We start from the raw sequence: 47,362 nt of genomic DNA, 5'->3' as shown, positions 1-47,362 counted from the left end.
TGTGTAAGCACAGCAATGTGTTTAGCTTGGCAGTACTAATAGGTCGAGGGCTTGACCATAATCCCTTTATTGGATTTCTTTTCCCTTTCTTTTCTTTGCTCCTTTATTCAGTTTTCAGGGTGTATATACACTGATTATTACCACATGAGTTTTACTCATGTGGTTTTTTGTATTATCGATTAAGATATAAATGTTAGTTACAATTAGAAAGTTCTTCAAACATCAAAAAATTTGAATTTGCGGAATAGATATTTTATTACAAAAAGCTTCTTGTGCCATAATGAATGGGACAAGAAGCTTTTTTATTTGCAGTAAAAAATTTAATAAAACTATAAAACATCATAGATTTTTACTTAAAATCATTGATTTGTCCTATTTAAATTTAATACAATTCATATTACAATTATTACTATAAAACACAAGAAAAATTACACAGTATTATGCAAAATAACAATGGGGTGAGTAAATGGGAAAAAATGAATTTTGGCATGAGTTAAAGAAGAATAGAGCTTTATTTGTTATGCTAATTCCTTTTACGGTTTTAGTGATTGTACTAAATTATTTACCAATGTCAGGTTTGGTGTTGGCATTTAAAAGTTATCGATTTGATTTAGGAGTGTTTGGGAGTACATGGAACGGGTTAGAGAATTTTCGTTATCTTTTTTCCTCTGGAACTGGATGGACGATTACTAAAAATACAATCCTTTACAATTTACTTAATTTACTTACTTCGCAACTCTTGGCAGTTTTCGTAGCAATCTTAATTTCTGAGATGAAAGGAAAAGTATTTAAAAGGACTACACAGTCTGTTATTTTTTTGCCTTATTTTATTTCATGGGTCATAGTCGGAACTTTCGTCTTTAATATTTTCAATTATGAAACCGGAGTTTTTAATAATTTACTTACTAAAATGAACATGGATAAGATAAATGTTTATTCTATGCCAGGTATCTGGCCGGCCATTATCGCTATATTTAATGCGTGGAAATGGGTTGGATATAACTCGATTATCTACATTGCCTCTATTACCGGTATGGATGTGGAATGTTATGAAGCGGCTGATATTGATGGGGCTAATATATTTCAAAGAATTTTGCATATTACTTTGCCGGCAATTCGACCTACTATTATTACCATGATTCTTTTGCAAGTAGGAAGAATATTGAGAGGCGATTTTGAAATGTTTTATCAGATTATTGGGAATAATGGTCAACTCTTTGAGGCAACGGATGTAATTGATACTTATGTGTTTCGTTCTCTCCTGCAAAATTCAAATTTTGGTATGACAGCAGCTGCTACTTTATATCAATCGGTTTTGTGCTTTCTGATTATTTTAACAGTAAATCAGATTGTGAAAAAGATTGAACCGGAATATGCGTTGTTTTAATACAATTTTGAGATGGAGGTAGGATATGACACATTCCTTAATAAGAAAAAGACCTAGTACTAAAATAAAAAGAAGTGGATCTCGTATTACATTTGATATATTCTCTTATGTATTTATCGCATGTTTGGCATTGCTTTGCTTGCTCCCTTTTATTATGTTAGTTTCGGGATCTTTTACATCTGAGCAAGTAATTCGCTTTGAAGGATATAGTTTATTACCGAAAGATATAACCTTAGAAGCCTATAAAATAATCTTTAAAACGCCTCAAAAAGTTTTTAATGCCTACGCAATTACAATTTTAATTACAGCCGCAGGAACTTTCTTTGGCCTAATGTTTATAACCATGACAGCCTATGTTTTAGGGAGACAAGACTTTAAATACCGCAATAAGTTTTCTTTCTTTTATTATTTTACGACGCTGTTTAACGGAGGCATGATTTCTACCTATATTTTTTACATACAGTATTTAAACTTAAAAGATAACTTGTTGGCACTGATTCTTCCCGGAATGATTAATGTGTTTTATTTACTCATTATGCGAAGTTTTGTTACAAGTATTCCAACGGCATTAATTGAATCGGCAAAAATAGACGGTGCTGGAGAGTTTAGAACTTTTTTTCAAATTGTTCTTCCACTTCTGAAATCTGGACTTGCCACAATTGGACTTTTTTTAGCTCTTGGTTATTGGAACGATTGGTATAATGCCATGCTGTATATTAACACGGAAGAAAAATACCCTTTGCAGTATATGTTGTATGCAATGATGCAAAAACAGCAGGCTTTGAATTCACTAGCAAGTCAAGCGAATATTAAGGTGGAAAATCTACCGTCAAATTCATTAAAACTGGCTATGGCAGTAGTAGCTACCGGACCCATTATCTTACTATATCCATTTGTGCAAAAATATTTTGTCAAAGGCATTACGATTGGCTCTGTTAAAGGCTAATCAATGTATAATTAATTTTATGGGAGGCAAATATGGAAAGAACAAAAAAGCTTGGGGCTCTGTTTTTGGCAATCATCATGATGATAAGTGTTATTTCAGGCTGCGCAAGTGATAGCAAAAAAAATTCTGAAGAAACATCTGTAAAATCACAGAGCCAAAGTGATAAAGAAACAGAAAGTGAAACCAAGACTTCAGAAGTTTCTGCATTAGATACGTCTGAAGAAGTAGAAATTGTCATGTATGTAGTCAGTGATAGACCCGCTAAACAGGATGAAGTGGATGCTTATTACAACGAAATACTAAAAGAGAAGATGAACACGACAATAAAGCTAAATTGGATAGGCTGGGCAGAGTATGCCAACAAATATCCATTGCTGTTTTCTTCAGGTGAAAAATTTGATATGGCTTATACGGCCACATGGCTAAATTTTGCTTCATTGGCACAAAAAGGAGCCTTTAAAAATTTAAATGAACTTTGGCCTGAGTATGCACCAAAAAATTATAGTAGACAAAATGAAATGGCACTAAGCCAAGCAAAAGTAAATGGAGATTATTACTGTATTCCTACCCTTTATGCGACCTATAATGCTTATGGACCCGTCTATAGAACCGATATTTTAGAAGGTACTGATTGGGATGGAAAAATGGAAGATTTCGATGACTATGAGACTTACTTAAGCTATGTCAAAGAAAATGCTCCTGAACTGGAACCAGTCGATATTTATCAGTCTGGTTCAGAGATAGACGATACTTATATGTATTTCAATAAACTTTATCCCATTAAGGGTTCAACAAATGATTTCCTTTGGATTGATCCTTATGAAGAAGATCCTCAACTCTTTACTTATTATGAGTATGAAGGTACCCCGGATTTTCTAGCTAGAATGGCAAGATGGAATGAAAAAGGATATTTTACAAAATCGGCGCTATCGGATACAGATTCTACTAAAATGCAAAATAATAAAGCTGCCTCAAAAGTGTATAACGATGGTAACTATGTGTCACAGCATATCTACAATCCCAATAACAAGGTGAAGTTTGTTAATTTTGCGAAAGATATTTCGTATATGCCTTTCACACAAGATGCAGCAGTTGTATCAAATAGTTCTGAAAACCCCGAAAGAGCTTTGGCCGTTTATGATTTGATTACCTCAGATGAAGAAATGCATCGTGCCTTTTTCTATGGAATTGAGGGAACTTCTTATGAAATTATAGACAATCAAGTAAAGATGTTAGATACAGATAGCTATGCAGCAAACTCTTTTTGGGCAGCACGTACTACTGAGTTTACCCTAGACAATTATGGCGCGCCGACAGACTACCCCGACCTTAAGGCATCTTTTGATAAACAAATTGATGAAATAGCTGGCAACGGAAGTGCTAAATATCGTGGATTTGCTATTGATACTACACCAATTGAAACAGAATATGCAGCCTGCCAAAATGTACACCAACAATATTGGTGGCCGCTAGAACTCGGCTATACAGATGCCGAGCAAGGTTTAGCCGATTATAAAGCCAAAATGGAAGCAGCCGGTATCGAAAAGGTAAAAGAATTTATACAAAGTCAGTTTGACGAATATAAAAGCAGCATAAAATAATATCCTAACATTATTCGTAAAACAGACAGATATTCTGTCTGTTTTATTGTTTTTATTGGTTAATAATGATACTATAATAAGAGATAAAGCAATTAATACATTTAAGGGATTAACAGAATCAATGGATTGCTATTGAAAAACAATGAGTCAATCGTTTTGATTTCTTTGCAAATAGCAGAAGTGGTGGAATATGATAAAACTATTAATTGTCGATGACGAGTCTGCCACAAGGAATGGCCTTATGCGGCATATCAATTGGAAAGAATTAGGAATTGGTATGATTCAAACAGCTGGCAGCGCACAAGAAGGTATTATGATAAGTGAATATTTTCGCCCGGATGTTATTCTTTCAGATATCCGTATGCGTGGTATGACCGGGGTAGAGATGTGCAGTGAGCTGCACGAAAAATTTCCTGATTGCCAATTTATTTTTATCAGCGGATATTCCGACAAAGAATATTATAAAGCAGCTATTAAAATTGGGGCCGTCAGCTATATTGAGAAACCAATCAATGTAGAAGAATTAAAAGAAGCGATTCAGCAAGCGGTCAATACTGTTCAAGAAAACAAGCAAAGAAACTCACAAAAATTGGTGCTTCAAGAGAGCATGGATTACATAAAAAAAGAAGCATTTTTTTCCCTTATAAGAGGAGAAATTATTACGGAAGAAAGCACTAAGATTAAAGTGTGCGAAATGTTTAAAGTAAGGCATGCGGCATTTAGAGTGTGTATTATTCAGGCAACAGAACCAATTACCAATATGCTTGCTTTTTTTTACAATATAGAAGAGCAGGTGTTTGCACCGCTGGTGGCAGCTTCTTTTAGCATTTCCTGGGAAATGCAGTTTGAAGAAAATAATGGGGCAATTCTAATTTTAAATGGAGATGCAGACAGTATAGGAGATAAAAGTAATTTATTTGCAGATATGAAAAAATTTTTAATAAAAAATCAGCTGTTTGCCGCGGTTGGCAAACCAGTAAAACAAATTATAGATATCTATAAATCGTATGAGCATGCAAAAGAAGTAGAACAAGCTCTTTTTTCTACTGGATATGGGGATATTGCATTTCGATCACCCTCGAATCGTACAGTGCAAATTGAAGAAAGCTTATATGAAGAATTTACTTTAGCATTAGAAACATCCAATGAAAAGGTAGCTTTGTCTACTATAAGTGATTTAGTAAATACAATTAAATCTTGCGAAGCGATAAGAAGTCATAAACTGCAGCGTGTATTTTTCCGGTTAGAACAAATTATCTATGCAGAATCGAAAAAAAACTCCAGTTTTGTTCAGAATGAAAATGAAAGAGGGCAGGAAATCGGCGATGGGGAAAGAAAGACAGTAGATCAAATTCATGCCTATTTGGTTGAAAAAACAAGATATCTTTTTGCAATAAAGGAGAAAGAGGAATCAGGATATTCGGTCATTAACCAAGTTTTGAGGTTGATTGAAAGAGAATATCAGCAGAAAGATATTTCGGTGCAAGGATTAGCCGATGAAGTCTATTTAACACCTACTTATTTATCCAATTTATTTAAAAAGAAAACGGGCAAGACGCTTGGTGAGACAATCACTGGGATTAGAATTGAAAAGTCAAAAAAGCTCTTGCAGGATAAAAGCTTAAAACTTTATCACGTAGCAAGTTTAGTAGGATATGAAGATTCTAATTACTTTGCCAAGATATTTAAGAAAAAGATGGGTCTTACTCCATCAGAATATCGAGATTGCCTATGAACAGAGTGAAAAAGCTTTTCTGCCATTGGTGGTCAAAAAGAAATATGAGAAGCAAACTGGCATTGTCTTTTTCGGTGCCTGTTGTATTCGTATTTTTTATAGTCATGTTATTTATCAATTACTCGATAGGTGGACATTATCGCGAAAAGATTGTGTATTCAGCAAGCCAAGCTTATGATCAAGCTTTCTCTTTCTTTGAGAATTATGTGCAAAATATGTATTATGCGTCTGATTTAATCTACTATAATGGTGACTTGCAACGTATGGTGGGTTCTGAAAATTTTAGCGGAGATAGAGATTATGCCGAACAATATCGAGAATTTTTAGCACTGGAAAGTGTTTTTACCACGGTAGAAAAAATGGAAAGCATTTATCTTGCCAGAATTTTTATTTCAGATGAAATACACTATACTAACAATACAAAGAACTTTGTTTCTTATTCCTCTCTAGCCGAGAGAAAAGATTATGAAGATATCATCAATTCATATATCTATTTCACGGGTTCTGAATCAGTTGGGCTACCGCAAAATAATGGCAATGTAGAGTTAGTATCAATGTTTCGTATGATTAAATCCACGCTTGGCACGAATAAGTTCATTGCCGTACAACAAATTGGTGTTAAAACAGAAAAGTTTCAAAGTATTATTGATAAATCCAATATTACGCAAGCGGGAATTATTTACTTGACCAATCAAAGAGGTGAAATAATCTGCCTTTCTTCAGGAAAAGATGAGCTGCTTCAAACTTTACAAAAGAGCGGAAAGCTTCCAGTCAAAGGAACTCATTTGAATTGGCAAAATCAAAAAATATGGAAGGAAGAATATATTGTTCAGAACAAAGAAATAGAAATGACAGATTGGATATTGGTAGCTCTTGTGCCGAAAACTGAAATTGAAGCGCAGGTGAGACAAATCAATGCAATATCATTTTCACTTTCAATACTTGCGGTAATTGTCATCTCTTTATTAGCTTTTAAAATTGCTCGTTATTATACAAAGCGGTTGGACATTTTAGCCCAAAGTATGATTAGTTTGCAGAATGGAAACTTTAATGAGCAACTCATGGTTATAGAAGATGATGAAATAGGACAGATTTTTAAACAGTTTAATGATACGGCAGGGCGCTTGAAAGAACTAATGGAAGAGCAATATCGAATGGGAAAGGAAATTAAAACAGCGCAACTGAAAGCGTTGCAGGCACAAATCAACCCCCATTTCTTATATAACACTTTAGATTTAATCAATTGGCAAGCAATAGACAATCAGGCACCTGAAATTGCTGAAGTAGCACGAAATTTAGCTAAGTATTATCGTATAAGCCTAAATCGAGGAAAACAGGTTGTTTCTATTGCCGAAGAATTAGAGCATGTAAAAGCCTACATTTATATTGAAAATAAGCTGTTTGAAGATTCAATTGAATTAAAAATAGATGTACCCAAAGAGATTCAATCGCTGGCTTGTATCAATATTATGTTGCAGCCCTTTGTCGAAAATGCTATTGTGCATGGCATTGCAAGCGATATTAGTGTACAGGAGTGTCATATTCTTATTCAAGCAAGAAAAGAAGAGGGAGACATTATCTTTATCATTCAAGATGACGGTAAAGGGATGACAGAGCAACAAGTAAAAAATATTTTAAACGCAGAACCCAAAAGCGGATACAATGGATATGGTGTTAAGAATGTGAATTCACGTATTCAGCTTTGTTATGGAGAAGAATATCAATTATCTTATAGTAGTACTTCGGGAAAAGGAACAACGGTAACCATTAGAATTCCAGCGTTAACGATAGAAGAATGCGAGCAAATAGTGACGTAGTATAGTAATGAGAGATTAAAAGGAGAATTTATAATGAGTGTAAAACATATTGTCAGCACAGAAGGAAATTTTTGGACAGAAAGCTTAACAGAACAAGCCATCTATGAAGATAAGCTGATTGTGACAGATACAAAAAAGCAAGAAATAAAAGGCTTTGGCGGCTGTTTTAATGAGCTGGGTTGGGATGCCTTACAAAAAGCGAATGAAGCAGAGAAAAAAGCTTTTTTAGATGAATTATTTGATACGGATAAGGGCAATTTTAACTATGGTCGTGTCCCAATTGGCGCCAATGATTTCAGTTTGGAATGGTATAGCTGTGATGAAACAGACGGCGATTATGAGCTGAAAGACTTCAACATTGAACGAGATAAAACCTACACACTGCCTTTTATTAAAGAAGCAATTGCTCGGCAAAAAGAGGGATTCGCTGTCTTTGCCTCACCATGGAGTCCTCCAACTTGGATGAAAACAAAAAAAGCCTATAATTTTGGAACACTGCGCATGGAAGAAAAAGTTTTGCGTGCCTATGCGGCCTATTTTGCTAAGTTTGTAAAAGCATATCAAGAGGAGGGCGTCACGGTTAATCAAATTCATGTTCAAAATGAGCCTATGGCTGATCAAAAGTTTCCTTCCTGCAAATGGACAGGTCCGCAGATGAGAGATTTTATTCGTGACTATCTAGGTCCCCTATTTGAAGAACAAGGCCTTGATACAGAAATTTGGTTGGGCACAATTAATGGACCATTTATGGATATGTATATGAACAATACAGCATTTTCAGAGTTTTATGATGGATTTATCAACACAATATTATCGGACAAGAGAGCAAAGAAATACATAGCTGGTGTGGGTTTGCAATGGGGTGGCAAGCATGTTCTTGAACAGGTAGAGTTGGCCTATCCCGAGCTTAAAATTATGCAGACAGAAAGTGAATGTGGTGACGGTCAAAACAGCTTTGAACATATGGAGTATGTTTCAAGTCTGATGTGGCAATATTTCCGCCATGGTGCAGAAAAATATACGTATTGGAATATTGCATTAACGGATGAAAGTGTTTCTACATGGGGATGGAAACAAAATTCGCTCTGCACAGTAAATGAAGAAAGCGGAAAAATAAACTATCAGCCCGAATACTATCTCATGAAGCATTATTCTCAGTTTATTAGGCCGGGGGCAAAGTATTTAGAAAGTAAGGGCCGCTGGTCGGCAAATAGTAGTGTGTTTGAAAATCCAGATGGTTCGGTTGTGGTTGTGGCAACAAATCATATGCATGAAAAGAGAGAGATGAGTATACAGGTAAAAGGTCAAGTGGTTTCAGCAACCATTGAACCACATAGCTTGCATACATTTGTGATTAATTAAGAAATTACAGCGAGACAGAGGTTAGAATAGGGGAGAAGACATGATTAATAAATTACTACTATATGGGGCAGCTTATTACGACGAATATATGCCTTATGAAAGATTAGAAAAAGATATTCAAATGATGAAAGAGGCAGGTATTAACGTAGTACGCATAGCAGAATCTACTTGGAGCACAGTAGAGCCACACAACGGAGAATTCAATTTTATCCATATTGACCGTGTGCTAGATGCCATGCATAAAGCCGAAATTCATGTCATTGTGGGTACACCGACATATGCCGTCCCCACTTGGATGGTAAAAGAACACCCCGAGGTTTTGGCAATGACACCGCAGGGACAAAACAAGTATGGACCAAGACAGAATATGGATATCACCAGCCCGGTTTATCTTTTTTATGCAGAGAGAGTTATTCGAAAAATCATGGAGCATGTCAAAGACCACCCTGCTGTCATTGGATATCAGATTGACAATGAGACAAAACACTATAACACGTCGGGGCCTAACGTACAGGTTCACTTTGTAAAGTATTTACGACAAAAATTCGATAATAATTTAGAAGAACTAAACCGCAAATTTGGGCTGGATTATTGGAGTAATCGCATTAATGATTGGGAGGATTTTCCCAACGTAGATGCTTCTATTAATGCCAGTTTGAGTGGAGAATTCGCTAAGTTTCAAAGAAAATTGGTCACAGATTTTCTTTCATGGCAGATAGACATTGTAAATGAATACAAAACAGAAAATCAGTTTGTTACTCACAATTTTGACTTTGATTGGAGGGGTTATTCTTACGGTATTCAGCCGGATGTTAATCATTTTGAAGCGGCTAAAAAGTTAGATATTGCGGGGTGTGATATTTACCACCCCTCACAAGATGATTTGACCGGCTGTGAAATTTCCTTTGGAGGGGATATCACCCGTTCTATGAAACGGGATAACTATCTTGTATTAGAAACCGAAGCACAAGCCTTTATCGGTTGGACACCATATCCCGGGCAGTTAAAACTACAAGCTTTTGCTCACATAGCCAGCGGAGCCAATATGGTCTCTTATTGGCACTGGCATTCTTTGCATAATGCCGCAGAAACCTATTGGAAAGGACTGTTGAGCCACGACTTTGAACCAAACCCGACCTATCTGGAAGCCAAGATAATTGGCAAGGCATTTCAAAAACTAGGCAATAAGCTTGTCAACCTGAAGAAGTCAAATAAGGTAGCTATTCTCTTTAGCAATGAAGCACTGACAGCATTAAACGCTTTTTCAGGATTCCAAGGAAAATTAAATTATAACGATGTACTGCGTTTGATGTATGATGCTTTATATCATATGAACGTAGAATGTGATTTTATTGATCCTTGCAGTGAAGAGATAGAAGAATATAAGTTGTTGATTGTACCGCCGCTATATGCAGCATCTGACGCTTTGTTAGACAGATTAAATCGGTTTGTCAAAAATGGTGGTCATATCGTGTATGCTATGCGTAGTGGTTTTTCCGATGAAAATGTAAAAGTGCGTTCTTCTCACCAACCTGGCATTATTGAGGAAGCGTGTGGCATCTATTACTCTCAACTTGCTGCCGCCAACGAGATTCAACTTAAAGATTATTCTTTTGATGTAACGCCGGAGGACACAAAATTATCGGCAATGATTGAGCTTATCACACCTGTTTCTGCTAAAGTACTTGCCAAGTATGATCATCCTTATTGGGGAGAGTATGCAGCAGTCACCCAAAATCAATATGGTAAGGGGATAGCCACTTATATTGCTTGTTTGCCGAAAGCGGAAGTCATGCAAAAAATTCTCGAAGTAGCATTAAAAAACGCGGGACTTTGGGGAATAAATCAGGGAATAATATTTCCTTTAGTGGTTAAGACCGGAATAAACCAGTCTGGAAAAACGGTTCGTTACTATTTTAATTTTTCCATGGAAGCGCAAGAATTTACCTATCCGCATCAAGATGGTGTTGAGCTGCTACAAAATCAATCGGTCACCCAAAATGAAAATATTCAAATGGAAGCTTGGGATATTAAAATTATAGAAGAAAATTAAAAAGATATAAGAAAAGACAGCCTGAATGGAGGCTGTCTTTTTGATTATGCCGACAATAAACTGCAAATAAGAAAGTAAGTAAAGCGTTTTTATTCAGATTTCTCTTCTGAAGCAGGTTGTGTGTTTTGGGTAGCAGATTCAGGTGCAGTGGGCTGTACAGGAGGTTGCTGCTGCTGGTAAGGAGCTTGTTGATAATTTTGGGGTTGTTGCTGTTGGGGCGGGTAATAATAATTGCCATTCATTGGATGAGGAGGCTGAGGAAATTTAATAGGTTTCATTAGACCAAACATACGATAGCTAAGTCCGCTGAAGAAAGGAATGCCAGCGTCTTCTTCTTTGAGTGTTCTGACAATAGCCAAAATGGTAAAAACAAGAATGACAATAGCAAAGCCACCGCCAATAAAGCCTTTAAACAGGTCAAAGCCTGAAAGATAATCAAAAGAAGGAATAGAAGAATAACCAATAAAAGAATAACCAATGAAAACTTCTAATATGAAGCTAGAAAAAAGATTTAGAAAAAAAGCTTGCAAGGTTTGGCGCGAGAGCCATTCATCTTTTTCAATGTAAAGCGCAATACCCACAAGAAGCCCTGAAAGCAAGACTTGATCAAAAAAGATTAGAAAAAAAGCTAAGGCGGCTATGTACCGTGTAAGAATACCAGATTTTGATTTCATCATAAGGAAACCCACTTTCATTTATTTCTCATTAAAACTATGTTTTTATTGTAATAGATAGTACACAATAAGTCAAGAAATGAAAATAAAAAAAGCAACTACAATTGTAGTTGCTTTAAGTGTTGGCAAAACCTATTTTCCCGGACCGTCGCCAGTCAAGTATTTTCGGCACAAACGAGCTTAACTTCTGTGTTCGGAATGGGAACAGGTGGACCCTCGTCGTAATCAATACCAACTAAATGTTGTCGTCGTCCTGACGACTTACATATAATAACACACAAACAAAACAATGTCAACACTTTTTTTAAACTTTTTTAAAAAAAGTTTAAAAGCAAAAATAAAAGAAATAAAGACAAAAAAACAGCCACCCTTTTGGGTGACTGAAAAGTGTTGGCAAAACCTATTTTCCCGGACCGTCGCCAGTCAAGTATTTTCGGCACAAACGAGCTTAACTTCTGTGTTCGGAATGGGAACAGGTGGACCCTCGTCGTAATCAATACCAACTAAATGTTGTCGTCGTCCTGACGACTTACATATAATACCACAGCTTATTACAAAATGCAAGCTTTTTTTTAAAAAAGTTTTGAATTTTATAATAAAACCGTAATAGCTAGCTGAAAAATGGCTTAAATACCCCATTTATCTAGGTTAGAGCGCTGCATGGCTCCAATAATTTTTTGCTTGATATCTGGAAAATCTTTTTGCAGGCCAGTCAAAAAAACTTCGGTGTCTTTGCGTGCCGTCACACCGTCGGCCGGACAAGCACTTTTCACAACAGGAATGTCAGCGCGCCTAACAGCCGAAATGATATTTTTTTCTTGGCAAAAAATAAGAGGACGAATCATGGTAAGGTTTTTACGGCTTAAATAGGTCTTGGGTGAAAAACAACCGATATTTCCGCCGTAAAGCAAATTCATCATAAAAGTCTGGGCAGCATCATCCAAATGATGACCCAAAGCGATTTTGTTCAACCCTTCTTCTACGCAAATATTGTGTAGAATTCCTCTTCTCATTCTTGCGCAAAGACTGCAAGGGTTCTTTTCTTGATTTTCTTCAAAGATAATAGTACCAAGACGAGTTTTGCGAATAATATAAGGAATATTGCGTTGGGCGCAAAATTCGCTTATTTTAGAGAAGTCAGTTTCTTGTCCACCAAAGCAAGGGTCAGCCGTAACCCCTACAAGCGTAAATTTTTTAGGATAATATTGTGACAGTGAATGCAAGGCAGCAAGCAAAAACATAGAATCTTTTCCGCCAGAAATGCCAACAGCAATGCGGTCACCTTCTTCAATCATTTGATATTGTTCAATAGCAGCCCGAACATGCCCAATTAGTTTTTCCATATAAGATGACCTCCTAAAGTCTTTTCTATTATAGTGGTCAGAACGCTTTTTGACAAGACAAGCTATGTCTAAAATTTGAAAAAATAAAAATGTTGGATGCAGACAATAATTTATAACAAATAAAAACTAAAAATAGAGAGAGAGTAAATAAGAGATAAATAGAGATAATAAAGAGAAAACGAGAGATTAAAAACAATAAATTAAAAAACATTTGACTTGCGAGATTGAATATGATACTATAATTAAGGTTCAAAGCGTGGGCTAAACAAAGTGCATTAAAAACAATAAGAAATGCATTGTGTTTAGCCGACGATTTCGGATGGTAAACCTAGGTAAAGCAAAGAAAAGCAGCTTTGCCAAAAAGAAGATCAAATTATTTTGGAGGTATAAAATTATGTCAACTTATATGCCAAAAGCCGGTGAAATTGACCGTAAATGGTATGTGATCGATGCAGCAGGCAAGCCGCTGGGTCGTGTTGCAGCACAAGCAGCTATTTTGCTTCGCGGCAAACACAAGGTCACTTTTGCACCGCATGTCGATTGTGGTGATCATGTAGTTATTATTAACTGCAAAGAAGCTGTTTTAACCGGCAGCAAAGCAGAAAAGAAATATTATTATCATCACACCGGTTATGTCGGACATCTTAAAGAAGTTCGCTATGACACCTTGATGAGAACAAAACCTGAATTTGCCATGCAGCTTGCTGTTAAGGGTATGATTCCTGCAAACACGCTCGGAAGAGGTGCTTTGGGCAGACTGAAAGTATACGCAGGCGGCGAACATAAACATGCCGCACAGAAACCCGCTGAGTGGAATTTATAAGGGAGGATTAACGCATGTCTATGTATGAAAAAGCACCGTACTTTTACGGTACAGGCAGAAGAAAGAATGCTGTTGCCCGCGTAAGAATCTATCAGGGAACAGGCAAAGTGACAATCAACGACCGTGATATCGATGATTATTTCGGTTTAGATACACTTAAATATATCGTTCGTCAACCTTTGACACTGACAGAAACTGATGGCAAATTTGACATCGTCTGCCGTGTAAACGGTGGCGGCGTAACTGGTCAAGCTGGCGCTATTCGCCATGGCGTTGCCAGAGCATTGCTTCAGTATGATACAGACAATCTAAGAGGTAAGCTTAAGAAGGCCGGATTCCTCACTCGTGACCCAAGAATGAAGGAAAGAAAGAAATACGGACTTAAAGCAGCTCGTCGTGCTCCTCAGTTCTCAAAAAGATAATCAATTTATCTTTAAAACCCCCAAGAATCTTGTGTTCTTGGGGGTTTCGTTTATACTTGCTGAATCAAATGCGGCAAACTACCATTAGAGAGGAGATACCATATGAGTGAAAATATCAATATAGGTGGGTATCTTGATACTGTAAATGCACCATGGGGTAAATTATTTTACAAGTTAGTATGGCGTAATATCAACTGCCAAGATAAAAAAATACTTGATTTTGGGAGTGGATTCGGATTAACTGCAAATCATTTAGCAAAGAAAAATGATGTGACTGCCATTGAACCAAATGAAGAAATGCTGGTGCATCAGTTGCGTGAAAATCAGTATCAACAATTGATAGGAAGTATAGAGAAGCTAGAGAAAATGCCAAACCAATCTTTTGATGTAATTATATGCCATAATGTTTTAGAATACTTTTCAGAGAGAGATCGGTTGTTTAATGAGTTTTACCGCCTTCTCAGTCCAGAGGGATTTCTTTCAGTTGTTAAGCATAATAAAACCGGAAAAATCATGCAAAAGGCTGTATTTGAATATAATGTTGGGGAAGCATTAGATTTAATTCATCATGGAGATGCTGTTTCTACAAATTTTGGAACAATCAACGAGTATGAGGATTATGAGCTAGGCGAATATAACCAGGGTTCCTTTTGTATAGAAAAAGTTTATGGAATCAGAACCTTCTTTGCATTACAGAGAAATGAGTTAAAAATAGAACCAGACTGGCTTTCAAATATGTACCAGCTTGAATCTGCGGTAGAAGAGATTCCAACATTCAGAGATATTGCCTTTTTTCATCATGTCATACTCAAACCGAAGACTCAATGTTTTTAAATAACTAGTAAAAACCATTAGCTAAAGGACGTATGGAGAAATTCTTATGGGTTTGTCGCAGAAAGAGTATAAAAATTGCAAAAGAGATTTAATAATGTATAGATAAAGAAAGAACCTTCCGCTATTAACGGAAGGTTCTTTTAAGAATACAATCGATATTTTAATCTATTTTGACTTAGGCCATAGATGGGAGAATAGCCAAAAGAACAAAGTTTAGGATAAACAGAGCGGTAGTACCCCAAATGATAGGATGAATTTCTTTTGCTTTGCCGCGTACAATTTTGACGATGCAATAGAAAATGAATCCAAAAGCCATACCATAAGAAATGCTGTAAGCAAAGCCCATGAAAATGGTAGCGAAGAATGCTGGAACAGCTTCTTCAAAGTCGCCCCATTTGATGTCAGCGAATGAAGCAAGCATCATAATACCAACAACAATGAGAGCAGGAGCAGTGGCCTGTGCCGGAACAATGCCAATGACAGGAGCTAAAACAATGCTCAAAAGGAACATACAAGCTGTTACAACAGAAGTTAGACCTGTACGTCCGCCGGCACCGATACCAGCAGCGCTTTCAACATAAGTAGTTGTGTTGGAAGTACCGAAAATAGCGCCTACAGAAGTAGCAACGGAATCAGCAAACAAAGCTTTGTCCATTTTGGATTTGAAACCAGTGGAGTTCTCCAAAGCTTTTTGATCTTCTTCGCTGAAAATGCCTGTGCGACGTCCTGTTCCAATAAATGTACCAATAGTATCAAATGTATCAGAAAGACTAAAAGCAAAGATAGTCATCAAAACAAGCGGAATTTTACCGGCATCGCTAAAGAGAGATTGAATGCCTTCAGGACCAAAAGCAGCACCAAAAGTGGTTCCGAGTTCAGTGAAGGATTGTCCAATGCTAGAAGAAATACCGATGTTGCCAAGATTAACAAGACCGAAAGGAATACCGATAAGGGTACCGGCGATAATGCTAATAAAGATTGCGCCCGGAACTTTAAGAACGAGCAAAACAATCATCAAGACAATACAGACGATGGCATAAATTTGAGCAGGTTGGCTGAAGTCAACCAGAGCAGGAACAATGCTGCTGTTAGCAATCACGGTTTCGCCTGCTGTGATATAAGTACCCGGATCAGCGGTGAATTGGAACAAGCCAGCATTTTTAAGACCAATATAAGCAATAAAAATACCGATGCCGCCGCCGATAGCGTGTTGAATGCTCTCTGGAATAGCAGTGATCAAGAGTTTTCTGATTTTAGTAACAGTAATGATAACATTAATCAGACCGCAAATGAAAACCATTGCCAATGCTTGCTGCCATGTAAATTTCAAGGTAAAGCAAACCGTGAATGTGAAGAAAGCATTTAGTCCCATGCCAGGAGCCTGTGCATAAGGCACGTTAGCAAAAAGACCCATAACGAGTGTTCCGGCAACCGAAGCAAAGATGGTTGCGAGGAATACGGCACCATAAGGAATACCGGTTTGTGAGAGCATACTCGGGTTAACAAACAAAATATACGCCATAGCGAAGAATGTTGTTAAGCCGGCTAAGATCTCAGTTGATACTTTTGTGTTGTTTTCTTTTAGTTTGAAGAACTTGTCCAAAATATCACCTCTCAAATTATAGCCTGCGCGGGCGCAGAACCTCTATGAACTATGCAAGTTTAGTATATCGGTTTATTCAAAAAATTGCAATGGGATATTCATAAAATGTTCATTTGTATTTTACGAGGGTTACTGTGTAATTTGATGAAAAAGGAAGGATTTGCACATGAACAAGCACTAAAAAGACAAAAAAATAAATCCTCTGCCCAAATAATAGACAGAGGAAAGTAGATTTAATACAAAAGTTATAAAGTAAAAAGAAAATTAGCCTTTATCTTTAAAATCTTGCAAAAGAGCAAGGTAGGCGTCACTTACTTCTTTTTCAAAAGCAAGGGTAGGGTTTGAAAGACCCATAATAGTAAGCAGATTTTTGGTAAATTCCGGGTTCAAAACCAGTAGAGGGCCTTGCACATAAGTGCCGAAAAAATTATTTTTTCTAATTCCTTCATATTTCAACTTCTCATTCAAGCCAATCCCTTTTTCGACGGTAAACAAAGGGTAAATATCTGTGTCGGTATAAGCCATGGTGAATTGCGATTTGAAGCCTACAATAGTATTTCCTTCATATTGGCCTACAAATTTACTGTTATGTCGATGCATCATATCTCGTTTTGCCCAAATAGGAAGAATATCCAAAGCGGCAAGGCGGGAACCGTCATCTTTTTCAATATAATGTCCTAAAATTTCGACAGCGTTGCCTGTAAAAAAGAAAGGGCTGCCATTTTCAATCAGCTCTGCTAATCTTTCTCGGTAAGGCATTAGTTTCTGAATCACTTTTTCCTGGGCATTTTCACTCATAGGACCCATATAAATCAGCGAGGGTGATTCTGTCACAAAAAGCGGTTCAGTAGAATAAGAAGTGCGGATAAATTCAGCTTCTGGTAGACAAAGCGCCAGATAGTCCATAGACTTCAAATCACCGAAAAGATTGCACATTTCAGGGAATAAAACCTCTATTTTCATGCTTGTGCCTCCTTTTCTGCTTCTAGAATGAGTTCTTTGCCACGCTTTTTAACGGCATTTGCAGCATCCAAATTAAATAAGTCGTAAATCACAAAAAGGGTTTCTGCCTTTTCAGGTAAATACTCTTCAATCGCATCTTCTGGTTTGACGCAATGCGTCATTTTTTCTTTTGAAACACCCGCTATCAGCAGACGCACGTATAAATCATGATGGCGAACACCCGAAATCATAATCTGTGTAATGCTATCATCTTTTAAAAATTCAAAATCAGTGTCATAGAACCAGGCAATATTTTCTACTGAATAAGTAGCGTCATAATAATCGTCAAGGTAGAGCAGTACGGCTTTGCTGCCCGGATAATCTTTGGCATTTTCAAAGGCACGAGAGCAAGCAATGGGGTTCTGTCCTTTGGCAAGGTGCATAATAATGTCTTTGCCATGGAATTTTTCTTCGGCATAGCGAGATTCGCTAATAGACATTTTTTGCATAGAAGCGGCAATTGTATCAGGAGAGAGACCTAGGGTTATCAAAAGAGAAATAGCGGCCAAAGAATTATAGATGTTGATGAAGTTCACGTTGATAATGGGGAATTCATGAGTTTTGCCATCATACTGCAAAGTAAAGGTAAGCTTTTCACGGTCAATATTTGTAATGACGTAGTCGAGCGGAGGACTGGCAAAATCACAGTGAGGACAGTGGGCTTGTCCAATATGGTGATAGCGGATAAAATCCCACTCAAGTGTTTCACCGCATTTAGGACAGCTGCGAATATCGCAGACAATATTTTTCATTTCGCCGTCTTCGCCATCTTCTTTGGCAATACCAAAAAAGCGGTTTTCATTCTTTTCTTTTAAACGGCTGCTAATGAGATCGTCACCGTTGAGAATAAGTTTTGTGCTGTCGGGTATATAATCATTTAGCAAGGAAAAGATAAATTCAGTATGAGCATTTCGTTTGTAGGAATCTCTGAAAAGATTGGTGCAAACCAAAATGTCAGGTTTAATATAAGGCAACAAGAGAGGAGCACTGCGTTCATCCACTTCAAACACAGCTAAATTGTGCTTGGGTTTTCCCAGAGGAGATGAATGGCTGACCAAAGTAGAGATAAGGCCTGTGTTTACATTGCCGCCCATACGGTTGCAGGTATATTGCCAGCCGCAATCATCAAGCACATCTTCGACCATGTTGCTGACAGTGGTTTTGCCATTTGTGCCGGTGATGGCAATGACTCTTTCAGGAAGCTGTACTCTTCCCAAAAAATCAGGACAAATATAGAGAGCAAGTTCGCCCGGCACATTGGTGCCTTTTCTGCCCAACAGCCGCAATGCCCGATAAGTAATCTTTGCAGTGAACAGCGCCAGGTAGAATCTAATATTACGTTTCATGGATTCCTCCGAAAGGTTTTGATTCAACAGATAGAATTCCCTATAAAAGATATAAAATCCGTCTTTTTGTATCATACCATTTTATAGGCGTTTTTTCAAGGTAAACGTATTGACGTTTTCGTAAGATTAAGTTATGATAAAAAGAATAGCGAAAGTAGTCGCGAAAATGAAATGGAGGAGTCAATGATGAAAACATTACCCGTAGCAGTACAGGTTTATTCAGTTCGTGATGATGCCGAAAAAGATTTTAAAGGCACCATGCAAAAGCTGAAAGAAATGGGATATGAAGGTGTTGAGCTGGCAGGTCTTTATGGTCTGAGCGGTAAAGAAGTAAGAGCCATTTTAGACGAAGTAGGTATTAAAGCAATTTCTGCTCATGTGCCTTTTCAACTTTTAACAACTGATTTAGAGAATACGCTAAACGAATATGTAGAGATTGGGGTAGATTATATTGCTATTCCTTATCTGTCAGAAGAAGATCGTCCCGGGGCGGCCAAGTTTGAAGAGAATTTGGAGAAGATGAAAGAAATTGGCAAAGCATGCAAAGAAAAAGGCATGACAATGCTCTATCATAACCATGACTTTGAATTTATCAAAATGCCAAACGGACAGTATGGCTTAGATTATATCTACAGCACAATTGGCGCGGATATTTTGGAAACTGAAATTGATACTTGCTGGGTTAAAGTTTCTGGCGAAGATCCTGCCGATTTCCTCAAAAAATATACTGGACGTGCTCCGGTTGTCCATCTAAAAGACTTCTATAAAGAAGGCAAAGCTGCCAATATGTATGAACTGATTGGCACAGAAGTGAAAAAAGAAGCCGAAGCCGAGGGCAAGTTTGAATTCCGTCCTGTCGGCAGTGGTATGCAAGACTTCCCATCCATTCTAGCAGCTTCTTTAGAAGCAGGCAGCAAGTGGGTAGTGGTCGAGCAAGATCAGACTTATGATATTCCGGCATTAGAAGCCGTAAAAATGAGCCGTGAATATCTAAAAACGCTAGGCTGGTAAGAAATCCTAGCACAATAAAATGACCAACATAAAATTTCTATTGAAAGGACATTCTTTCAATAGAAATTTTTTACATTTTTCTTTACATTGGTGTGAATATAGTATATAGTGTATATAGTGTAAATAAGGAGGGTAAGCTTTGCAGATTATTATTTCAAACCGCTCAGGGATACCCATTTATGAGCAAATTAAAACGCAGATTAAAGAAGCCATTTTTTCGGGAGAGCTACAAGAAGACGATCTTTTGCCATCGATTCGCCAATTGGCAAAAGATTTAAAAATTAGCGTAATTACTACCACTCGTGCCTACAATGATTTGCAGGAAGAAGGATTTGTCGTCAATGTACAGGGCAAAGGCTGCTATGTCTTGCCTCGTGACAAAGAAATGATAAAAGAAAATGCGCTGTTAAAAGTGGAAAATGGTCTGCTTGATGCGATTACAGCCGCAAAATTAGGGGGCATTTCAAAGTCGGAGGTTATTCAAATGCTGAATGTATTGTGTGAGGAGGAAAACTATGAATAATATAATTGAAATAGACAAATTAAAAAAACAATATGATGGATTCGCACTCAACGAGGTTTCTTTTCACTTACAAGCAGGCTATATCGGTGGATTTGTAGGGCCAAATGGAGCAGGAAAAACCACTACGATTAAAGCTATTTTAGGGATTATTCGCCCAGATTCTGGTCAAGTAAAAATTATGGGAGAAGAGGTCAAAGAGGGCACAGCAAAAGAATTTATTGGTGTTGTGATGGATAACCCTTTTTATGTAGAGGATTGGCGTATAAAAGATGTTGAGGCAGCTGTTTCTCCTTTCTATTCACAATGGAACAGTACACAATTTCACAGTTATTTAAAACAGTTTCATATCCAAACCAATAAAAAAGTGAAAGAGCTTTCACGAGGTATGAAGGTCAAATTGCAAATGGCAGTGGCACTTTCACACGGCGCAAGGCTTTTAGTGCTGGATGAGCCAACCAGCGGATTAGACCCTGTTGCCCGCGATGAAATTTGCGGTATGCTACAAGATTTTGTCAGTGACGAAAATCATGCCGTGCTATTTTCTACTCATATTACAGCCGATTTAGAAAAGATAGCCGATTTTATCACCTTTATATCTGACGGTGAAATTTGGTATTCTGGTACAAAAGATGAATTGCTTGAGAAGTATGTGCGTATTTCAGGCAATCCAAGAGAAATACCGGAGAATCAAAAAGCACGAATCATCGGTTATCGTGAGCATAGCACAGGATTTGAAGGAATGATTCAAGCGACAGATAGCCGTCAGTTTTCCTCAAAATTTCTGATAGAACCGGTCACGCTCGATGAAATAATAATCTTTATCAACAAAGGGAGAAAGAATGATGAGTAAATTACTTTCTTTTGTCAAGCTCGATTTCATTACAATTAAGCCTTATATGACAATGAAAAACTTGTGGATTTACGTTCTTACTATGGCTTTTATGGCCTTTAGCACACAGAGTGCGACTTCTGTGGCAAGCATGATTTTAATGATTGCCTCTCTTCATGTTATTTATCCATTTGCTTTAGGAGAAAAAAGTAATATAGATGCTTTTTATATTACGTTGTCCATCCCACGGCGCATTGTCGTTTATGGAAGATACCTTTTTGTGCTGTGCTTAGATGTATGTGCGCTCTTAATAGGTTTTTTGATTGCCTTGATACTTTCTCCCCTTTTTAAAGAAAACCTAAATGAAACATTGCTACCAATTTTTGTCGTGTTTTTATTATTTACCATCATTCAGCTTATCCAACTTCCTATTTATTTTGCATTGGGGTATACAAAAGCAAAGGTTTTCGTTATGTTGCCGTATGTATTGTTGTTTGTCTTATTTATGCTGTCCACCCATATTATAGAAAGTTTACCAGCAGTAGCAGACTTTTTAGAGGAGATTCCGGCGATGTTTGTCCAACATAAAATAGCAGTCGTTTTGCTTTGTGTTGGCATATGGTCTTTTTTACTGCTAGTTTCAACTGCAATTTCTACTCGCTCTTATCAGAAAAAAGAATTTTGATTTAGTACAAATTTAGTACAACGGAATAGAATAAAAAGAGAACCACAGATTTTATTCGTCTGTGGTTCTCTTTACGGTTATAAGGAAGAAAAATGAAAGGATAAAGCCAATGATTTACATTTCCAATAAAGGGATGTTTTTTTGACAGTCACGAATTTGTGCGGTAGTAGGGATAGAAGGAATACCACCTTTAACTGTAGAAGCCAAAGAGCCGCTTGCGTTGCCAAAGTCAACGATAGCATCAAGCTGTAAAGCCGAGAGGTCAGCAATATCAGTGTCTAACTGACAAATTTGTCCAAGTACAGCACCCATAAAAGCATCTCCTGAACCGGTGGTGTCGACAACCTGAGCATCATAGGTAAAAAGATGATTGGCTTTGTCGGCAGAATAGTAATAAGCACCGGCTGGACCTAAGGTTACAAGTAAAAGAGAAATACCATATTGCTCAGCGAAAGCTTTGCTGTGTTTTTCGTAGTCTTTTTCACCGGTTAAGAACTCAAATTCTTCTTCGCTGATTTTTACAATATCTGCATAGGGCATGAATTCTAGAATTGTTTCGCGAGCGGTTTCGGCATCTTTCCATAAAGGGAGACGCAAGTTGGGGTCATAGCTAATGGTAACACCAAATTCTTTAGCTTTTTCAAGAGCAAAACGAGTCGCGGAACGAGCTGGTTCGTGTGTGCAAGAGAGCGAACCAAAATGGAAGATACGACTGTCACGGATTAGATTTTCATCTACTTCATCCGCCTGTAGCATAATATCAGCCCCGGGATTTCTGAAAAAGGCAAAGGAGCGGTTACCAGTATCGTCTAGTGTAACAAAAGCGAGGGTAGTACGGCATTCATCGTCGAAAACGAGTCCACTGGTATCGATACTTTCTTTTGCAATGGTATCTTTCAGCAAATAGCCAAAGCTGTCATGTCCGACTTTGCCGATAAAAGCCGCCTTGCCTCCTTGTCTGGAAACCGCAGTTAACATGTTGCCGGGTGCACCGCCAGGATTGCAGGCAAACAAAGCTGAACCCGTGTCGGCATGTCCACTGGGAGTGAAATCAATCAGCAATTCACCTAGTGCAGTAATATCATATTTTTTATCCATGATTGTTTTCTTTATCAGGTCTGATAAAGAGTCCTCCTTCTACATTAATTAATAAATTTAGTAGGTTCATTTAAATTGGCAGGGTGTAAGAACAGAAATTAATTATTAACGCAGTTAATCTATATGGATGATATCATAAAAACAACAAGAAAGTAAAGAGATATTAAAAAATAACGGGCAAAATTTGTGTAGCTGAATTAATTTTATTTTTAAACTCGCTCGTTGACTTTAAAGCGTTGCTTTGCTACTATTATCTTAGCTATATATGTATTTTGCAATTTAAAAAAAAGGTAGATTTGAAATACTCGCCACTGCAAATTATTGAAATCAAATATAGAATCGCTCGCTAAAAAGGAGAAATATGTTAGGTCAAAATAATGAAAATCTATTACAGATTAATCGGTCGCTGGTTGTTCAAAATTTACAGCAAAATAAAGTCATGACCAGGGCACAGTTGAGCAAACGTCTGGGTCTTACGCCGGCTTCTATTACAAAAATTGTGGGAGAACTAATTGAAAAAAATTTGATAGAAGAAATTGGATTTCAAGTAGGAGAAAAAGGAAGAAGATCTATAGGAATTCGCTTGAAAAATCAATATTTGCTAATAGGGGCAAAGCTTTCTAGACGAAATTTTTCTGTTGGCGTATTCAATTTTAATGGAGAAATCATGGATTATTACACCGAAAAATTGGCTGTTCAACCACTGAAACCGATTCTAGAAAAAATCAAAGAGAAAATAAGGGAATATATCGATAAATATCCCAAAACAGCCGCAATAGGGTTGGCCGTTCCAGGGCCCTATCTTGAGAAAGAATCACGGATTGTTTTGGTGACAGAAACAGAGGGCTGGGAACAAATTAACCTGAAAGAAGAATTTGCAGAAGGCTTTGATAGACCGGTAATTATTAAACATGACGCAAACTCTGGCGCATTGGCAGAGTGGTGGTTTGGTAAGCACTCTACTTTGTCAGGCGGTACGCTGGTGAATTTCTTTGTGGGAGAGGGGATTGGCGCCGGTGTCATTGTGGATGGAGAAATTATGAGTGGTGATACAGGCACAGCAGGAGAAATTGGACATGTCAGCATCAATGCAGAGGGTCTTCGCTGTGATTGTGGAAATTTTGGCTGTCTAGAGCTATATTGCTCCTCGCTTTCTCTGGTTAAAAGGACACAAAAACGGCTGCATCAATATCCAAACTCTAGGCTTTGTAAGATAGATAAGCTAAAAGCAGAGGATGTTTTTGCGGCAGCAGAATCCGGAGATGAGTTGGCAATAAGGATGGTAGAGGAAAGCGGTAAATATATGGGGTATGGATTAGTGACGTTAATGAACGTATATGACCCATCGACCATCGTCATCAGCGGAGAAATGGCAAGGGGTGGAGAAAGAATTTTGAAAGAGGCCGTAGATGTGGTAAAAGAAAGAGTTTCACCCTATTTTGCGTCGAAAGTTAAAATTCAGCTGTCTGCTTTTTCAAAAGACCCTATTCTCTATGGTGCAGCAGCTGTTGCCATAGACTATTGCCTGAAAAATCCGCTTTATTTAGAACTATAGCAGACAAGCAATGTGAAATTTGCTGTAAAAACAGGCGAATTGTTCGCCTGTTTTTTTTGTGGAGAACGGAAAAGCTTACGAATTTAAAGAAAAGACAGACATGTAGTAAACACATGTCTGTCTTTTTATTTGGAATATAAAGGAGGAGGAAAACCGAACAAGTTGTTTTAATTAAGCGTTGCCCCAAACTTCTTCAGCAACTTCTTTTACAAAAGCAAGTTTTTTCCACTGCTGCTCTTCTGTTAAGATATTGCCTTCTTCGGTAGAAGCAAAGCCACACTGTGGGCTTAAGCAAAGATGATCAGCCGGTACATACTGGGCAGCTTCTTTGATTCGAGCAATAATTTGCTCTTTATCTTCTAACTCACCTGTTTTTGAAGAGACAAGACCTAGTACCACGGTTTTGCCCTCGGAGATTTCTTTTAGAGGAGCAAAGTCACCCGCACGATCTGTATCGTACTCTAAGAAATAGGCCGAAACGTTTTCTTGGCCAAACAGAGTTTTAGCAACAGGATCATAACCACCTGAGGTAGCCCAAGTAGAATGATAATTTCCGCGGCATACATGGGTGGTAACAATAAGGTCTTCTGGCAAATCGACAATAGAGTCATTGTTTAAGCGAAGATAAAGTGATTGTAGTTCATTTACATCATAGCCGGCACCCGCCATGTTTTTCCAAAAGCTTGTGTCACAAAGCATACCCCATGTGCAGTCATCCAACTGGACATTGCGGCAGCCAAGCTCATAAAAAGCAAGAATAGATTCACGATAGGCAGTAGCAATATCACGATAAAGTTCTTCACGATCAGGATAAATCTCGTTGACAGATTCTTCATTCACTGTACGAACGAGTTCAGCGTAAAATTGTGCCGGTGCGGGAATGGTTTGCTTAGCAACAACATCCTCTCCTGCAATTTCTTTCAGGAATTTATAATGTGCCAAGAAGGGGTGATTGTTAAAACGGATTTTGCCGGAAAGGCGGGCAGAGTCAGCACGAGTTTCTTCTCCATGGAAGAAATAGCCATGATCCATGAGTACATGCTCAACGCCATCAAAACCCCAGAAAAAGTCAAGATGCCAGTAGCTGCGACGAAATTCTCCGTCTGTGACAGCTTTTAAACCGACTTCTTTTTGTTTGGCAACTAGCTTTGTGATTTCTTCATCTTCTATTTTGGTTAAGGCCTCTTGTGTAATTTTGCCATTCTCAAATTGTTCTCTGGCGTCTTTTAAAACTTGTGGACGTAAAAAGCTGCCAACGATATCATAACGGAAAGGGACTGTGTTTTTCTCATGTACGTTTTCAAATAAGTTTGCCATATTCATTCTCCTTGTTTCTTTTTATTTTTATGATGGGTAACAATTGTCTTTTAGGATTGATGGGCTCAGGGGAAACTGAAATTAAATCCTACTATACAACTAGTGTTCTGTGTATATACTATAACACAAAGAGGAACATATAGGGTAGAACATATAATTTATAGATACGCATAGATTGAAACTATGGAGTATACAGGGTAAGAAAAATAAGGTCAAACAGGGTGTTGCCACAATAGATTTATAAAAAACGAGTAAGGGCAAACTAAAAGTGCCCTTACTCGTTTTAAACTCTCCTTTGCAAATAGGCAAAAGAAATTAGTATGTAAGATAAAACTTGCGTGTCAAAATAAAGTAAGTTTATTGGCTAGGTGTTTTGCAGTTTTGCTTATTTGGCAAGCGGAAGTAATTTTTCCAGCATAAAATCTAATTGAGCAGATAAGCTAGTAGCGTCATCATAGTAGAAAAGGCCCTGATATTCCCCGGGAATTTCTATTAATCGATTTTCTGCAACGGCGGGGATAGACTGCCAGATATCTGTTTTGGCATAGTCAGATTCTTTGCCCTCTTGACGGAACCAAATGATATAGTCACCAAAATATTCATGGGCCACTTCGTAGCTTAAAGTTCCTCGGCCTTGGCCGCTTTCTTCAATAAGCTGCGTCAATTTTTCTGGCCACTGGAATTCAAGATATTTATAAAGCAAGGTACCGCCTCGAGAACCTGTTTCATAACCGATGCCGCTCCATTCGCCGGAGGCACCCCAGTCTTCCATAATACTGAAGGTTTTGCCGTTGAAGCTGTCTACGTTTAAGCTTTCTTTGGCAGCGGCAAGCTTGTCTTCAAAAGTTTTGACAGCCGCATTTGCCTGCTCTGTATGCCCGGTAGCTTCTCCGATTATTTTTACACGCTCCAAAGAGGTAATGTCTTGTTCTGGAATGACCAATACCGGAGCGACTTTGCTGAACTTATCAAAATCATCTTCGCTGTAGGTAATGATAAGGTCCGGCTCAAGCTGCATGACATCTTCAGGCTCCCAATTTTCAATAGAAGTTGATGCCATTAAGGTGTCGTAATAGGGCATGGTTTCTTGTGCCCAGCAGTAATAACCAACCACATTCAGTCCGGCAGAGATAGCGTCACCAACATACCAGTTAACAACCACTCTTTGTGGGCTTTCAGGGACTACAATATCTCCCTTTATGGTGCTGACTGTGCGAGTGCCAGTTCCAGCAGTTTCAGAACCAGTATCGCTGACATCACTGGTCAAAGAGCTTTCTTTTGAATTCGAACTCTCTTGTGCAGAGGAATTTGGTGAAGAACTGCAGCCGGCTAAGACAGTCATGGTTAAGACAAAGGCACAGGCCAAAGACAGAATTTTTTTCATACTGCGATAACTCCTAAAAAAGTATTTAAAATCATCCCAAAAACAAATAATTTTATTTATTTTAGTTAGCTAAAACTAACCTACTTGTGGATTTTATCATTTTTACGCGAAGTAGTCAAGCGTTAAAATTAATGTGGTGTGCGCTGTAGTGACATAAAGTGATTTTATAAAAAAGAAAACGAGTTAAAAATGGCGAAATACGAATTGGAGAAAAAAGAAAGCAAAGATAAAGTAAGAATAAAAAGAAGACTTCTAATCAAAAGAAATATCTTAAGATTAGAAGTAATGATAAGGTCGAAATTCATAAAATAGTATTTTACGTATGCCATTTGCTAAAATTTGATTAAAGGGCCGTAATCACGGCAGATAAGAGTGCTTTGAAATCATCTTTTACACTGGCAGAAGCTTGGACAACTTCTTCATGATTAAGATTTTTTTGCAAACCGGCAGCCATATTGGTGATACAGGAAATGCCAATGACAGCAATACCAGCCTGATTAGCGACAATGACCTCAGGAACAGTGGACATTCCCACTGCATCGGCGCCCCAAATGCGAGCCATGCGAATTTCAGCGGGTGTTTCATAGCTTGGACCCGTGAAAGCGGCATAGACACCTTCTTGCAAAGGAATGTGCAAGTCAGAAGCGGCCGCCTTGACCAATTCCTGACCCTTTTTGAAGTAAGCGTGGGACATATCAGGGAATCGAGGCCCAAGGGTATCAAGATTTTGGCCAATGAGCGGGTTTGTACCCATAAAGTTTATATGGTCGGTAATTAACATGAGTTGTGCACTGGAAAAGCTCTCATTAACACCGCCAGCAGCATTGGTTACAAGTAACTGTTTAATGCCCAAAACAGCCATGACTCGAATCGGAAAAACAACATCATTCATCGGGTAGCCTTCGTAGTAGTGAAATCTCCCCTGCATGGCAAGAACTTTTTTACCGTTTAGTATGCCGTAAACAAGACGCCCAGCATGGCCTTTGACCGTTGAAACAGGAAAACCGGGAATTTCCTGATAGGGAATGATAGAGGGAGACTGCAAACTTTCTGCAAATTCTCCTAGACCAGAACCCAGAATAACGGCAGTGTCAACATGACCGATACCATTTTGACGTAGGAAGTCTGCGGCCAAATTTATTTTTTCAAAATATAAATCCATAGCATTTACCTCTAAAAATAATAGTAGTGAAAGTTTAAATAGAAACATAAATTTATTCTATTTATTACTATAACCCAAAGCTAAATTTCTAGCAAGGCTTATTTAAATAAACCAAACGAAAGTTTGGTATTTTTACAAAAAGCATTGCAATTGACAGTTTGTTCGGTTATAATAAAAGGCAGATTGAATAGGAAGCATGGAGCCAAAATGAAATGCTTTTTAGTGTCCTTTTAGCATGGAAAAGGAAGTAGAAGTAATTTAATTCCCAGAAAGGAATGAATAGATATGGCAGAAAAAGAAAAGAAGATTAGCAAAAATAAAATGGAACCCGTTGTAAAAGTAGAGGATAAAGCCAAGGCGCTGGAAACCGCTTTGGCACAGATTAAAAAGAATTTTGGCGAGGGAGCTGTCATGAAACTTGGGCAGCAATCGGCACTGAATGTAGAGTCGATTCCGACAGGCTCGTTGTCTCTTGATTTGGCACTCGGAATTGGCGGAATGCCTAGAGGCAGAATTATCGAAGTGTACGGTCCGGAATCCTCAGGTAAAACGACATTGGCACTGCATTGTATTGCCGAAGCACAAAAAGCTGGCGGCTATGCAGCGTTTATCGATGTTGAGCACGCACTTGACCCTGTCTATGCCGGCAATTTGGGTGTTGATATCGAATCACTATTGATTTCTCAGCCGGATACAGGTGAACAGGCACTGGAGATTACAGAAGCATTGGTGCGTTCCAATGCGATTGATATTATTGTAGTCGACTCTGTTGCAGCATTGGTTCCACGTGCTGAAATTGAGGGTGAAATGGGCGACAGCCATGTTGGTTTGCAGGCAAGATTGATGTCACAGGCTCTGCGTAAGCTCGCCGGTGCAATTTCCAAATCGAATTGTGTGGCGATTTTTATCAATCAGCTGCGTGAAAAAGTTGGCGTTATGTATGGAAGCCCTGAAGTTACCCCAGGCGGACGTGCACTCAAATTCTATGCATCCGTGAGAATTGATATCCGTAAAATAGAGACCCTTAAAAGTGGTACTGACTTAATCGGCTCACGCACGCGTGCCAAAGTAGTCAAAAATAAAATGGCACCGCCTTTCCGTGAGGCTGAATTTGACGTCATGTATGGACAGGGTATTTCTCGTACGGGCGAACTTCTCGACTTAGCAGTCAAATTAGATATTGTGGACAAAAGCGGTTCATGGTTTTCTTATAAAGGAGAGCGTTTAGGGCAAGGCCGTGACAAAGCAAAAGATTTCTTGGGCGAAAATCCGGATATTGCTGAAAAAGTGGAAGAAGAATTGAAAGAAAACGTAGACAAACTCTATGCTAAAACGGCTAAAAAAGGCAATCTTTCTGCGGTAAAAGAGGTTGAGGTGGAAGTGAGTGAAGCAGCTGCTCCTAAAGCAGAAAAAACAGCACCTAAACCAAAAGCAAGTTTGGATATTTTGGTAGATGACTGATGTTGATTACCGCGATTGAGCCACGGCGCAAGAGCTTTATGCAGCTCTACATAGATGGTGAATCTGCCGTTAAAATTGATAAAGAAACTTTGCTGAAATCTAGATTTAGAATGGGCATGGAGATTACTGACGAAGAATTGCACGAGCTGATTCAGCAATCGGATGCCCGAAGAGCGCATGAAAAAGCACTCTACCTGTTAGAGCACCGCAATCATTCTAAAAAAGAGTTAGAAGACAAAATTGCCCGTACTGCTGCCAGCCGTGAGGCTGCCAAAATAGCCGCCGAGCACATGGAAGAAATTGGGCTTCTAAACGATGAGCGTTTTGCTAGAGATTTTGCCCAGATGCTGTTTGAAAGAAAGAAGTTTGGTGCTAGACGAGTTCGACAAGAGCTTTATCAAAAAGGCATTGACCGAGATTTGATTGATGAAATCTTAGAGGAATATGCCGAGAATGATACGGGAGAAGCAATTCATACCATTTTGGAGAAAAAGTACTCTCGTTTTGCCGAAGATGAAAAAATCAAACGTCGAGCGATTGCCGCTTTGCAAAGACTTGGCTATCGTTTTGATGAGATTAAATCTGTCATGCAAAATTGGGACGAAGAAGAATATGAATAAGAGAAAGACGGTTTGCTGTATGTTCTGTGCGCCCTAATTAAGAGAAAAGTTTGAGCAATCTCAAACAACTTAAAGGGCATAAAAAAGTATTTATAATTTTAAACTGCTGTCATCATGACAGCAGTTTTTTTATTTTTGCAGAGCATTGACAATGATAAAAGTAGATGCTACAATCTATTTAGATAATTATCTAAATAGATTGTAGCAAGGAGGATATATGGGGATTTCGCAGACATTAAAAGTGATTGCCGACCCGGTTCGGCGTGAGATTTTAGAAATACTGAAAAAAGGTAGACTTTCAGCGGGAGAGATTGCTGAAAAATTTGACTTAACACAGGCTACGGTTTCTTATCATTTAACCCAACTGAAAAAGGCGGGACTAATTTTTGAATCAAAAGAAAAAAACTTTATTTATTATGCACTGAATGCATCTGTCTTAGAAGAAACACTAATTTGGTTTTCTCAATTTTTAAAGGAGGAAAAAGATGAAAAAGCTTGATAAATTTACAATTATTACGACACTTTTGTGTTTGGTTCCCATTATTTTAGGGGTTTTCTATTATGATCAACTACCGCAGACTATGGCGACACAGTGGAAAGGCACAAATGAGGTCAGCAACACATCACCAAAATGGGTAGGCGTTTTTGGGATTCCGATGGTTATGGCGGTAGTTAATTTTCTTATGAATATGGGAACACAATCAGACCCCAAAAAAGAGAATATTAATGGTACACTATTCAAGTTTGTCAGGTTAATTCCCGTTGTCTTTAGCTGGATTTTATACCCTATTACCATTTTTATGAACTTAGAAGACAGTGCAATTAAATTTAATATCGGCTTAATCGCAAATATTATGATAGGTGTCATTTTTATCATTATTGGAAATTATATGCCCAAAAGCAAGCAAAGCTATACCGTGGGAATCAAGTTGCCATGGACATTAAATGATGAGGACAACTGGAATAAAACGCATAGAATGGCAGGTTTTCTGTGGATTATGAGCGGTGTACTGTTTATTTTAAATGGAATCTTCTGGATGAATATGATAGTAGGAATTGTTGCCATCGTTGTGTGTGTGGGAGTTCCCTTTGTTTACTCATACCGTCTTTATCGCAAAAAAGAAGAACAATTAAAGAAAAACAGCAATTAAGGAAGAGATTTTAAGCAGTCCGAAAGGAAATAAGAATGAAGGATTTACTCGATTATCTAGAAGAATATAGTGCATCTGGTTTTTATCCAATGCATATGCCCGGACATAAGAGAAATACCACCATACAAATGCCAAACCCTTACGCCATTGATATCACAGAGATTGATGGATTTGACAATTTGCACCATGCTGAAGATCTTTTAAAAGCAGGAATGCAAAGAACGGCTGATTTATACAAGACTATACAAAGTTTTCATTTGGTAAACGGCAGTACGGTGGGTATTTTGTCCAGCATTTTAGCGGGAACAAAACGCGGGGATACCATTATTATGGCACGAAATTGTCATAAGGCTATCTATAACGCACTTATTTTAAATGAGCTTAACCCTGTTTATATTTTGCCGGAGTATGATGAATCTTTTGATATCAATGGTTCTATTTCCGTGGAGAAAATAAGGGCAGTAATCGAGGAGAATCCAATAGCTAAAATGGTGGTAATTACTTCGCCAACGTATGAAGGTGTGATATCAGATATTCAGACCATTGCGAATTTGTGCCATGAGAAGGGCATGCTGCTCTTTGTAGATGAAGCGCATGGTGCTCATTTAGGGCTTCACCCGGCTTTTCCTCAAAGTGCGGTTTCACAAGGAGCAGACCTAGTTGTACAAAGCTTGCATAAAACCTTGCCAAGTCTTACACAAACAGCGGTTTTACACGTTTGTTCCGACAGAATTTCCGTAGAAAGTGTTAGAAAAAAGCTGGAGGTTTTAGAAACAAGCAGTCCATCTTATGTTTTAATGGCCTCTATTGAGCGCTGCGTCAATATCTTGATAGAACAGGGTGAAGAGTTGTTTTCAGCATGGCAAGAACAGCTTGCATGGTTTGGGACCAAGGTGAAAAATCTCACGAAGTTTAGGGTGTTTGGCTATGCAGAAGAGAGAAAAAAATCAAATTCCACTTTTTATGGTTTTGATTCTTCTAAACTGGTGATTTCTACAAAGGGAACGGACTTCACCGGAGCAAAGTTAGCAGACCTTTTGCGCCGTGAGCAAAAAATTGAGCCAGAGATGGTATCAGCAAATTATATTATTGCGATGACCTCATTATATGATAGCCACGAGGGATATAAGAGATTAGCAGAAGGGGTGCTTTTGGCAGACAAAATGACACAGGCGCAAAAAAGCAAGATTATGGTACAGCCGCCGGTTGGCAGAATGGTGATAAATTTGGCACAGGCGCAGCAAAGTGAGGAAGAAGTCATTGCCTTTAGCAAAAGTGCAGGCAGAACCGCCAAAGATTTTGTGTTTGCTTATCCGCCGGGCATTCCGATTTTAGCACCAGGCGAAAAGATTTCAACAGAAATTATAGAATATGTGGAAAGCTTAAAGGGTAGTGGTGTGAAAATCGAAGTGAGTGGGAAAGAAAATCATAGCATTGCAGTGATAAAAAAGGCTGATAAATAACAAAGTGAAACAGAGAGGTTATATATTTTTTGTTTTGGAAAGAATAACTTGGATAAAAAGAAAACGAGAACAAGGGCAAAAAACCATTGTTCTCATCTTCTTTTATTCAAGTGTAAAATACTTTTAAATGAAACCAAAATTTAGTCGGGTATGGCAGAATGCAACGTTCTTGTCAATCGGTCAAAAAAGCTATTGTTTTCTGGTATGTATTCATATCGGAACAAGGAAATTAGGAGGACGACGATCAAAATAGCTATAATAAGATTTAAAGCCAAGGTAAGAACATAGAAGGTTTCTTTACGCATATTAATCTCCTCTCTTTAACTAAACTGTCAGTGTGAATATAAAAAAGATGTGCTGTATTTCTTAATATAGCACAATAAAAAGAATATTCAAGTCATTATAACTCCATAGGATAAATAAAGTTAGCTAGGCTTTAGTTTGGCAGTTAAGTGGAAATTCCAGATAGGTCAACTTTGTGAAGAGAAGGATAAAGAAATACTGGATTTTTTAAATGGTTTGCAGTATAATAAATCAATACATGGGATTTTTCTTATGCAAAGAGAAATCTGTATATTGCAAAGGGGGCTTTACCTATGAAAAGAATTGTTACCTTGACCACAAAAAACCTGAGAGATACACTTACAAAAGGCGGCTGCGGCGAATGTCAAACATCTTGCCAATCAGCCAGCAAAACTTCTTGCAGTGTTGCCAATCAGAAATGTGAGAACAAAGACAATCAATAAGACGGCAGAATGCTGCAGGGCTGATTGACCAGTCTGCAGCACTTTTGTTATTTGCAGATAGTTTGCCCTGCCTGAAAGGAAATGAATATGGTTCATCAATATAAAAAAAATGGCTATAACATCATTATGGATGTTAATAGCGGTGCCGTTCATGTCGTAGACGATTTGGCCTATGATGTGATTGCAAGATATGAAACAGCCGACAAACAGCAGATTGTCACCGAGCTGCTGAAAAAATATGCCGACGTGCCAGAAATTACCGAAACAGAGATTTTAGATTCAATTGCCGATGTGGAAGAGCTTAAAGAGGGCGGCGACTTATTTTCAGAAGATACCTTTCGTCAGCATGCAGGCGAGTTAAAGAAAAGACTCAGCACACTCAAGGCAATTTGCTTGAATGTGGCGCACGACTGCAATCTTCGATGCAAATATTGTTTTGCCGATGAGGGCGAATACCGTGGCAAGAGAGAAATTATGAGCCTTGAAGTCGGCAAAAAAGCATTTGACTTTTTGGTTGAAAACTCTGGAACGCGCAGAAATTTAGAAGTGGATTTCTTTGGCGGTGAGCCGCTGATGAATTTCAAAGTGGTTAAAGAACTAACTGAATACGCGAAAGAAATTAAACAAAAGACAGGTAAAAATATTCGTTTAACCCTCACGACGAATGGTATGCTGCTTAATGATGAAGTCATTGAGTTTGCCAATCGTGAAATGGAAAATGTTGTGTTGAGCTTAGACGGACGCAAAGAAGTCAATGATAAGATGCGCCCGACAGCAAACGGCAAAGGCAGCTATGAGATTATTGTGCCTAAGTTTAAAAAACTGGTAGAATCTCGAAACGGCAAAACCTATTATATTCGAGGAACATTTACAAACCACAACTTAGACTTTGCAAAAGATATTTTGCACTATGCTGATTTGGGTTTTAAAGAGCTTTCAATTGAGCCGGTTGTCTGCGACCCATCTGAAGAATATGCCATTCACAAAGGTGATTTGCCCACCATTTTAGAGCAGTATGATATCCTTGCCGATGAAATGCTTAAGAGAGAAGAAGAAGGAAAAGGCTTTTTATTCTATCATTATATGATTGATTTGAAGCATGGACCTTGTATTGCCAAATTAGTTTCTGGCTGTGGTGTGGGACTTGAATATTTGGCGATTACCCCTAACGGCGATATTTATCCTTGTCATCAATTTGTAGGTGAGGATGAGTTTAGATTGGGCAATGTCGAAACTGGCATTGAAAGAACAGATATTCAAGATAAATTTAGAGGCAGCCATCTTTATGAAAAAGAAGAATGCGCAAATTGTTTTGCCAAATTCTATTGCAGTGGTGGTTGTGCGGCCAATGCCTATCATGCCCACGGCAATATTAACGGTATTTATGAAATTGGTTGTGAAATGCAGCGCCGCAGAGTAGAAAATGCGGTGATGATGGAAGTACATAGAGCTATGAGAGAAGCAGAATAATCCGTTAAAAGAAAGAGCCGTGTTCTCAAATAAAGAATGCGGCTTTCGTTTATTTATAATGGACAATCAAATCTAAACGTATGGATTGAATTTATTGTGGTGTAAAGATATAAAAATTAAAAAAAATCCCTTCAAAATTTAAATAAAAGGAAGAAATTCGCCAAATAAAATTACAATTCAGAAATATATATAGTTGTTAGCTCAAAAATAGATTATGATACCGTAGTGAGAAATTTTATAAAGAGGAAGGTAGAATTATTATGAAGAAATCTTTGAACGTATCGGGTGCGGTTAAAAAATTGGCTTTGGTTATGCTCATGCTGGTTGTTTTTGTTGGCTGTGGCGCACAAGAAGAAACACAGGTCACTTACACCACAAACTTAAACGGCATAGAGATGAACATTACCTATTATGCTAAGGGTGATATCGTAACCAAGCAAACAGCTAAAAATATTATGCCCTATGATGCATTGGGTGTGACAACAGCTGAAGAAGCAGAAGCTTATATGAACAGCATCGTTCCGGCAGATACCTATCAGGGCATTGCTGGTGTAGAACAAAAAATTGAGTATGGTGAGACAGAAGCAGTTGAGACCCTTTCAGTTGACTATGAAGTGGCTGATTTAGACGAAGTTGCCAGTCTAATGGGAAGTCAATTTGATGGCGATACCAATAGCAACAAAGTAAGCCTTAAATTAAGTGCAGAAATGCTTGAGCAGTCTGGCTTTACCAAAGTGGAAGAATAAAATTTTTCTACACAGTAAAATTATCATATAAAGATAAAAAATCGGTTGGAGATGGATTCATTCTCTAACCGATTTTTTCTATCAAAATTTTATTTTAATAGAAATCCATAGGAAAACAAGTTTACAATTTTGACCGTTGTGAGAGTACAATAGGCCAATTTTAAAAAGGATTACCATTCAGATGTTGAGAAGAAGGTTTACCTGTGAGGATAAGAAGACTTGCTATTCTCCAGAAATTTGCCTATACTGATAGCAGATTGAGGGGAGGGGAATTGGTATGAAACAAACACATACACCCCGCAGCAAAAAAATATATCTTTTGGGAATATTAGCGATAATTGTTGTCATTTCAGCTACTATTTCCTCTATAATAAAAAGAGAGCAAAGTGACCAAGGGAAAGAGGCTTTTCTAAATGATGGAGTAATGTCCTCTGCAAGTATTCAAAAGACACCCAGTCCCACACCGAAATCTGAAGAAGAAATAATAGAAGAAAAGGTGCAAAAAGAAATTTTAGCGATGAAGCTAGAAGATAAAGTGTCACAATTGTTTATGGTAGCTCCCGAAGCATTGGCTGAATCAGCAGAAATAGAGGCAACCGTCGAACTGCAACAGGCATTGACACAATATCACGTAAGTGGAATTGTTTATTTTAATAAAAACCTTGTGTCACCTGAACAGCTTAAAAAAATCACGGCAGATACGCAAAAATATGCACAGGAAACCCAAAATATCCCGCTACTATTGGCAGTTGATGAAGAAGGTGGTTCTGTAGCCAGAATTGCTAACCACGATAAATTTTCCGTAAAAAAACTGCCGGATATGGTGATTATCGGAACAAGCGGAGACAAAAAAGAAGCTTATGAAGTAGGAAGTACAATTGGTTCTTATTTGCATGAATATGGTTTAAATTTGGATTTTGCTCCGGTTGCAGATGTATTAACAAATCCGGAAAATACAATAGTGGAGGACCGCTCTTTTGGAAGTAATCCAAAGGTGGTGACTGAAATGGCATTACAAGTGTCAGAGGGGCTAAAATCACAGAAAGTGTTGTCTTGTTTCAAACATTTTCCTGGGCATGGAGCAGTGGCAGAAGATACCCATGAAGGGTTTGCAGTGACGCAAAAAAGCTGGGAAGAATTGCGCAAGAGTGAGATAGTACCTTTTCAGAGAGCAGTAGAAGAAAAAATACCATTTCTAATGGTTTCTCATATCGAGGCACCCAATGTGACAGGTGACAATGTTCCGGCAAGCCTTTCTTTTCGAATGATGACAGAGCTTCTTAGAGATGAAATGGGCTATGAGGGAATTATAATTACAGATTCTATGCAAATGAAAGCGATTACAAATCAGTATGATTCTGCCTCTGCAGCAGTGAAAGCCATACAGGCCGGTGCTGATATTGTTCTCATGCCTCAGAATTTTTTAGAAGCCTATCAAGGTGTTTTGCAAGCGATAAAAGAAGGAGCCATCACGCAAGAACGTATCAATCAATCGTTGCAAAGAATTTTAGCAGTACGTCTTGGGCTAGGAAAATAAAAAATAAACCAGATAGTACTGTTTAAGGAGTCATCTTCCCATAAAATTATCTCCTTAGCAATCTGCCAGTATAGCGAATGCGTTTATATAAATAAAAACCCCTGTAAACATAGTGTCTACAAGGGTTTCTGCTATGGCGCGCCGCGAGGGATTCGAACCCCCGACCTTTTGGTTCGTAGCCAAACACTCTATCCGGCTGAGCTAGCGGCGCATAACTTGATAGCTCAATTATTATAAGCTTATGTAAAACAAAAGTCAATAGATTTTAAGTTTTTTCCCAAAAAAACAATGATAAAGCAAAAAAATGGATAAAATATAGAGTGACCAACCGTCTAAACAAGCAACAAGAATTAATAAAAACAAATGAGATAAATAAAGTATTAATCCAAGAATAACAGATTAAGAAACGACAGGATGTCAATTGAGCATTAAGTTTAAGTATACAAATGAATTATTTTCCAAAAAATTAGTTGTGAAATAAAGGATAAAGCGAAAAAAAGTGGCAAATAATAACGCTACAATAACTTGTTGGATATGTTAAAAGGGAGGATACTATGAAAGCCACCGGAATAGTTAGAAGGATAGATGATTTGGGTAGAGTTGTAATTCCAAAAGAAATTCGGCGTACCCTTAAAATAAGAGAAGGTATGCCCATGGAGATTTTTACAGATAGTGCAGGAGAAGTAATTTTAAAAAAATATTCTCCGGTAGGAGAAATGAAGCAGATTGCCGAAGCGTATGTAAAATCTTTGACAAAGTTAACAGGATTTGGCGCAGCGGTCTGCGATACCGAGCAAGTGATTGCTGTGGCAGGTTCTGCAAAAAAAGATTTGCTTAATTTAAATGTTTCCTCCCAAGTTGATGAAATTATGAAAAGCAATACATCTTTTTCTGCAACAAATAATAAGACCGTTCCTCTGACAAAAGAAATATCATCAGAAGCGGTTGCAGTTTGTCCAATTTCTTCCAACGGAGATGTGCTCGGCGCTGTGGTGCTGATTAAAACAGAAAAGACAGATGAAAAATTGACGCCGCAGGCTACGGAATTGGCAAAAGCTGCCGCCTTGTTTTTTTCACAGCAAATGGAAGAATAAGATACAAGCAACTGTGACAAAATTGGCAGAAAGACTTGATTTTCAGGCAAAGCTATGCTATAATACACTTGTTTAATACGTTGTGAGGCAAAAGAGTGGGGTGACCCGCTCTTTTGTTTGCTTTAAGGAGGCAGAGTTTTGGATAAAGCGAAGAAAAAGCTAAATACAGCAGAGGTTGTTTTAGCGTTGGCTGCTCCATTGGCCGAAGAACTGGGACTGACTCTTTGGGATGTAACATTTCAAAAAGAAGGCAGTGACTGGTATCTCAGAATTTTTATTGACAGGGATACAGGAATTTCAATTGATGACTGTGTGGATATGACGCAGGCGGTGAACCCTGTACTAGACAAAGAGGACCCCATTCAACAGGAATATACACTGGAAGTATCGAGCCCAGGGCTGAACCGAAAACTCGTGAGGCCAGAGCATTTCACACGGTATATGGGAGAAATGGTGCGTGTCAAATTGATTCGCCCCATGCAAAATGGAGAGAAGATTTTAGACGGCATTCTTCTTAAAGCGGATGAAAATGGTGCAGTTGAATTACAGGTAGATGAAGAAACAACGGCACTCACAGAGAAAAAAGAATATTCTTCTGTTGTTTTGCTGGAAGACGATTTTGCTTAAAGTGGATTTGGAATATAAAAAGCGAAACTTGAAAATTACATTGAGAATGGAGTTTTAGAAAAATGGCAAGAAGGAAAGAACCTGAAGTCAATCAAAAGGAAGAAATGTTTTTGGCACTTCAGCTTTTGGAAAAAGAAAAGGGAATCCCTGTTGATTTCATGATTGACAAAATTAAAAAGGCGATTCAAACAGCCTGCAAAAACAATTATGAAAATGAAAATGTGGAAATTGAAATTGATTTGCATACAGGCCAGTTTGATGTCTACTTAATGAAAGAAGTCAAAGAAGTGGTCGAGAATCCCAACAAGGAAATCCAGCTTAACAAAGCCAGAGAGCGCAGAGTGCTTGCCAAAGAAGGCGACATGATTGGCACCAAGCTTGATACACGTCAATTTGGTCGTGTTGCCGCCCAAACTGCCAGAAACATTATCCGTCAGGGTATCCGTGATAATGAACGGGGCCAGATGATTCAGGAATTCCAAAGCAAACAGCAGGAAATTGTCAGTGGCTTGGTGGAGAGAATTGACCCAAGAAGCGGCGCTATTTCCCTTCGAATTGGCAAAGCAGAAGTTGTACTGCCAAAATCAGAGCAAATTGGAAACGAGAATGTAAAAGAAAACGACTACATTCAAGTGTATGTGGTAGATGTAAAAGAAACTGAAAAAGGGCCTAAGGCGATTATCTCTCGTACACACCCTGATTTGGTGAAGAGAATGTTTGAAAAAGAAGTACCTGAAATTTTTGATGGAACGGTAGAAATCAAGGCAATTTCAAGAGAAGCCGGTTCACGAACCAAGATGGCCGTTTTGAGTCACAACCCCGATGTAGATGCTGTTGGTGCTTGTATTGGTGCCAGAGGAACAAGAGTAGCTGAAATCGTTGACGAACTCTGCGGAGAAAAGATTGATATTATTGAATACAACGAAGACCCAAAAGTTTTTGTGGCAGCAGCTCTTTCGCCTGCACATGTTGTTTCAGTAGAAGTGATAGAAGAAGATCAATCTTCTTGCCGTGTGACAGTGCCGGATAATCAGCTTTCACTGGCAATTGGCAATAAAGGCCAAAATGCCCGTTTGGCAGCCAAATTAACGGGATGGAAAATTGATATTAAACCGGAGAGCGGTTTTTACGGAGAAGAAGCAAAGTAAGAAAGAAGGAGGGATTTTATGCGTCCGAAAAAAATACCCATGAGAATGTGTGCCGGATGCGGCGAAATGAAGCCGAAAAAGGAACTGATTCGTGTTGTAAAAGCACCGGCCAAAGAGGAGTCCGAAAATGCGGCTCCCGAAATATCCATTGATTTGACAGGCAAAAAGCCGGGGCGGGGCGCATATCTCTGCCATGACATTGAATGTCTGAAAAAAGCTAGAAAAGCAAGACGCTTTGAGAAGGCTTTCTCTTGCAAAATCCCTGATGAAGTGTATGATAAGATGGAAGGGGAGCTTGCGGGTGCAGACGGATAAGATACTTTCGATGATGGGACTTTGTCGTCGGGCAGGAAAACTAGCCGGCGGGTTTGACCTGGTATGTGAAAAAATCAGAGAGGGAAAAGCGTATCTCACTTTAGCAGCTGAAGATATTTCAGAAAAGACGTTTAAAAATCTGAATTATGAAGCGCAAAAGTACAGTGTGCCTGCCATAAGAATTGAGGCAGACATGACGACGATGGGAAAAGCGTGTGGAATCAAAGCCGGTGTGGCGGTGGTCACAGATGAAGGCTTTGCCAAAGCACTGCTTAAGTTGATACGAGAGTCGACCGAGGGAGGAGTATAGATTATGATGATGAAATATAGAGTGCGTGAAGTGGCAAAAGATTTGGGAATATCGAATAAAGAGGTTATTGACCTGCTTGCTCAATATTTTCCAGAGCCCAAAAAATATATGACAGCGCTGGAATCGGAAGAGCTGAACATTATTTTTGAACACTTTACACAGAAAAATAACCAAAAAGATTTCAATGCATATTTTGCCCAGAAAGATCTTCCTAAGGAAGACGCCAAAAAAACAGAACAACCGATAGAAGAACAGCAGGCAAAGTCGGCTAAGGCCGAAACTCCTGTTGTGAAAGAGCAAAAAGTTGAAAAAGCAGCCGAGCAGACTGATAAAAAAGAAGTGCCGGCGGCCACAAAACAGCAAGCACCCCAACCCCAAAATCAAAATATGAAAAATGAAGCAGATAAAAAACTACAAGCTGAGAGCAAAAAAGAGGTACCGGTGAAAATAGAGAAACCAGAAGCTAAAGAAGTCAAAGCGAATGTTGACACAAGACCCAAAAAAGATCAAAAACCGAAACATGCACCCAGAGAACAAACGCAGACGGTTAGACCAAATGCTGCCCCCATTACAGAAAAAGTTTCCGTCACCACAGAACAAGTGCAGAAATCAGAAAGACGTGTGGTTGATACCAGACAGTCAAATGTTAATATTGATAAATACAACGAAAAATATGATCAACTGGCCGATCAAAAGGTCAACAAACCCGACCATACGGTGACGAAGCAAAAATTCACCAACAGAAATTCACAGCGCAGAGGCAATCAGCGCAGAGGCAGAAGAGAAACCGAGTCAGAGCGTCTGAATCGTATTGCCATGGAAAGAAAAGCCAAGCAAATTACGATTGAAGTGCCGGAAGAAATCACAGTAGGCGAATTTGCGTTGCGTTTGAAGGTAACCGCCGCAGAGGTCATTAAAAAATTAATGGGTCTGGGTGTATTTGCTTCTATTAACGACGCAATTGATTTTGATACAGCGACTTTAGTGGCAGAAGAATTTCATGCCAAGGTTGAAAAAGAAGTTATTGTTACCATTGAAGATAGAATTATCGATGACAGCGAAGATGATGATAGCAATCTTGTGACACGTGCTCCAATTGTTGTCGTTATGGGACACGTTGACCACGGAAAGACTTCTATTTTGGATGCGATTCGTCATGCCAACGTTACCAGCGGTGAAGCAGGCGGTATTACACAGCACATTGGTGCTTATCGTGTAAAAGCCGGTGACAGAGATATTACTTTCTTAGATACTCCCGGACACGCCGCGTTTACCACTATGCGTGCCAGAGGCGCACAGGTGACTGATATTGCCGTATTGGTCGTGGCGGCTGATGATGGTATCATGCCGCAGACAATTGAGGCGATTAACCATGCCAAAGCAGCTGGTGTTTCCATTATCGTTGCCATTAATAAAATGGATAAACCATCAGCGAACCCTGAACGCATTAAAGAACAGCTGACACAATATGAACTTATTGCAGAAGATTGGGGCGGTGACACACCTTGTATCCCTGTTTCTGCTCACACTAAAGAAGGTATTGATGATCTTCTTGAAATGATTACTTTGATTGCCGATATGAAAGAGCTGAAAGCAAATCCTGACAGAGCTGCAAAAGGAACTGTTGTGGAAGCCAGACTAGATAAGAGCCTTGGCCCGATAGCTACCGTGATTGTACAGAACGGTACACTAAGAATTGGTGATATCCTGGTGGCAGGTACTACTGTTGGCCGTGTCAGAGTAATGAAGAACGACAAGGGCGAACGTGTGCAAGAAGCCGGACCTTCTGTGCCAGTAGAGCTTACCGGACTTGGCGAAGTGCCGACCGGTGGTGACGTCTTTAATGTAGTTACTGATGAGCGCTTGGCCAGAGAATTGGTTGAGCAAAGACAAACTGTGCAGAAAGAAGAGCACTTCAATGCGCAGACAAAAGTAACACTAGATAACCTGTTTGACCAAATGAAAATTGGCGAGATGAAAGAACTTAAGATTATTGTCAAGGCTGACGTGCAGGGTTCTGTCGAAGCTGTTCGCCAATCCCTTGAAAAGCTGACAAACGAAGAGGTTCGCGTTAATATTATTCACGGAGCTGTTGGTGCTGTGAATGAGAGTGACGTTATGCTTGCTAATGCTTCTAATGCCATTATTGTTGGATTTAACGTTAGACCGGATGCCGTGGCAGAAGACAATGCGAAACGTGACGGTGTAGATATGCGTATGTATCGTATTATCTATGATTGTATTGAAGAGATTGAATCTGCTATGAAAGGTATGCTTGCCCCTAAATTCCGTGAAGTGGCTTTGGGTAAAGCAGAGTGTCGTGAAGTTTACAAAATTTCAAATGTCGGCGTTGTCATTGGCTCGTATATCCTTTCCGGAAAAATTCCAAGACATGCGCAGATTCGCGTTGTACGCGACGGTATTATTGTGGCCGACGATAAAGTGGCGTCCTTAAGAAGATTTAAAGATGACGTAAAAGAAGTAGCCGAAGGCTATGAATGCGGCATTTGCCTCGAAAAATTCTCTGATATTAAAACAGGGGATATTTTGGAAGCGTATGAAATGCAAGAATATCGTGAATCCTAAAAATTGAGCCCGTAGTGGGATAAAAATCAACTTGTTTTGTAGTGAGAAATTTCTCACTACAAAATTTGATTATATTGCTATAATCGGTTGCTGCCACCGTGGGTAGATAGTTATGAGTTTAGGCCAAGTGAAGAAGTGCAAAAGCACGGATTTCACAACAGATTGGCGGTAGCGTACCACCGTGGGCGCTAAGTTCAAAAGTTCAGAGCAAGTGAAGAGTGCGTAAGCACGAGTATCGCGACAAGCCAGCGGTGGCTCACCGCCGTAAGCACGAGTATTGCGACATGCCGGCGGTGGCTCACCGCCGTAAGCACGAGTATTGCGACATGCCGGCGGTAGCTCGCCGCTAGCAGGAGGATAAAAGTTAAGATGAATAAAAGAGTAGAACGTACCAATGAAGATGTAAAAAGAGAGCTGTCGGCGGTTTTGCGTGAAGTGAAAGACCCGAGAGTGAAAGATTGCTTTTTGAGTGTTGTTCGTGTGGAAGTGACCAATGACCTGTCTTATTGCAATGTGTTGGTCAGTACCATGGAAGGCATGGAAAGAACGAAAGAAGCTGTGATTGGTTTAAAATCAGCGGCAGGTTTTATCCGCCGTGAGATTGGGCATAGACTCAAGCTCCGCCATACACCTGAATTGATTTTTAAGGCAACCGATGCGATTGAATATGGTGCCAATATATCAAAAATGCTAAATGATTTGGATAAATCTCAAGACAAGGAATCTCAGGAGGACTAAGATGACGATACAGGACGTTGCCAAGAAGCTTAAGGAACAAGACAATATTCTGATTCTGAGTCATGTATCACCGGATGGAGATACGCTGGGGTCTGCTTGTGCATTGTTTAGAGGATTAGAACAGTTGGGAAAGAGAGTCTCCTTTCGATGTGGCGATGAAATCCCCGCTAAATACACTTATCTTTTTGAAGGACTGAAAATATCTTCCTTTGAACCGGATTTTGTGGTGGCTGTTGATGCCGCAACTTTGCACCTGTTAGGAGATCCGGGTAAAGAATATGAGGGGAAGATGGATATGGCGATTGATCACCATATCTCTCATATTCCGTTTGCTGAGTTGGATTATGTAGATCATACTTGTGCAGCAAACTGTGAAATTATTGAACAGCTTCTTAAGGCCATGAATGTTTCGCTAGACGAAGCCATGGCAAATGCTATTTACACCGGCATTTCTACAGATACCGGATGTTTTCGTTATCGTAGCGTAACCCCTCAGACCCATCGAATTGCAGCAGAAATGATGGAACTTGGCGCAGATAGTGGTACCATCAATCAAATTATGTTTGAGACGAAAACAAAAGAGCAGATGGACGCCGAAGTAGAAGCGATTGGTTCAATTGAATATTTGCTGGATGGCAAGTGTGCTATGATTGCTGTCACAAAAGAAATGATGGAGAGAACGGGTGTAAGCGATGCTGATTTAGATCCGATTGTGGCAAAGCCTAGACAGATTGTTGGCGTACTTATTGGGGCCACACTAAAAGAAAAAAATGGCGGATTTAAAATTTCTGTCAGAACCAATGAACCGGCCAATGCGTATATAATTTGTCAGAAGCTTGGGGGCGGTGGTCATAAAGCGGCTGGAGGCTGCTTTGTTGCCGGTGATTTGCCGACGGCTAGGGATGCTTTTATAAAGGCTTGCGAAGAATATGCCAAGGAGAGCGGTCTATGAATGGACTGCTAGTTTTGGATAAGCCAAAAGATTTTACCTCGTTTGACGTCATCGCTGTCATGCGAAAAATAGCGAAAGAAAAGAAAATTGGGCACACGGGGACACTTGACCCTATGGCAACCGGTGTGCTGCCTTTGCTTTTTGGCAGAGCGGCTAAAGCGGCAGATCTTTTGCCTGATACGGATAAAAAATATCGCGCTGAATTTTGTTTGGGGATTAAGACCGATACGGGGGATATTACCGGACAAGTGAAACAAGAGGTACATGCAACAGTTGATCAAGTAGAATTAGAAGCGGTTTTACCTTTATTTAGAGGAGCTATTCAGCAAATTCCACCCATGTATTCAGCGGTTTCAATTGGTGGCAAAAGACTCTACGAATTGGCTCGCAAAGGCATTGAGGTGGAGCGCCAAGCAAGAGATATTCATATCGGAGAATTGAAACTAATTTCATTTGATGATGAGAAAAATGTTGGCGTGCTGGAAGTATCTTGCTCAAAAGGAACTTACATACGCACGCTGATTGAAGATATAGCAGAACGAGCAGGAACGGTCGGTACTATGACGGGGCTTCGTCGATTGTCTGCCTGCGGTTTTTCTGAAGCGGAAAGTATTACGCTGGAAGAAGCGAGAGAACTTGCAAAAAATGGGAAGCTAGAAGAAAAAATTCAGCCGACAGACAGTTTGTTTCGACATTTGGAAGCAGTTACCGTTTCACAAGCACAAACGGTGCGTTTTCAAAATGGCGGTGAATTGGCTTGCGAACGCTTGAGAGGTTTGGGAGTGTGTCTGCAAGATGGACAGGCTTTTCGCGTTTATGCTCCTGACGGATTGTTTTTGGGTTTGGGAAAAATAAACATGGATAAAAAAGAGATGGAAATATTAAAATTGTTTGCAGTTAAAGGCGAATGAGAATGAAGATTTGGAAAAAAATTAATGAATTTAAAATAGAAAATAACACAGCAATTGCTCTTGGCGCCTTTGATGGTTTGCACAAAGGCCATTTAGAGGTATTGCAGGCAGTGTTAAATAGCAAGGTGGGGCAAGCCTCGGTATTCACATTTGAGGAAAACCCTCATGGAGCGGGCCATCTTATGCTACCGCAGGATAAAGAAAAACTGCTGTGTGATTTGGGAGTCAAAAATTTATTTCGGATTCCTTTTGAAGAAGTGAAGCCAATGGAACCAGAGGCTTTTTTACATGATGTGTTACTTGAAAAATGCAAGGTAAAAGCAATTTCGTGTGGAGAAGATTTTCGTTTTGGCAGAGCGGCCAGAGGCGATGTTCACATGATTCGCCTGTTTTGTAAAGAGCATGGTGTCGAGCTTCATGTTTTGCCTGACATGGAGGAAGGCGGAGCACGCATTAGCTCCACAAGAATCCGCAATGCAGTGATGAACGGGGATATCAGCTGTGCCAATGAAATGTTGGGGCGGCATTTTGCTTTTTCTCTGCCTGTGGTTAAGGGTAAACAAATTGGCAGAACATTAGGTACGCCGACCATCAATCAACCATTGCCGGATGGTTTTATCCAACCCAAATTTGCAATTTATGCCTCTATAGCGGTGATAGAAGGTAAACGCTATGAAGCTGTAACAAATATAGGGGTTAAGCCTACAGTGGGTTCAGATGTGGTGCTAGCAGAAACATGGATACCGGCTTTTTCAGGGGATTTATATGGACAATGGGTAAAAATTGAGCTGGTGGAATTTATTCGACCAGAAGTGAAGTTTAATTCCTTAGAGGAGTTAAAAGACGCCATATATAATGATGCGGATATAGCGCATGAGATGATAGCAAAAACAGGAGAAGCGGTTATAAACGTAAAGGGAAAGGGTGGTTGTCATGGAGAAAAGACGAGTTCGCCTTGAAATTAATGGAGTGGTC

At 39.0% G+C, this 47,362-nt stretch carries 45 protein-coding genes, 1 tRNA gene and 2 rRNA genes (1 of these 48 only partly in view); 35 read left to right on the top strand and 13 right to left on the bottom strand.

Annotation, left to right across the window (positions count from 1 at the left end):
• The first annotated feature begins 466 nt into the window (after positions 1-466).
• The 7 genes from CS931_RS11680 to CS931_RS11650 all read left to right on the top strand — a co-directional run bounded on the left by CS931_RS11680 (position 467) and on the right by CS931_RS11650 (position 10,901).
• Positions 467-1,387, top strand: coding sequence for an ABC transporter permease (locus CS931_RS11680; RefSeq protein ID WP_099206068.1), 921 nt, complete (start codon positions 467-469; stop codon positions 1,385-1,387).
• 25 nt (positions 1,388-1,412) lie between these two features.
• Positions 1,413-2,333 carry a carbohydrate ABC transporter permease gene (locus CS931_RS11675; RefSeq protein WP_099206067.1) on the top strand — a complete coding sequence of 307 codons (921 nt, stop codon included), beginning with the start codon at positions 1,413-1,415 and terminating at the stop codon, positions 2,331-2,333.
• A gap of 32 nt (positions 2,334-2,365) precedes the next feature.
• Positions 2,366-3,934 (top strand): ABC transporter substrate-binding protein, encoded by a 1,569-nt coding sequence (locus CS931_RS11670; protein WP_099206066.1) that lies wholly within the window; start codon positions 2,366-2,368, stop codon positions 3,932-3,934.
• Between the two features lie 190 nt (positions 3,935-4,124).
• A complete protein-coding gene (locus CS931_RS11665; RefSeq protein WP_099206065.1) occupies positions 4,125-5,669 on the top strand; it encodes a response regulator transcription factor in 1,545 nt (514 codons plus the stop codon).
• Positions 5,666-7,486, top strand: a complete 1,821-nt coding sequence (locus tag CS931_RS11660; protein ID WP_099206064.1) for a sensor histidine kinase — start codon at positions 5,666-5,668, stop codon at positions 7,484-7,486. The genes CS931_RS11665 and CS931_RS11660 overlap by 4 nt, the downstream gene beginning before the upstream one ends.
• A 33-nt stretch (positions 7,487-7,519) precedes the next feature.
• Positions 7,520-8,848, top strand: a complete 1,329-nt coding sequence (locus CS931_RS11655; RefSeq protein ID WP_242964983.1) for a glycoside hydrolase family 30 protein — start codon at positions 7,520-7,522, stop codon at positions 8,846-8,848.
• A 40-nt stretch (positions 8,849-8,888) separates the two neighbouring features.
• Positions 8,889-10,901, top strand: coding sequence for a beta-galactosidase (locus tag CS931_RS11650; RefSeq protein WP_200814985.1), 2,013 nt, complete (start codon positions 8,889-8,891; stop codon positions 10,899-10,901).
• An 89-nt stretch (positions 10,902-10,990) separates the two neighbouring features.
• Here CS931_RS11650 and CS931_RS11645 read toward each other — a convergent pair whose 3' ends face one another.
• From CS931_RS11645 to CS931_RS11630, 4 genes are all read right to left on the bottom strand, one after another.
• Positions 10,991-11,578, bottom strand: a complete 588-nt coding sequence (locus CS931_RS11645; RefSeq protein WP_143826253.1) for a hypothetical protein — start codon at positions 11,576-11,578, stop codon at positions 10,991-10,993.
• Positions 11,579-11,695: 117 nt separating this feature from the next.
• Positions 11,696-11,811, bottom strand: a 5S ribosomal RNA gene (gene rrf, locus CS931_RS11640).
• A 152-nt stretch (positions 11,812-11,963) separates the two neighbouring features.
• Positions 11,964-12,079 (bottom strand): 5S ribosomal RNA (rrf, locus tag CS931_RS11635).
• Positions 12,080-12,201: 122 nt separating this feature from the next.
• On the bottom strand, positions 12,202-12,918 hold the full coding sequence (locus CS931_RS11630; RefSeq protein WP_099206061.1) for a tRNA 2-thiocytidine biosynthesis TtcA family protein: 717 nt from the start codon (positions 12,916-12,918) through the stop codon (positions 12,202-12,204).
• Positions 12,919-13,312: 394 nt separating this feature from the next.
• Here CS931_RS11630 and rplM point away from each other — a divergent pair, with 394 nt between their 5' ends.
• From rplM to CS931_RS11615, 3 genes are all read left to right on the top strand, one after another.
• Positions 13,313-13,741, top strand: a complete 429-nt coding sequence (gene rplM / locus CS931_RS11625; protein WP_099206060.1) for a 50S ribosomal protein L13 — start codon at positions 13,313-13,315, stop codon at positions 13,739-13,741.
• Between the two features lie 20 nt (positions 13,742-13,761).
• A complete protein-coding gene (gene rpsI / locus CS931_RS11620; protein WP_099206072.1) occupies positions 13,762-14,163 on the top strand; it encodes a 30S ribosomal protein S9 in 402 nt (133 codons plus the stop codon).
• A 102-nt stretch (positions 14,164-14,265) separates the two neighbouring features.
• Positions 14,266-14,997 carry a class I SAM-dependent methyltransferase gene (locus CS931_RS11615; protein ID WP_099206059.1) on the top strand — a complete coding sequence of 244 codons (732 nt, stop codon included), beginning with the start codon at positions 14,266-14,268 and terminating at the stop codon, positions 14,995-14,997.
• A gap of 175 nt (positions 14,998-15,172) precedes the next feature.
• Here CS931_RS11615 and CS931_RS11610 read toward each other — a convergent pair whose 3' ends face one another.
• From CS931_RS11610 to CS931_RS11600, 3 genes are all read right to left on the bottom strand, one after another.
• Positions 15,173-16,600 (bottom strand): NCS2 family permease, encoded by a 1,428-nt coding sequence (locus CS931_RS11610; protein ID WP_099206058.1) that lies wholly within the window; start codon positions 16,598-16,600, stop codon positions 15,173-15,175.
• Positions 16,601-16,864: 264 nt separating this feature from the next.
• Positions 16,865-17,563, bottom strand: a complete 699-nt coding sequence (locus CS931_RS11605; protein ID WP_099206057.1) for a hypothetical protein — start codon at positions 17,561-17,563, stop codon at positions 16,865-16,867.
• The gene (locus CS931_RS11600; protein ID WP_159459827.1) at positions 17,560-18,948 is read right to left on the bottom strand and encodes a Mur ligase family protein; all 1,389 of its coding nucleotides are present in this window, start codon (positions 18,946-18,948) and stop codon (positions 17,560-17,562) included. The genes CS931_RS11605 and CS931_RS11600 overlap by 4 nt, the downstream gene beginning before the upstream one ends.
• Positions 18,949-19,131: 183 nt before the next feature.
• Here CS931_RS11600 and CS931_RS11595 point away from each other — a divergent pair, with 183 nt between their 5' ends.
• The 4 genes from CS931_RS11595 (at position 19,132) to CS931_RS11580 (ending at position 21,996) form a co-directional block, all read left to right on the top strand.
• Positions 19,132-19,959: a sugar phosphate isomerase/epimerase family protein gene (locus tag CS931_RS11595; RefSeq protein ID WP_242964982.1), complete on the top strand. Its 828-nt coding sequence runs from the start codon at positions 19,132-19,134 to the stop codon at positions 19,957-19,959.
• A gap of 139 nt (positions 19,960-20,098) precedes the next feature.
• Positions 20,099-20,482, top strand: a complete 384-nt coding sequence (locus CS931_RS11590) for a GntR family transcriptional regulator (RefSeq protein ID WP_099206054.1) — start codon at positions 20,099-20,101, stop codon at positions 20,480-20,482.
• Complete coding sequence (locus CS931_RS11585) at positions 20,475-21,332, top strand: ABC transporter ATP-binding protein (protein ID WP_099206053.1); 858 nt, start codon at positions 20,475-20,477, stop codon at positions 21,330-21,332. Before CS931_RS11590 ends, CS931_RS11585 begins: the two co-directional genes overlap by 8 nt.
• Entirely contained in the window at positions 21,322-21,996 is a 675-nt protein-coding gene (locus CS931_RS11580; protein ID WP_099206052.1) for an ABC-2 transporter permease, read from the top strand. The genes CS931_RS11585 and CS931_RS11580 overlap by 11 nt, the downstream gene beginning before the upstream one ends.
• Before the next feature lie 114 nt (positions 21,997-22,110).
• Here CS931_RS11580 and CS931_RS11575 read toward each other — a convergent pair whose 3' ends face one another.
• Positions 22,111-23,094, bottom strand: coding sequence for a PfkB family carbohydrate kinase (locus tag CS931_RS11575; RefSeq protein ID WP_099206051.1), 984 nt, complete (start codon positions 23,092-23,094; stop codon positions 22,111-22,113).
• Between the two features lie 361 nt (positions 23,095-23,455).
• Between CS931_RS11575 and CS931_RS11570 the strand changes: the two genes are divergently transcribed.
• Positions 23,456-24,649 carry an ROK family transcriptional regulator gene (locus tag CS931_RS11570; protein ID WP_099206050.1) on the top strand — a complete coding sequence of 398 codons (1,194 nt, stop codon included), beginning with the start codon at positions 23,456-23,458 and terminating at the stop codon, positions 24,647-24,649.
• A 171-nt stretch (positions 24,650-24,820) separates the two neighbouring features.
• On the opposite strand, the gene CS931_RS11565 is transcribed toward CS931_RS11570, so the two are convergent.
• From CS931_RS11565 to CS931_RS11555, 3 genes are all read right to left on the bottom strand, one after another.
• Positions 24,821-25,966, bottom strand: coding sequence for a 5-methyltetrahydropteroyltriglutamate--homocysteine S-methyltransferase (locus tag CS931_RS11565; RefSeq protein WP_099206049.1), 1,146 nt, complete (start codon positions 25,964-25,966; stop codon positions 24,821-24,823).
• 385 nt (positions 25,967-26,351) lie between these two features.
• The gene (locus tag CS931_RS11560) at positions 26,352-27,350 is read right to left on the bottom strand and encodes an ABC transporter substrate-binding protein (RefSeq protein WP_099206048.1); all 999 of its coding nucleotides are present in this window, start codon (positions 27,348-27,350) and stop codon (positions 26,352-26,354) included.
• A gap of 343 nt (positions 27,351-27,693) precedes the next feature.
• On the bottom strand, positions 27,694-28,512 hold the full coding sequence (locus CS931_RS11555) for a purine-nucleoside phosphorylase (protein WP_099206047.1): 819 nt from the start codon (positions 28,510-28,512) through the stop codon (positions 27,694-27,696).
• A 285-nt stretch (positions 28,513-28,797) separates the two neighbouring features.
• Between CS931_RS11555 and recA the strand changes: the two genes are divergently transcribed.
• The 5 genes from recA (at position 28,798) to CS931_RS11530 (ending at position 33,207) form a co-directional block, all read left to right on the top strand.
• The gene (recA, locus tag CS931_RS11550; RefSeq protein WP_200814984.1) at positions 28,798-29,973 is read left to right on the top strand and encodes a recombinase RecA; all 1,176 of its coding nucleotides are present in this window, start codon (positions 28,798-28,800) and stop codon (positions 29,971-29,973) included.
• Positions 29,973-30,593 (top strand): regulatory protein RecX, encoded by a 621-nt coding sequence (locus CS931_RS11545; protein ID WP_099206046.1) that lies wholly within the window; start codon positions 29,973-29,975, stop codon positions 30,591-30,593. Before recA ends, CS931_RS11545 begins: the two co-directional genes overlap by 1 nt.
• A gap of 217 nt (positions 30,594-30,810) precedes the next feature.
• Positions 30,811-31,092: an autorepressor SdpR family transcription factor gene (locus tag CS931_RS11540; protein WP_099206045.1), complete on the top strand. Its 282-nt coding sequence runs from the start codon at positions 30,811-30,813 to the stop codon at positions 31,090-31,092.
• Positions 31,079-31,744, top strand: coding sequence for an SdpI family protein (locus tag CS931_RS11535; protein WP_099206044.1), 666 nt, complete (start codon positions 31,079-31,081; stop codon positions 31,742-31,744). The genes CS931_RS11540 and CS931_RS11535 overlap by 14 nt, the downstream gene beginning before the upstream one ends.
• 35 nt (positions 31,745-31,779) lie before the next feature.
• Positions 31,780-33,207, top strand: coding sequence for an aminotransferase class I/II-fold pyridoxal phosphate-dependent enzyme (locus tag CS931_RS11530; RefSeq protein ID WP_099206043.1), 1,428 nt, complete (start codon positions 31,780-31,782; stop codon positions 33,205-33,207).
• 140 nt (positions 33,208-33,347) lie between these two features.
• On the opposite strand, the gene CS931_RS12735 is transcribed toward CS931_RS11530, so the two are convergent.
• Positions 33,348-33,512, bottom strand: a complete 165-nt coding sequence (locus tag CS931_RS12735; RefSeq protein WP_159459826.1) for a hypothetical protein — start codon at positions 33,510-33,512, stop codon at positions 33,348-33,350.
• A 291-nt stretch (positions 33,513-33,803) separates the two neighbouring features.
• Here CS931_RS12735 and scfA point away from each other — a divergent pair, with 291 nt between their 5' ends.
• The 4 genes from scfA (at position 33,804) to CS931_RS11510 (ending at position 37,706) form a co-directional block, all read left to right on the top strand.
• On the top strand, positions 33,804-33,953 hold the full coding sequence (gene scfA, locus CS931_RS11525) for a six-cysteine ranthipeptide SCIFF (protein ID WP_099206042.1): 150 nt from the start codon (positions 33,804-33,806) through the stop codon (positions 33,951-33,953).
• A gap of 87 nt (positions 33,954-34,040) precedes the next feature.
• Complete coding sequence (scfB, locus tag CS931_RS11520; RefSeq protein ID WP_099206041.1) at positions 34,041-35,423, top strand: thioether cross-link-forming SCIFF peptide maturase; 1,383 nt, start codon at positions 34,041-34,043, stop codon at positions 35,421-35,423.
• A 260-nt stretch (positions 35,424-35,683) separates the two neighbouring features.
• Positions 35,684-36,169, top strand: coding sequence for a YehR family lipoprotein (locus tag CS931_RS11515; RefSeq protein WP_099206040.1), 486 nt, complete (start codon positions 35,684-35,686; stop codon positions 36,167-36,169).
• Positions 36,170-36,446: 277 nt separating this feature from the next.
• Entirely contained in the window at positions 36,447-37,706 is a 1,260-nt protein-coding gene (locus tag CS931_RS11510) for a glycoside hydrolase family 3 protein (protein WP_099206039.1), read from the top strand.
• Positions 37,707-37,840: 134 nt separating this feature from the next.
• Here CS931_RS11510 and CS931_RS11505 read toward each other — a convergent pair.
• A tRNA-Arg gene (locus tag CS931_RS11505) sits at positions 37,841-37,917 on the bottom strand.
• Positions 37,918-38,260: 343 nt separating this feature from the next.
• Here CS931_RS11505 and CS931_RS11500 point away from each other — a divergent pair.
• The 11 genes from CS931_RS11500 to zapA form a co-directional block, all read left to right on the top strand.
• Positions 38,261-38,800: a stage V sporulation T C-terminal domain-containing protein gene (locus CS931_RS11500; RefSeq protein ID WP_099206038.1), complete on the top strand. Its 540-nt coding sequence runs from the start codon at positions 38,261-38,263 to the stop codon at positions 38,798-38,800.
• Positions 38,801-38,938: 138 nt separating this feature from the next.
• On the top strand, positions 38,939-39,427 hold the full coding sequence (gene rimP, locus CS931_RS11495; RefSeq protein ID WP_099206037.1) for a ribosome maturation factor RimP: 489 nt from the start codon (positions 38,939-38,941) through the stop codon (positions 39,425-39,427).
• Between the two features lie 62 nt (positions 39,428-39,489).
• Positions 39,490-40,575, top strand: coding sequence for a transcription termination factor NusA (gene nusA, locus CS931_RS11490; protein WP_099206036.1), 1,086 nt, complete (start codon positions 39,490-39,492; stop codon positions 40,573-40,575).
• Positions 40,576-40,593: 18 nt separating this feature from the next.
• A complete protein-coding gene (gene rnpM / locus CS931_RS11485; RefSeq protein WP_099206035.1) occupies positions 40,594-40,890 on the top strand; it encodes an RNase P modulator RnpM in 297 nt (98 codons plus the stop codon).
• Positions 40,877-41,200 (top strand): L7Ae/L30e/S12e/Gadd45 family ribosomal protein, encoded by a 324-nt coding sequence (locus CS931_RS11480; RefSeq protein WP_159459825.1) that lies wholly within the window; start codon positions 40,877-40,879, stop codon positions 41,198-41,200. Before rnpM ends, CS931_RS11480 begins: the two co-directional genes overlap by 14 nt.
• 3 nt (positions 41,201-41,203) lie before the next feature.
• Entirely contained in the window at positions 41,204-43,786 is a 2,583-nt protein-coding gene (gene infB / locus CS931_RS11475; protein WP_099206033.1) for a translation initiation factor IF-2, read from the top strand.
• A gap of 369 nt (positions 43,787-44,155) precedes the next feature.
• Positions 44,156-44,524, top strand: coding sequence for a 30S ribosome-binding factor RbfA (rbfA, locus tag CS931_RS11470; RefSeq protein WP_099206032.1), 369 nt, complete (start codon positions 44,156-44,158; stop codon positions 44,522-44,524).
• Position 44,525: 1 nt separating this feature from the next.
• Positions 44,526-45,476, top strand: coding sequence for a DHH family phosphoesterase (locus CS931_RS11465; RefSeq protein ID WP_159459824.1), 951 nt, complete (start codon positions 44,526-44,528; stop codon positions 45,474-45,476).
• The gene (truB, locus tag CS931_RS11460) at positions 45,473-46,387 is read left to right on the top strand and encodes a tRNA pseudouridine(55) synthase TruB (RefSeq protein WP_099206030.1); all 915 of its coding nucleotides are present in this window, start codon (positions 45,473-45,475) and stop codon (positions 46,385-46,387) included. Before CS931_RS11465 ends, truB begins: the two co-directional genes overlap by 4 nt.
• Positions 46,388-46,389: 2 nt before the next feature.
• Positions 46,390-47,346, top strand: a complete 957-nt coding sequence (ribF, locus tag CS931_RS11455) for a riboflavin biosynthesis protein RibF (protein WP_159459823.1) — start codon at positions 46,390-46,392, stop codon at positions 47,344-47,346.
• On the top strand, positions 47,321-47,362 hold the beginning of the coding sequence (gene zapA / locus CS931_RS11450; protein WP_099206028.1) for a cell division protein ZapA. 516 nt of this gene lie beyond the right edge of the window; 42 of the gene's 558 nt are visible here — the first part of the coding sequence; it begins with the start codon at positions 47,321-47,323; its stop codon lies off the right edge, out of view. Before ribF ends, zapA begins: the two co-directional genes overlap by 26 nt.

Source organism: Scatolibacter rhodanostii (assembly GCF_900197595.1).
Taxonomy (GTDB): domain Bacteria; phylum Bacillota; class Clostridia; order Oscillospirales; family Acutalibacteraceae; genus Scatolibacter; species Scatolibacter rhodanostii.
The sequence above is the reverse complement of the archived record's forward strand: the minus strand, read 5'-3'. Positions and strand labels throughout refer to the sequence as shown.

Excerpts from the sequence above, each read along its gene's own strand:
- CS931_RS11680 (WP_099206068.1), top strand. The coding sequence starts at position 467 with ATGGGAAAAAATGAATTTTGGCATGAGTTAAAGAAGAATAGAGCTTTA.
- CS931_RS11675 (WP_099206067.1), top strand. The coding sequence starts at position 1,413 with ATGACACATTCCTTAATAAGAAAAAGACCTAGTACTAAAATAAAAAGA.
- CS931_RS11670 (WP_099206066.1), top strand. The coding sequence starts at position 2,366 with ATGGAAAGAACAAAAAAGCTTGGGGCTCTGTTTTTGGCAATCATCATG.
- CS931_RS11665 (WP_099206065.1), top strand. The coding sequence starts at position 4,125 with ATGATAAAACTATTAATTGTCGATGACGAGTCTGCCACAAGGAATGGC.
- CS931_RS11660 (WP_099206064.1), top strand. The coding sequence starts at position 5,666 with ATGAACAGAGTGAAAAAGCTTTTCTGCCATTGGTGGTCAAAAAGAAAT.
- CS931_RS11655 (WP_242964983.1), top strand. The coding sequence starts at position 7,520 with ATGAGTGTAAAACATATTGTCAGCACAGAAGGAAATTTTTGGACAGAA.
- CS931_RS11650 (WP_200814985.1), top strand. The coding sequence starts at position 8,889 with ATGATTAATAAATTACTACTATATGGGGCAGCTTATTACGACGAATAT.
- CS931_RS11645 (WP_143826253.1), bottom strand. The coding sequence starts at position 11,578 with ATGATGAAATCAAAATCTGGTATTCTTACACGGTACATAGCCGCCTTA.
- CS931_RS11630 (WP_099206061.1), bottom strand. The coding sequence starts at position 12,918 with ATGGAAAAACTAATTGGGCATGTTCGGGCTGCTATTGAACAATATCAA.
- rplM (WP_099206060.1), top strand. The coding sequence starts at position 13,313 with ATGTCAACTTATATGCCAAAAGCCGGTGAAATTGACCGTAAATGGTAT.
- rpsI (WP_099206072.1), top strand. The coding sequence starts at position 13,762 with ATGTATGAAAAAGCACCGTACTTTTACGGTACAGGCAGAAGAAAGAAT.
- CS931_RS11615 (WP_099206059.1), top strand. The coding sequence starts at position 14,266 with ATGAGTGAAAATATCAATATAGGTGGGTATCTTGATACTGTAAATGCA.
- CS931_RS11605 (WP_099206057.1), bottom strand. The coding sequence starts at position 17,563 with ATGAAAATAGAGGTTTTATTCCCTGAAATGTGCAATCTTTTCGGTGAT.
- CS931_RS11600 (WP_159459827.1), bottom strand. The coding sequence starts at position 18,948 with ATGAAACGTAATATTAGATTCTACCTGGCGCTGTTCACTGCAAAGATT.
- CS931_RS11595 (WP_242964982.1), top strand. The coding sequence starts at position 19,132 with ATGATGAAAACATTACCCGTAGCAGTACAGGTTTATTCAGTTCGTGAT.
- CS931_RS11585 (WP_099206053.1), top strand. The coding sequence starts at position 20,475 with ATGAATAATATAATTGAAATAGACAAATTAAAAAAACAATATGATGGA.
- CS931_RS11580 (WP_099206052.1), top strand. The coding sequence starts at position 21,322 with ATGATGAGTAAATTACTTTCTTTTGTCAAGCTCGATTTCATTACAATT.
- CS931_RS11575 (WP_099206051.1), bottom strand. The coding sequence starts at position 23,094 with ATGGATAAAAAATATGATATTACTGCACTAGGTGAATTGCTGATTGAT.
- CS931_RS11570 (WP_099206050.1), top strand. The coding sequence starts at position 23,456 with ATGTTAGGTCAAAATAATGAAAATCTATTACAGATTAATCGGTCGCTG.
- CS931_RS11565 (WP_099206049.1), bottom strand. The coding sequence starts at position 25,966 with ATGGCAAACTTATTTGAAAACGTACATGAGAAAAACACAGTCCCTTTC.
- CS931_RS11560 (WP_099206048.1), bottom strand. The coding sequence starts at position 27,350 with ATGAAAAAAATTCTGTCTTTGGCCTGTGCCTTTGTCTTAACCATGACT.
- CS931_RS11555 (WP_099206047.1), bottom strand. The coding sequence starts at position 28,512 with ATGGATTTATATTTTGAAAAAATAAATTTGGCCGCAGACTTCCTACGT.
- recA (WP_200814984.1), top strand. The coding sequence starts at position 28,798 with ATGGCAGAAAAAGAAAAGAAGATTAGCAAAAATAAAATGGAACCCGTT.
- CS931_RS11545 (WP_099206046.1), top strand. The coding sequence starts at position 29,973 with ATGTTGATTACCGCGATTGAGCCACGGCGCAAGAGCTTTATGCAGCTC.
- CS931_RS11540 (WP_099206045.1), top strand. The coding sequence starts at position 30,811 with ATGGGGATTTCGCAGACATTAAAAGTGATTGCCGACCCGGTTCGGCGT.
- CS931_RS11535 (WP_099206044.1), top strand. The coding sequence starts at position 31,079 with ATGAAAAAGCTTGATAAATTTACAATTATTACGACACTTTTGTGTTTG.
- CS931_RS11530 (WP_099206043.1), top strand. The coding sequence starts at position 31,780 with ATGAAGGATTTACTCGATTATCTAGAAGAATATAGTGCATCTGGTTTT.
- CS931_RS12735 (WP_159459826.1), bottom strand. The coding sequence starts at position 33,512 with ATGCGTAAAGAAACCTTCTATGTTCTTACCTTGGCTTTAAATCTTATT.
- scfA (WP_099206042.1), top strand. The coding sequence starts at position 33,804 with ATGAAAAGAATTGTTACCTTGACCACAAAAAACCTGAGAGATACACTT.
- scfB (WP_099206041.1), top strand. The coding sequence starts at position 34,041 with ATGGTTCATCAATATAAAAAAAATGGCTATAACATCATTATGGATGTT.
- CS931_RS11515 (WP_099206040.1), top strand. The coding sequence starts at position 35,684 with ATGAAGAAATCTTTGAACGTATCGGGTGCGGTTAAAAAATTGGCTTTG.
- CS931_RS11510 (WP_099206039.1), top strand. The coding sequence starts at position 36,447 with ATGAAACAAACACATACACCCCGCAGCAAAAAAATATATCTTTTGGGA.
- CS931_RS11500 (WP_099206038.1), top strand. The coding sequence starts at position 38,261 with ATGAAAGCCACCGGAATAGTTAGAAGGATAGATGATTTGGGTAGAGTT.
- nusA (WP_099206036.1), top strand. The coding sequence starts at position 39,490 with ATGGCAAGAAGGAAAGAACCTGAAGTCAATCAAAAGGAAGAAATGTTT.
- rnpM (WP_099206035.1), top strand. The coding sequence starts at position 40,594 with ATGCGTCCGAAAAAAATACCCATGAGAATGTGTGCCGGATGCGGCGAA.
- infB (WP_099206033.1), top strand. The coding sequence starts at position 41,204 with ATGATGATGAAATATAGAGTGCGTGAAGTGGCAAAAGATTTGGGAATA.
- rbfA (WP_099206032.1), top strand. The coding sequence starts at position 44,156 with ATGAATAAAAGAGTAGAACGTACCAATGAAGATGTAAAAAGAGAGCTG.
- CS931_RS11465 (WP_159459824.1), top strand. The coding sequence starts at position 44,526 with ATGACGATACAGGACGTTGCCAAGAAGCTTAAGGAACAAGACAATATT.
- truB (WP_099206030.1), top strand. The coding sequence starts at position 45,473 with ATGAATGGACTGCTAGTTTTGGATAAGCCAAAAGATTTTACCTCGTTT.
- ribF (WP_159459823.1), top strand. The coding sequence starts at position 46,390 with ATGAAGATTTGGAAAAAAATTAATGAATTTAAAATAGAAAATAACACA.